A 54,826-nucleotide genomic window follows, 5' to 3' on the forward strand; every position below is an offset into this window, starting at 1 on the left:
GCGCCGGAGGGCGCCGCGCCACGGCCATCGGCCGCGCGGCCATAGGCCGACGATGCGGGGGCGGCGGACCGGCCGCTCAAAGAAGCAGGATCGCCATAGCCGCCGGCGCGCCCATAGGCGTCGCCGCGCGAGGCGGGAAGCGGCGCCGGCTGGCGCGCGGGGGCCACGGCGGCGCTCCAGCGATCGCCCTCGTCGTCCTCCTCGTCCTCCTCGTCCTCCGCGTCCCGCCCATGGTCGTCATCGGCACGGTCGGCGTCGAGGTCCTCGTCGGTGTCGTAATCGTCGTAGTCGTCGTCCTCGGCAGAGGACGCATTCGCGCCCTTGCGTTCGAGGTCGGAGAATTCCGCGAAGGGGTCCTGGTCGCCGATGAGGCGGGCGAGCTCGGCGAGCGAATCCTTGTTCTCGGCGGGGTTCTCGCCGGGACGGCCGGCGCCGCGCGGCGGCTCGGGCGCGCGGGAATATCTCTGCCCGTGGACGGCTTGCGTCTCGGCACGGCCGGGATCGGCCCGTCCGGATTCCCCTCGCCCGGCGTCGCGGGTCGCGCCGCCCGCATAAGCGGCGCCCGAATTCACGCCGCGGGACGCCATGTCCCCGCGATCGAGGCTGCGAACCTCCGGCATCGGCGCGCGCTGCGGCGCTGTCCGCGCATAGCGCGTGTCCGTGGCGGATCCTCCGCCGGCCATGCCGTCGTCACGCCGGTAGCGGAACCTGCTTTCCTCGACCATGTCGCCTCGATGTTCTGTTGTCCGCCCCGCCCGGCGGCTCGGTTTGCCGGCGTTACCGGCGATCCGGGCCAAAGGACGAGAGGTCACTTCATCTCGTCGACGGCCTCCACCCCCAGAACCCTGAGACCTGAGGCGAGCACCGTGGCCACGCCGTGGACCAAGGCCAAGCGAGCCAAGGTCAACTGTCGATCATTCTCCATAATGAAGCGTAAATATGGCAAGTCTTTTCCCCGGTTCCACTGGCCGTGGAAATCGCTCGCCAGGTCGTGCAAATAGAAGGCGACGCGGTGCGGCTCGCGCGCCGCGGCAGCCTGCTCCACCAAACGCGGCCAGGCCGCGAGGCGCTTGAGAAGCGTGACCTCGCCTTCGTCGTCCAGCAGGTTTAGCGGCCCGGCCCCGAACGCGGCCGGCTCCTGCGGCAAATCCGAGAACTGCTCCAGCGCGTTACGCAGGATCGACTTGGCTCGAGCGTGGGCATACTGGACGTAGAACACAGGATTCTCGCGCGACTGCTCGATCACCTTGGCGAGGTCAAAGTCGAGCGTCGCGTCGTTCTTGCGAAACAGCATCATGAACCGCACCGCGTCCCGGCCAACCTCGTCCACCACGTCGCGCAGGGTGACGAAGGAGCCCGCCCGCTTCGACATGCGCACCGGCTCGCCGTTGCGCAGCAGCCGCACCAGCTGGATCAGCTCCACGTCCAGGCTCGCCCGCCCGCCGGAGACCGCCTTCACCGCCGCCTGCATGCGCTTGACGTAGCCGCCGTGGTCGGCGCCCCAGACGTCGATCATCTTGAGGAAGCCGCGCTCGATCTTGTCCTTGTGGTAAGCGATGTCGCCGGCGAAATAGGTGTAGCCGCCGTCGGACTTCTTCAGCGGACGATCCACGTCGTCGCCGAAATCGGTGGCGCGGAACAGGGTCTGCTCGCGGTCCTCCCAGTCCTCGATCGGCGCCCCCTTGGGCGGCGGCAAGCGGCCCTCATAGACCTCGCCGGAGGCCCGGAGCGCCTCGATGGTGGCGCCGACCTTGTCCACCGGCCCCTGCGAAAGCGCGCGCTCGGAGGAGAACACGTCGAACTCGATGCCGAGCGCGGTGAGGTCGGCGCGGATCATCTCCATCATCTGGCCGATGGCAAACGAGCGGAAGATCGGCAGCCATTCGCTCTCTGGCGCCGCCATGAAGGCGGGGCCGTGCATCTCGGCGAGCAGCCGGCCCACCGGGACCAGATAGTCACCGGGATAGAGCCCGTCCGGGATGTCCGCCGCCTCCCCCGTCACCGCCTCGCGGTAGCGCAGATAGGCCGAGCGGCCGAGCACGTCCACCTGGGCACCGGCGTCGTTGATGTAGTATTCCTTGGTCACCGCGAAGCCGCCGAAGGCCAAAAGCCGCGCCATGGCGTCGCCGAACACCGCGCCCCGGCAATGGCCCACATGCATCGGGCCGGTGGGGTTGGCGGAGACGTATTCCACGTTCACCTTCTCGCCGCCGCCCAGCGACGAGCGGCCGAAGTCGAGGCCCTCGCCAAGCACCGCCAGCAGCACCTTGGGCCAGAAGCCTTCCGCGAGCGCCAGATTGATGAAGCCCGGTCCCGCCACCTCCACCTTGGCGACGAACGGCACCGCCCTCAGCCGGCCGGCGATGCGCTCGGCGAGCTCGCGCGGCTTCGCGCCCGCCTCCTTCGCCAGCACCATCGCGGCGTTGGTGGCGAGGTCGCCGTGGCTCGGATCGCGCGGCGGCTCCACCACCACGCGCGCGAGGTCGGGACGGCCTGAGATCTCGCCTGCGGCGACGAGGGTGGCGACGGCTTCGCGCACGTGATCGGCGAAGATCGCGTAGACGTTCATGGATATGGTCCGATCGGTTTGGTCGCCGGCGCGCCTATCGCAAGTCCGGCGTCAAGTCAAAGAAGCGGGCGTGCTGGTCGAGCGCGTAGCGGTCGGTCATGCCGCCGATATAGTCGGCGACACGCCGGGCAAGGCGCGGCGCGTCGGAGAAGTCGAGGTCCTCCTGCCAGGAGGGCGGCATGTCCCAGGGCTGGGCCGTGAAGCGGGCGAACAGGTCGCGGAGCACGCCTTGGGCCTCCTCCATGATGCGGACCACCCGGGGGTGCCGGTACATGTGCGGGAACAAGAAGCCCTTGATGGCCGCCTCCTGCGCCCGCACGCGGTCGGAGAAGCCCACCAGCGGCCGGCCCAGCGCTCGCACCGCGCCGGCCGAGGCGACGCCCGACTCGGCGGCCCGACGCGCGGTCTCCGCCACCACGTCCTCGATCAGGCGGGTGATGAGCCGGCGCATCACCTCGTTCACGGTGCGCGGCACATCGAGCCCGCGATAGCGCGCGCGCACCTCGGCGAGCGCCGCGCCCACCAAAGGCAGGTCCTTCAGATCGTCGACGGCGAACAGGCGGGCGCGCAGGCCGTCGTCGAGGTCGTGCACGTCATAGGCGATGTCGTCGGCGATCGCCGCCACCTGCGCCTCGGGACCCGCATGGGTCCACAATTCCAGGTCCTGGAGGCCAGAATGCGCCTTGATGGCGTGGGGCAGACCGGCGGCATAGCGGCCGATCCCATGGCCCTGCCGGTCGGTGAGCGGGCCGTTGTGCTTGGCGATGCCCTCCAGGGTCTCCCAGGTGAGGTTCAGGCCGTCGAACTCGGCATAGCGCCGCTCGATGCGGGTGACCACGCGCAGCGACTGGGCGTTGTGGTCGAAGCCGCCATAATCCTTGAGGCAGGCGTCCAGCGCCCGCTCGCCCGCATGGGCGAAGGGCGGATGGCCGAGGTCGTGGGCGAGCGCCAGCGCTTCGGCGAGGTCCTCGTCGAGCCCGAGCGCGCGGGCGATGGAGCGCGCCACCTGCACCACTTCCAGCGTATGGGTGAGGCGGGTGCGGAAATGGTCGCCTTCGTTGAAGACGAACACCTGCGTCTTGTGCTTCAGCCGGCGGAAGGCGGTGGAATGGATGATGCGGTCGCAGTCGCGCCGGAAGGCGCTGCGCGGCGGCATGTCCGCCTCCGGGAACAGGCGCCCGCGGGTTTGGGTGGCGTCGCTCGCGAACGCCGCCATGGGCCGCGCGCCGGAAACCGCCATGGACATCCCCCTTTGAATTCGGCGCCCTGCGCTCTTACCTATGGCGCAATGCCAGCTTCAACCCGTAAAGTCGATGCCATGGACACCGAGACGGACACCGAGACCCTTCCCTTTGCCGTCACCGAAAGCGCGGCCCGGCGCATCGCGGAGATTCTCGCGACCGAAGCGCCGGGCAGCGTGCTGCGCGTCAGCGTGGAAGGCGGCGGCTGCTCCGGCTTCCAGTACCGCTTCGACGTGACGCGGGAACAGACGCCCGAAGATCTGGTGATCGAGAAGGACGGCGCCACCGTGCTGGTGGACAAGGTCTCGCTCGATTATCTCGCCGGCTCGCGGCTCGACTTCGTCGACGACCTCATCGGCGCCTCGTTCCGGGTGGAGAACCCGCAGGCGGCCTCCTCCTGCGGCTGCGGCACCAGCTTCTCGCTCTGAGCCTCACGCCCCGACGATCTCGTCGCGGTGGTAGCCCTGCATGAACAAGAGCGCGGTCAGATCGCCGTGGTTCACCCGCGCCCGCGCCGCCGCCGCCACCGCCGGCTTGGCGTGGAAGGCGACGCCGAGGCCGGCCTCGGCGAGCATGGCGAGGTCGTTCGCCCCGTCGCCCACCGCCAGGGTCTCGGAGGGGGCGAGGTGCAAATGATCGCGCAGCTCCACCAAGGTTGCGAGCTTGGCCTCGCGGCCGAGGATGGGCTCCGCCACCGCGCCGACGAGGCGTCCCCCCTCCAGCAGCAGTTCGTTCGCCCGGTGCTCGTCAAAGCCGATGCGGGCGGCGATCTCGGAGGTGAACAGCGTGAAGCCGCCGGAGACAAGGGCGGCATAGGCGCCGTTGGCCTTCATGGTAGCCACCAGCTGCGGCCCGCCGGGCGTGAGGCGGATACGCTCGGCCAGCACCTCGTCCACCACCCTCGCCTCCAGCCCGCGCAGCAGCGCGACGCGCTCGCGCAGCGCCGGCTCAAACGCGATCTCGCCGCGCATGGCGCGCTCGGTGATCGCCGCCACATGCGCCTTGAGGCCGACGAAATCCGCCAGTTCGTCGATGCATTCCTGGCCGATCATGGTGGAATCCATGTCGGCGAGGAACAGCCGCTTGCGCCGGCCGGTGCGGCCCTGCACCACCACGTCCAGGGCATGGTCCGAAAGCGCGGCGCGCAGCCTGTCCTCGAACGGGCCGGGATCGGCGCCGAGCGGCGGCAGGAACGGAATGTCGGCCGCAACCTCGGGCCAGAGGGTGACGGCGTCCTCCGCCTGCGGCAGAACGGAGCGGGCGATCTGCTCCGCCTCATAGGTGAGCGCCGGGGCGGCGGGATTGGAGATGAGCGTCGCGACGAGAGCCATGGACAACCGGAGCATCAAAAGGTGAGGCGGCAGAAGGCGCCGAAGGTGGTGCTCATCGCAGGTCCGACGGCCAGCGGCAAGTCGGCGCTTGCGCTGGCGCTCGCCGAGCGCCTCGGCGCGGACGGCCGGGGCGTGGTGCTGAATGCCGATTCCATGCAGGTCTATGGTGATCTCTCGATCATCACGGCGCGTCCTTCGGTCGCCGACCTCGGCCGCGCGCCACACCGGCTCTACGGCCATGTGGACGCCGACACCGACTATTCGGTGGGCCGCTGGAGCGATGACGCCAAGGCCGCCATCACCGCTTTGCGCGGCGCGGGGCGCACGCCGATCCTGGTGGGCGGCACCGGTCTCTATTTCCGCGCCCTCACGCAGGGCCTCGCCGCGGTGCCGCCGATCCCGGCGGCGGTGCGCGAGCGGGTGCGCGCCTGGGCCGAGAGCTTGGCCAATGCCGCGGTCCATGCGCGCCTTCTGGCCCGCGACCCGGAAACCGCCGCACGGCTCAATGTGAACGACCGCCAGCGGGTGCTCAGGGCGCTGGAGGTGCTGGAGGCCACCGGCCGCCCCCTCGCGCGCTGGCAGGCGGACGCCCAGCCGCCGTTCCTGGCGCCGGAGGACTGCGTGCGCCTCGTGCTGGTGGCGCAGCGCGACGAGCTGCGGCGGCGCATCGACGCGCGCTTCCACCAGATGCTGGACCAGGGCGCGCTCGCCGAGGTGGCGGCGCTCGCCGCCCGCCGGCTCGATGCGGCGCGGCCGGTGCTAAAAGCCCACGGCGTGCCGGCGCTGATGCGGCACCTTTCCGGCGAGCTCGGCCTCGACGCGGCGGCGGCCGAAGGCCAGGCGGACACGCGCCGCTACGCCAAGCGGCAGGACACCTTCTTCCGCCACCAGATGGCCGACTGGCGGCGCGCCACGCCGGAGGCCGCGCTCGGCGCGCTGCTCGAGGAACTTGGAGCCTGAGAGAGCGAGCCCGCGCCTTACGGGCCGAGCAGCCAGATCCACAGCGCCATCACCGGATGGGCGCAATGGGCGAGGAAGGCGAGCATGGTAAGCGCGCCGATGGTGCCCCATGCCGCGGCGAACTTGCCGGCGGACGACTGATGGTGCGAGGTCCAGGCCACCGGCTGCCGGTGCCCCGCCGGCAGCACCGCCAGGGGCCGCGCGAGGATCGGCACCCGCAGGTCGCCGGGGGCGAACGTCAGCGGGCGCGAGCGCGCACGATGGACGGGCGGCTTCACCGGGGCAAGCTCCAAGCGAATCAATGCGTTGACGACTTCGTAAGGATGTCGCGCGAACGCCCGCCGTCAAGCTTCCGGTGCCCGCGGCGGGGCGTTCTCGCCGCGCCTCATCCGTTTGGGGGATGACACCCGCGGATGCCCCGCCGATCCTCGCATCGGGTGTCGTGAACCTCGCCTCCCGCAGCCGGCCGCCGCCAGCGGCGGCCGGCTGCGTTTTTCTGCCCCGGACGCGCCGGCGCAGCGACGCCAGGCATGCGTCGGGGGCGACCGGCCTTCAGGTCCAGAGCAGGGTGGCGCGGACGCCGGTGCGGTCGTCCCGGTTGCCGACCACGAGCCGCGCGCCGAGCCGCTCCGCGGCCATGGCGGCGATGGTGAGGCCGAGCCCGGTGCCCGCCGCGTTCTTGTGGCGCCCGCGGAAGAAGCGCTCCGCCACCCGCGGCAGTTCGTCCTGCGGGATGCCCGGCCCCTCGTCTTCGACGCACAAGCCCCCCGCGCAGCGCCGCCATGCCACGCGCCCACCCGCCGGCATGTGCTCCACCGCATTCTCGTGCAGATTGCGCAGCACGAGATGCAGCGCCTCCGGCTCGCCGGTCACCTTCAGGCCGGCGAGATCGTCGGCGATCTCGACCGCGACGCCCGGCGGCGTCGGTCCGTGCGCGGCGACCTCCCGCAGCACGGCGGCGGCGTCGAGCTCGGCTGGCGCGGCGGGGCGGGGCGCCGCCTCCAGCTTCGCCAAAGCGAGCAATTGGCGCACCAGGCGCGCGGTGCGGTCGACGCTCACCAGGATCTGCTTGAGCGCGCCCTCCCGGATCGCCTCGTCCGGGCTTGCCAGCGCGATCTGGGCCTGCGCCTTGAGGCCGGCGAGCGGCGTCTTCAGCTCGTGGGCGGCGAAGGCGGTGACGTCGCGCTCGTGGCGGCGCGCCGCCTCCACCTTGCCGAACAGGCCGTTGAGGGCGCCGATGAGCGGGCGCACCTCGGACGGCGCCTCGGCCGGCGCGACCGGGCGCATGTCCTCCCCGTCCCGGGCCGCGATCTCGCGCGCCAGCGCATTAAGCGGGGCGAGCCCGCGCCCGAGGCTGATCCAGATCAGCAGGCCGAGCAGCGGCACCATCAGCAAAGCGGGCGCCAGAAGCCCCGCCACCAGGTCGCGCACCAGCCGGTCGCGCAGGCCGACGCGGTCGCCCACCATCACCCGCACGCCCTTCTCGCCGTCGACGATGGTGAAGACCCGCCACCTCTCCCCGTCCACCGTGCGCTCGGAGAAGCCTTCCGACGGTCCGGCCAGCGCCGCGTCCGGGGCGCCGCCCGAGCGCGCCACCAGCTCCCCGTCCAGCGACCAGATCTGGCAGGAGAGCTGGCGCTCATAGCCGGACTGCATCTGCGGCAGCGGGCCGGCCGCTGCGGCGATATTGCCGCCCCGCACCATGGAATGCACCATGCGCGCGGCCTCCTGCAGGCGCGCGTCGAGCACGTGTTCGAGCTCGCTGCGGCTGCCGAGGGTGATCCACGCCACCGCGCACAGCCAGATGGCGCCGGTGGCGGCGAGCAGGATCACGAACAGGCGCCGGCGCAGCGAGGTCATGGCGCGCTCCGCACCCGGTAGCCGAGGCCGCGCACGGTCTCGATGGCCTCGCGCCCCACCTTGGCGCGCAGGTTGTGGACATGGACCTCCACCGTGTTGCTCTCCACCTCCTCCTGCCAGCCATAGAGCCGTTCCTCGATCTCGCTTTTGGAGCGGATGACGCCCGGCCGCTCCATCAGCGCCGAGAGCACCGCGAACTCCCGCCGGGAGAGCGCCACCGCGCGGCCGTCCACGGTGGCGCTGAGGGTCGCGGGATCGAGCACCAGGCCCGCCGCCGCCAGCATCGGCGCCGCCCGGCCCTGCCCGCGCCGGGCGATGGCGCGCACCCGGGCGGCGAGCTCATCGAGGTCGAACGGTTTGCCGAGATAGTCGTCCGCCCCGGCATCGAGACCGCGCACCTTGTCCGTGGTCTCGTCGAGGGCGGTGAGCAGCAGCACCGGCGTCGGGTCCCTGGCGGCGCGCAGGTCGCGGAGGATTTCGAGGCCGGAGCCGTCCGGCAGCATGAGGTCGAGCACCACCGCGTCGAAGCGGTTGGCGGCGAGGGCGGCGCGGGCATCGGCGCACAGGCCCACGCGCTCGACGGTCGCGCCGGAAAGCTCCAGCCCCACCTTCAGGCCGTCCGACAGCACGGGGTCGTCCTCCACCACCAGGATGCGCATTCTTCTCCTCCTCGGCGCTGCCTCCTACGGCCAGCTTAAGGCTGGCTTAAGGTGGGCATCGGAGGGAGCGCCCCGGACATCGCGCGGAGGCGCCCCTTGGTCATGACATATCTGGCGCGGACGGTCCTGCCCGCGCTCGCCGCACTCCTCCTGCTGGCGCCGGGCCCGGCCGCCGCCCAGGCCGAGCTGCGGGCCGAGCAGGCCTTCCGCCTCGCCGCCCTGCGGGAGGCCGACGGGGCGCTCCTGCTGCGCTGGAGCATCGCGCCGCGCACCTACCTCTACCGCGAGAGCCTGGAGGCGCGCAGCGCCGGCGCGGCGGTGCCGCTCGCCACCCCGCCCGGCGAGGCCAAGGACGACCCGAACTTTGGCGCGGTGGAAATCTATCACGGCACGGTGGAGGCGCGGGCGCGCGGCCTGCCGGCCCGCGGAACGCTGGAGGTCGCGTTCCAGGGCTGCGCCGAGGACGGGGTGTGCTACCCGCCGGCGCGGCTGAATGTGGACCTCGCCAGCCTCGCCGTCGCCGAGGCCGCGCGCGCCCCCTTTCCCGAGCCGAGGGGGATGGGCGCCGAGGCGATCGGCGGGTCGGCCGCCGCGCCCAGCGCGGCCGCTTCGCCCGCCGCGACCGCCGGCGCGACGGACCCGGACGCGCCGCCGCTCGCCGGCCCCCTGCTTGGCGTGCTGCTGGGCTTCCTCGGCCTCGGGCTGCTGCTCGCCTTCACGCCGTGCGTGTTCCCCATGATCCCGATCCTGTCCGGCATCCTGGCCGGTGGCGGGCAGAACCCCTCCCGCTGGCGCGGGCTGGGTCTGTCCTCCGCCTATGTTGCGGCCATGGCCGCCGCCTACGGCGTGGTCGGCCTCGCGGCCGGCTGGTCCGGGGCGAACCTCCAGGCGGCGCTGCAGACGCCGCTCGCCCTCGGCGTCATGGCGGCGGTGCTGGCGGCGCTGGCGCTCTCCATGTTCGGCCTGTTCGAGCTCGCGCTGCCGTCCGGCCTCGCCGGCCGCCTGTCCGTCGGCGCGCGCGGCGGCTCGGTGGCCGGCGCCGCGCTTCTGGGCTTCGGCTCGGCGCTGGTGGTGGGGCCGTGCGTGACGCCGCCGCTGGCCGCCGCATTGCTCTATGCCGCCCAGACCGGAGACGGCGCGCGCGGCGGCGCGGCGCTGTTCATGCTCGGCCTCGGCATGGGCCTGCCGCTGGTGGCCGCCGGCACCTTCGGCGCCCGCATCCTGCCGCACGCGGGGCCGTGGCTCGCGCGGGTGAAGGCCGCCTGCGGCGTGCTGTTCCTGGCAATCGCCGTCGGGCTGCTCGCTCGCCTGCTGCCGGACCCCGCGGGCCTCGCGCTCTGGGGCGTGCTGGCGGTGGGGGTCGGCGTGTTCGCCGGAGGCCTCGACCGGGCGGACGGCGCCAGGGGCGCGCTGCAGCGGCTCGGCCAGGCGGCCGGCCTCGTGGCGCTGCTCTGCGGCGCCCTGCTGATCGTCGGCGCCGCGGGCGGGGCGGGCGATCCCCTGCGCCCGCTCGGCTTCCTCGCCGCGACGGCCCGCGAGGAGGCCCAGGGCCCGCTGGAGACGCGCGTCTCCTCCCCCGCAGCACTCGATGCGGCGCTCGCGGCGAAGGCGGCCGACGGGCCGGTGCTCGTCACCTTCACCGCCGGCTGGTGCACGGTCTGCAAGTCCAACGCGGCGGTGATGGCCGAGCCCAAGGTGCGCGCGCGCATCGCCCGCCTGCCGCTGATCGCCGCCGACGTGACGCGCTACGGCGCCGAAGCGCGGGCGCTGATGCAGCGCCACGACGTGGTCGGCCCGCCCACCCTCTTCCTGATGGACGCCGAAGGGCGCGAATTGCCCGGCACGCGGCATATCGGCGCCATCACCCCCGACGACATCGCCGCGCTGGCGGCCAAAGCCGGCCTCTGAGCCGGCCGCCGCGCCCACCCCCCTCGCTTCGTTCCCCCATCCTCCGGAGACCATCCATGCGCCGCAGGGACCTCATTCGCCTCGCCGCCCTTCCCGCCATCCTCGCGCTGGGGATCGCCCCGGCGCGGGCGCAGGCGCTGGACGTGGAGGCGATCCTCAACGATCCCCAGGCCCCCGCCTCGGGCAATCCGAAAGGCGACGTCACCATCGTCGCCTTCCTCGACTACAACTGCCCCTACTGCAAGAAATCCGCCCCCGATCTCGCCCGCGTGGTGAAGGAGGATGGCCGCATCCGCGTGGTCTACAAGGACTGGCCGGTGATCACCGAGGCCTCGGTCTATGGCGCGCAGCTGGCGCTCGCCGCCGGCTTCCAGGGCAAGTATGGGGCGGCGCACGATGCACTCATGGGCATCCCCGGCCGGCGCATCGGCGAGGCGCAGATGCTGCAGGCGGTGGCCGCCGTGCCCGGCCTCGACATGACGCGCCTCCAGGCGGACCTCGATGCCCATGGGCCGGAGATCATCGCCCTGCTCAGGCGCAACGCCGCCCAGGCGGATCAGCTGGGGCTGCGCGGCACGCCCACTTACCTGGTCGGTCCGCTGCTCGCCTCGACCCTCGATTATGCGAGCTTCAAGCGCGCCATCGCCGAGGCGCGCCGGCGCCAGGCCGGCGAGTGAGCGCCCGCATGTCCGTTCCCGATCTGCACCGCCGCGCCGTCCTCGCCGCCGCCATGCGCCTAACCGTCGCCGCCGCGCCCCTGGCGCTCGCCGCCTGCGTCACCGATTCCGCAGCGACGCCACCGGTCGCCGCCAAGCCGCGCCTCTCGCCCACGGACGCGGCGCGCTACGGGGCGCTGGAGGACGGTGGCTTCCGCATCCCGGGCGTCGCGCCGGACGACCTCGCGCCGCGCAACGTGCGCCAGCTGGTGCGGGACCCCACCGGCCAGCAGCCCGGCACGCTCGTGGTGGACCCGAAGAACCGCTACCTCTATCTGGTGCAGGAGAACGGCAAGGCGCTGCGCTACGGCGTGGGGGTCGGCAAAGCGGGCCTGGAATTCTCCGGCACCGCCGCCGTGGGCTACAAGCGCGAATGGCCGAGCTGGCGGCCCACCGACACCATGATCGCGCGCGAGCCCGCGCGCTACCGTCCCTGGTCGGGCGGCATGGCCGGCGGCGCGCAGAATCCGCTCGGCGCGCGCGCCCTCTACCTGTTCAAGGACGGCAAGGACACGCTCTACCGCATCCACGGCACCAACGAGCCCTGGACCATCGGCGAGGCGGTCTCCTCGGGCTGCATCCGCATGATGAACCAGGACGTCATCGACCTCTATCGCCGGGTTCCCGACGGCGCCAAGGTGGTGGTGATGCCGGCCTGAGCCGGCGGCGCGCCGCCCGGCTCAGCCGCCGGCGAAGTCGAGCGGGATTTCGGTGGTGGACTTCAGCTCCTCCATGGCGAACATGGAGGTGACGTCCGACAGCTCGATCTTGGAGATCAGCTTCTTGTAGAGCGCGTCATAGGCCGCGATGTCGGGCACCAGCGCCTTGAGCAGATAGTCGATCTCGCCGCTCATGCGGTAGAAGTCGACGATCTCGGGGATGTCGCGCACCGCGTCGGCGAACTGGTCCAGCCACTCGGCCGAGTGCCTGGCGGTGCGCACGGCGATGAACACGGTCACCCCCGCATTCAGCAGCTTGCGGTCGAGCAGCGCCACGCGCCGGCGGATGACGCCGGCCTTCTCCAGCTTCTGGATGCGGCGCCAGCAGGGCGTGGGCGACAGGCCCACCTTCTCGGCGAGGTCGGCCAGCGGCAGCTCCGCATCGCCCTGGAGAAGCTTCAGCAGCCTCAGGTCGATGACGTCGAGGTTGAGGTGCGGGGTGCGCGCCAAGGCTTCCTCCACTGCGCCGATGGCGGGGAACACAATTCCCCGATCGACTGGAAACGATAGAATTTCATTTCTTATCTAGCGCCATATTCTGCCAAATTCGCAACCCCATTTCGCACTGCACGCGCTAGCCTTGCGCATCGCCGCGCGATTGGGTGAGACATGAACGCTCTGAACGACCAGCACGACACCGCCTTGCTCTCCCGCCTCGGGCGCGCCAGCCGCACCACGGCGCAGGACTATCTTGAGGCGGCCCGCCGCACCCTCGAAGCCCTCGCCGGCCGCCCGCATCTGCTCGACGGCGTGCCGCTGGCGCGCAATCCCGGCGGCTATGCCCGCAACCTCGTCTATGGCGACGACGACATCAGCGTCTGGGCCATGGTGTGGTCCGTGGGGGCGCGCACCTCGATCCACGACCACCACTGCTCGTGCTGCTTCGCGGTGCTCAAGGGCACGGTGGGCGAGAGCCGCTTCGAGGCGATCGATCACAGACGGGCGGTGTTGAAGTCCACCGCCGCGCGCGGGCCGGGCTACGTGGCCTGCATGCTGCCGACCGGGCCGAACCTGCATCAGATGACAAATCTCGGTGCCGAGGAGGCGATCTCGCTGCACGTCTACGGCTTCGACCACCGCCAGCATGCGAATTCCATCGACCGGGAATACGCGCTCGCCGCGCTCTGACCCTCGCTTTCCAACAACAAAGCCTCCAGACCGGAACCCATGAGCAATTTCAACACCGAGACGGTGCTGTCCGTGCGCCACTGGACCGACACGCTGTTCAGCTTCGTCACCACCCGCGATCCCGCCTTCCGCTTCGCCAGCGGGCAATTCACCATGATCGGGCTGAAGCTGGAGGACCGCCCGCTGCTGCGCGCCTATTCCATCGCCAGCCCGGTCTATGACGACCGGCTGGAATTCTTCTCCATCAAGGTCCAGAACGGCCCCCTCACCTCGCGGCTCCAGCATCTCAAGGAAGGCGACGCCATCCTGGTGGGCCGCAAGCCCACCGGCACGCTGGTGCACGACGCGCTGCTGCCCGGCGCGCGGCTCTATCTGCTCGGCACCGGCACCGGGCTCGCCCCGTTCCTGAGCGTGATCCGCGATCCCGCGACCTATGAGCGGTTCGAGACCGTGGTGCTGGTCCACGGCTGCCGCTTCAAGGCCGAGCTCGCCTACCAGGACCTGATCGAGCGCCAGCTGCCCCAGGACGAGTTGCTGGGCGAGACGGTGGGCGCGCAGCTCCTCTACCACCCCATGGTGACGCGCGAGCCGTTCGCGAACCAGGGCCGCATCACCGACGCCTTCGCCTGCGGCCGCCTGCCGTTTGGGCTCGGCCTGCCGGCGATCGCGGCGGAAGGCGACCGCTTCATGCTGTGCGGCAGCCCGGCCATGCTCGCCGACATGACCTTGTGGCTGAAGGCGCAGGGCCTCGCCGAGGGCAGCAACGCCACGCCCGGCCACTATGTGATCGAGAAGGCGTTCGTGGAGCGCTGACTTTGGCACGGCGCCTGCATCGGTGTGTCTGACACTGAGAATTTACCGGTAAAAAGTTGGCAAGATGGGCGATAAATTTGCAGTCTGATCTTGCCATCCCGTGCCGCGCGATTTTAAGTTATTCAAACTAAACGGAAAATGCGCGGTGGCTCCGCAATTGGGCAGAAGGCGACGATTTTGACCGATTCAGAGGCGGAGCCGGATCGCGTGGCGGATGCGACGGGAGACCGGACCATGAGGGGATCGAGGCGCAGGCCGGCGGACGCCGCCATCTACGAGCCCATCGTCTCCTCGGCGCACCTCGCCGCCGGCGGGTCGCCGGCGCTGTCGGAGACCGAGTTCGGGCTCATCCTCGCGGTCCACGCCTTCGAGCGCTGGATCGTGCGCTGCATGGCCGCCGCGGGCGTGCCGAACCTGTCGCCGCTGGAGGTGCTGATCCTCCACATCGTGCGGCACCGGGACCGGCCGAAGTCGATCTCAGACGTGGCGCTGATCCTCGACATCGAGGAGACCCACGTCGCCACCTATGCGCTGCGCAAGCTCGAGGGCGCCGGCCTCGTGACGACGCGGCGCGTCGGCAAGGAGAAGGTGGTGGAGGCGACCGCGGCGGGGCTCGAGGCCTGCACCCGCTACGCCGCCATCCGCGAGCAATTGCTGGTCAAGCCGCTGCGCTCGTCGGGCCCGTCCGAGGAGATCCTCTCCGAGGTGGGCGAGGTGCTGCGCGCGGTCTCCGGATACTACAACCAGGCGGCCCGCTCGGCGGCCACGGTCTGACGGCACGGCCCGGCCGACCCAGTGAGAAAGGCGCGACAGTGGCAATGGACGTGGTTGAACTGAAAACCGACGTGCTGGTGATCGGCTCCGGCGCCGCCGGCATGATGGCGGCGCTGGAGGCGGCCAAGGACGGCGCCAGCGTCATCCTCGCCGACCGCAGCCTGATCAGCCGGTCGGGCGCCACCATCATGGCGCAGATGACGGTGGCGGTGGCGCTCGGCTCCCAGACCCCCGACCACTGGGAGCACCACCTCGCCGACACGCTGGCCGCGGGCCGCGACCTGTGCGACGTCTCGCTCTCGCGCCTCGTGTGCGAGGAAGGCCCGCGCGACATCCTCCAGCTCGACGAGTGGAAGGTGGGCTGGGCGCGCAACCCGGACGGCTCGATCCGCCAGGCCCACGCCCCCGGCCACGACCGGCCGCGCTGCGTCTATGTGGACTTCCTCTCGACCGGCCCGGCGGTGGCGAAAACCCTGCGCACCCGCGTCGTGCGGCAGAAGGAGGTGGTGCGCGTCGGCGACCTCTACGTCACCGACATCGTGGTGCGCGACGGCGTCGCCACCGGCGCCGTGGGCTTCTCGCTGGCGGACGGCCGGCCGGTGACGGTGGCGGCCAAGGCGGTGGTGATCGCCACCGGCGGCCTCACCCGGCTCTACCAGCGCAACAGCGCCTCGGCCAACATGGGCGGCGACGGCTATGCGCTGGCGCTGCGCGCCGGCGCGGCACTGACCGACATGGAATTCGTGCAGTTCTTCCCCATCGGCCACCTCGCCCCGCGCCTCGTGGGCATGGACCCGATCATGTGGGACCCGTTCCGCTACAAGCTCGGCGGCCGGCTGCTGAACGCCGAGATGCGCGAGTTCGTCAACGACTACGGCAACGAGGAGGCCGGTACCTACAACGTCACCCGCGACCGCGCCACCTTCGCCATCCTGTCCGAGGTGAAGGCCGGGCGCGGCTCGCCGGCGGGCGGCGCCTTCCTTTCGTTCCAGCATATCCCCGAGGACGAGCTGCGCGGCGCCTTCGGCCCGGTGATCGACAAGCTGGCCGCCAACGGCATCGACCTCACGCAGATGCCGGTCGAGGTGGCGCCGATCGCCCACTACCACATGGGCGGCGTGAAGGTGGACGCGGCCATGCGCTCCACCGTGCCGGGCCTGTTCTCCGCCGGCGAGGCGAATGGCGGCTCCAACGGGGCCAACCGCCTCTCGGGCAACGCCATCACGGAGGCGTTCGTGTTCGGCCGCACCGCCGGCTGCTCCGCCGCGGCGTTCGCGCGCGAGGCCGGCGCGGCGCCGGCCGAAGTGCCGCCCGCGGCCCTCGACCTGGTGCGCGCCGAAACCCCGAAGGCGGGCGAGAACCATGCCGGCCTGATCGCCGAACTCCAGGCTTTGATGGCCGCCGACGTGGGCCCGTTCCGCACCGAGGAGGGCCTCGCCCGCGCGCTCGCCGGCATCGCCGCGCTCAAGGCCCGCCTCGGCGACCTGCCGCCGGCCGCGCCCGGCCCCTACGACATGGCGCGGCTCGACTGGTTCGACCTCAGGACCATGCTGCTGGTGGCCGAGGTGGTGACGCGTTCGGCCATCGCCCGCAAGGAAAGCCGCGGCGCCCACCAGCGCGACGACTTCCCCGCCATGGATCCCGCCTTCGTGCTGCACCACACGGTGAGGCTGGAGGGCGACCGCCTCGTCCTCGGCCGCACGCCCGTCGAGGGCCGAACCATAAAAGAGGTCGCCTGATGCGAGAGACCGCCACCCTCATCGTCCGCCGCGGCCCCGGCGGCGCGGATGCCCCCACCTCGTCCTACGAGGTGCCCTACACGCCGGGCCAGTCGGTGCTGGACGGGCTGCGCTTCGTGCGCGCCCATCTCGACGCCACGCTGTCGGTGCGCCACTCCTGCGTCAACGCCAACACCTGCAAGGAATGCATGATCATCGTCGACGGCAAGGTGGACTATGCCTGCACCGCGCGCCTGGAGCCGCGCGAGATGGTGCTGGAGCCGCTCGGCAACAAGGCGCACCTCAAGGACCTCGTCACCGAAATCACGCCGCCGGACGAGCGCCTGGAGCATGCCGCGAAGTCCGGCGTCGGCAAGGTCGTGGCGGAAGGCTGAGCGCTGATGACCGCCGCGCAGCCGAAGGAGAGGTGGTTCGGACAGGCGGTGCGGCGCCTGGAGGACGACGCGCTGCTGCGCGGCAAGGGCCGCTTCGTCGACGACATCCACCTTCCCGGCCTGCGCCATGCGGCGTTCCTCAGGAGCCCGCACGCCCATGCCCGCCTCGGCGCCATCGACGTGGCGGACGCCGAGGCGCTGCCCGGCGTCATGCGGGTGCTCACCTACAAGGACCTGCGCCCGCTGCTCACCTGCGACCGGATCCCGCTCGCCATGCCGTCCGGCGCCATCCGCTTCGACGTGGACCCGTTCGTGCTGGCGCGCGACGAGGTGTGCCACGTGGGCGAGCCGATCGCGCTCGTGATCGCCGAAAGCCGGCATGTGGCGGAGGACGCGCTCGGCCTGATCGCGGTGGACTTCGCGCCTTTGCCCGCCATCGTCGACCCGCGCGACGGGCTGAAGGCCGGCGCGCCGCAGGCCCGCACCGACTGCCCGGACAACCTCGTGGCGAAGATGAGCGCCGCCTATGGCGACGTGGACGGCGCCTTCGCCTCGGCCGCCCATGTGGTGGCGCAGGACTTCCACCTCCATAAGGGCGGCGGCCATTCCATCGAGCCGCGCGGCCTCCTCGCCCGCTACGACGCCGGCGAGGATCTGCTCACCGTGTGGGATTCCACCCAGATGCCGCATCAGGCGAAGCGGGTTCTGGTGCGCGCGCTGGGCCTGTCCGAGCATCAGGTGCGGGTGGTGGCCCCCGACGTGGGCGGCGGCTTCGGGCCGAAATTCGTGTTCCATCCGGAGGAGCTGGCGGTCGCCGCGGCGGCGATGCTCACCGGCGCGCCGATCAAATGGATCGAGGACCGGTTCGAGAACTTCATGTCGACCGTGCAGGAGCGCGACCAGTATTGGTCCGTGGAAGCCGCCTGCGACGGCGAGGGGCGGCTCCTCGGCATCCGCGGCACGCTGGTGCACGACCACGGCGCCTACACGCCCTATGGCGTCGCCCTGCCCTACAATTCCGCCACCAACCTGATCGGCCCCTACGTGCTGCCGAGCTACCGGCTCGACATCGCCCTCGGCCTCACCAACCTCATTCCCACGACCCCCACGCGCGGCGCCGGACGGCCGCAGGGCACGTTCGTGATGGAGCGGCTGCTGGACCGCCTTGCGGCGAAGCTCGGCCTCGACCGCGCCGAGATCCGCCGCCGCAACCTCATCCAGCCGCAGCAGATGCCCTATGACAGCGGGCTGAAGACCCGCGATGGCGGCGCCATGGTCTATGACAGCGGCGACTATCCGCAATGCATGGCGCGCGCCCTCGCTTGTGCGGGCTGGGAGGATTTCCCGGCGCGCCGCGCCGCCGCCCGGGCGCAGGGGCGCTTCCTCGGCATCGGCCTCGCCAACTACGTGGAGGGCTCCGGCCGCGGGCCGTTCGAGAGCGCGTCGGTGCGCATCGGCCCCTCGGGCAAGGTGACGGTGACCACGGGCGCGGCGGCGCAGGGCCAGGGCACGGTGACCATGCTGGCCCAGCTCGTCGCCGATGCTCTGGGCGTGCGGCCGGACGAGATCACGGTGATCGCCGGCGACACCGCCGCGAGCCCGCTCGGCCTCGGCGCCTTCGCAAGCCGGCAGGCGGTGACCGCCGGCAATGCCGCCCATCAGGCGGCGGGCGAGGTGCGCGCGAAGATCCTCAAGGTCGCCTCGGGGTGGCTGGAGGCGGACCCGCAGGACCTGGAGCTCACCGCCGGACGGGTCCATGTGACCGGCGTTCCCGGGCGCGGGCGCACGCTCGGCGAAGTCGCCGCCGCGCTCGCCGGCCTGCCGGGCTTCGCGCTGCCGCCCGGCACCCCGCCGGGGCTTTCGGCGGCGGTGGACTACCAGCCCAAGGGCATGACCTATTGCAACGGCACCCATGTGGCCGAGGTGGAGGTCGATCCCGCCACCTTCACCGTCACCGTGACGCGCTATGTGGTGGTCCACGATTGCGGCCGTCTCATCAACCCCATGATGGTGGACGGCCAGGTCATCGGCGGCGTGGTGCATGGCCTTTCCAGCGCGCTCTACGAGCTGATGGCCTATGGCGCCGACGGCCAGCCGCTCACCTGCACCTATGCCGACTATCTCATCGCCACGGCGGACACCGCGCCGCGCATCGAGGTGCACCACATGGAATCGCCCTCCCCGCTCAACCCGCTCGGCGTGAAGGGCGCGGGCGAGAGCGGCACGATCGCGGCCCTCGCCGTGATCGCCTCGGCGGTGGAGGACGCGCTGAAGCCGTTCGACGTGACCATATGCGAACTGCCCGTCACGCCGGCGCGGCTGTTCGCTTTGATGCCGCGGGAGGGGCAAATATGAAGCCCGCGCCCTTCGCCTACCACGCCCCCGCCACCAAGGCCGAGGCGCTCGGCCTGCTGGCGCGCCTGGACGATGCGCGCGTGCTCGCCGGCGGCCAGTCGCTGCTGCCGATGATGAATCTGCGCCTCGCCGGCCCCACCAACCTCATCGACCTCAACGGCATCGCCGAACTGTCGGGCATCCGCCGCGCCGGCGACGCGCTGGTGATCGAGGCCATGACGCGCCAGCGCGCGGCCGAGCGCTCGGAACTGGTGCGCGAGCACTGCCCGCTGCTGGCGGAAGCCATGGCCCATGTGGGCTTCCAGCAGACCCGCAACCGCGGCACCGTGGGCGGCAGCATCGCCCATATGGACCCCACCGCCGAACTCCCCGTGGTGGCGTGCGCGCTCGATGCCGTGCTGACCGTGGAAAGCGCGGCCGGCGGCCGGCAATTCCCGATCGCGGAGCTGGCGCAGGGCTATCTGATGACCCAGATCGCGCCCGACGAGATGCTGGTGCGCATCGCACTGCCGCTCTGGCCGAAGGGCCACGGCTTCGCCTTCGAGGAGGTGACGCGGCGCGGCGAGACCTTTTCCGTGGTGTGCGTCGCCGCGCTGGCGCGCCTCGATGGCGCCGGCGCCTTCGCGCGGCTCGCCCTCGCGATCGGCGGCCTCGGCGCGGCGCCGGTGCGGCTTCAAGCAATGGAGGCGGCGCTGGTGGGGGCGCGGGCCGACGCCGAGGCCTTCGCCGCGGCGGGCGCCGCGGCCGGCGCGCTGGAGGCCGACGAAGCCCCCTTCGCCCCGCCGGACTTCAAGCGCCACCTCGCCGGCGTGCTCACGCAACGCGCCTTGGCGCGCGCCGCCGGCCGCGCCCGGAGGGCATCGTCATGAGCGCCGCCGTGCGCATCGCCCTCACCGTGAACGGCGCGCCGCGCGAGGCGGAGGCGGAGCCGCGCGTGCATCTGTGCGACTTCCTGCGCCATGGCCTCGGCCTCACCGGCACCCACATGGGCTGCGAGCACGGCGTGTGCGGCGCCTGCACGGTGCTGCTGGACGGGGAAAGCGTGCGCTCCTGCCTCACCTTGGCGGTGCAGGCCCGCGGGCGCAGCGTCACCACCATCGAGGGCGTCGCCCGGCCCGACGGCACGCTCCACCCGATCCAGGAGGCGCTCGCCGCTTCTCACGGCCTGCAATGCGGCTACTGCACGCCGGGCGTGGTGATGACGCTCATCGAGCTTGAGCGCGAGCTTGCCGGCCGCCCGGCGGACGAAGCCACGGTGCGTCGGGCGCTGGCCGGCAATCTGTGCCGCTGCACCGGCTACCAGGGCATCGTGGACGCCGCGCTCTCGGTGCTCAACGCCGCGGCCCAAGAGGCCGCCCAATGACAAAAAGCCCGGAGGACGCCCGATGAGACCCATGAAGCTCGCGATCCCGGACAAGGTCTCGAACTCCTATTTCCCGGCCATCGCCGCCATCGAGCTCGGCTGCTTCGCGCACGAGGGGCTCGACGTGGCGCTGGAGCTGATCTTCCCGCCCAACAAATCCTACGAGGCCATGCGCGACGGGGCGGTGGACATCGTCGCCGCCTCGGCCCATCCCGCGCTCGCCGCCTATCCCAATTTCGACGGGGTGAAGCTGGTGTGCGCGCAGGCGCAGGGCATGTACTGGTTCCTGGTGCTCAAGCGCGAGATCGGCGCCAAGCGGGGCGAAGTGGAGGCGGTGAAGGGCCGGTCCATCGGCGCCGCGCCCTGGGTGGATCTGGGCCTCAAGCGCCTGCTGAGGGCCGCCGGCCTCGACGCGGCGCGCGACGGCATCCGCATCGGCCCGGTGCCGAAATCCCCCGCCAAGGGGCCGAATTTCGGCCTGTCCGCCGTGCAGGCGCTGGCGGACGGGCTGGTGGACGGCTTCTGGGCCAACGGCATGGCAGCCGAGGTGGCGGTGCGCGAGGGGCTCGGCGACGTGGTGCTGGATGTCCGCCGCGGCGACGGGCCGGAGGGCTGCTTCGGCTACACCTTCGCCTCCGTGGCGCTGCCCGACCGGCTGATCGCCGCCGACCACGATCTGCCCGCCAAGGTCTCGCGCGCGGTGCGCCGGGCGCAGCTCGCCTTGATCGAGGACCCCGAGCGCGCCACCGCCATCGGCCGGCGCCTGTTCCCGCCCCCGGAGGCGGAGCTGATCGCCGACCTGATCCGGCGCGACCTGCCCTATTACGACACCGCCATCCGGCCCGCGACGGTGGCGAGCCTCATCGCCTTCGCCCGCGACATGGGCCTCATCGACCGCGACCTCGCCTATGGCCAGGTGGTCGCCACCTGAACCCCGCAACCTTTGTTCCGGCCCCGCCGGACCCCTTGGGACAAGACGCACGATGAACGGTTCTCGGTGGGATTTCTGGATCGATCGCGGTGGCACCTTCACCGACATCGTGGCGCGGCGGCCGGACGGCGGCCTTGTCGCCCACAAGGTGCTGTCCGAGAATCCGGAGGCCTATCGCGACGCCGCCATCCACGGCATCCGCGAGCTGATGGGGCTTGCCCCCGGCGCGCCGATCCCGGCCGACCAGATCGCCACCGTGAAGATGGGCACCACGGTCGCCACCAACGCGCTTCTGGAGCGCAAGGGCGCGCCCACCGTTCTGGTCACCACGCGCGGCTTCCGCGACGCGCTCCGGATCGGCTACCAGGACCGCCCGGACATCTTCGCCAAGCGCATCGTCAAGCCCGAGCAGCTCTATGGCGACGTCGTGGAGGTGGACGAACGGGTGCGCGCCGACGGCACCATCGAGCGGGCGCCCGACCTCGCGAAGGTGCGCGCCGACCTTCAGGCGGCGCGCGCGCGGGGCGCGGAAGCCTGCGCCATCGTCTTCATGCACGCCTATCGCTACCCCGCCCACGAGCAGGCGGTGGCGGCGATCGCCCGCGCGGTCGGCTTCCCGCAGGTGTCGGTCTCCCATGAGGTGTCCCCGCTGATGAAGCTGGTGGGACGCGGCGACACCACGGTGGTGGACGCCTATCTCTCCCCCATCCTGCGCCGCTACGTGGACCAGGTGGCGGGCGAGCTGAACAGCGCCGACGCGGCAACCCGCCTGATGTTCATGATGTCCTCCGGCGGGCTCACCGACGCCAATCTGTTCCAGGGCCGCGACGCCATCCTCTCCGGCCCGGCCGGCGGCGTGGTGGGCTGCGTCGAGACGGCGCAGATCGCCGGCTTCGGCAAGGTGATCGGCTTCGACATGGGCGGCACCTCCACCGACGTGTCGCACTTCGACGGCGAGTATGAGCGCGCGTTCGAGACCGAGGTGGCCGGCGTGCGCATGCGCGCGCCCATGATGGCGATCCACACAGTGGCGGCCGGCGGCGGCTCGATCCTGCATTTCGACGGCGCGCGCCTGACGGTCGGTCCGGATTCGGCCGGCGCCAATCCCGGCCCCGCCTGCTACCGGCGCGGCGGGCCGCTCGCCGTAACCGACGCGAACGTCATGGTGGGCAAGCTCGATCCCGCTTTCTTCCCGAAGATCTTCGGCCCCGGCCGCGACCAGCCGCTCGACACCGCCACCGTGCGCGCCGCCTTCGAAGCGCTCGCCGCCCGCATCGGCGAGGACCGCACGCCCGAGGCGGTGGCGGACGGCTTCATCCGCATCGCGGTCGAGAACATGGCCAATGCCATCAAGAAAATCTCGGTGCAGCGCGGCTATGACGTGACCGAATATGCGCTGCAATGCTTCGGCGGCGCGGGCGGGCAGCATGCGTGCCTGGTGGCGGACGTGCTCGGCATGCGCACGGTGCTGATCCATCCCTTCTCCGGTTTGCTCTCGGCCTACGGCATGGGGCTCGCCGACATCCGCGCGACCCGCCAGCGCACAATGGAGGCGCCGCTCGACGAGGACGGCGCCGAGATCGCCCGCGCCGCGCTCGACGGCGAGGCCGAGGTGGTGCGCGCCGAGCTGGAAGGCCAGGGCATCCCCGCCGACGACATCGCCGTGATGCGCCGCGCCCATGTGCGCTATGCCGGCACCGACACGTCCTTGCTGGTGCCGTTCGGCCCGGTCGCCGAGATGAAGGCCGCGTTCGCGGCCGCCCACCGCGCCCGCTTCGGCTTCATCGACGAAACCAAGGCGCTGGTGATCGAGGCGATCTCGGCCGAGGCCATCGGCGGCGGCTCGAAGATCGACGAGGCGGCAGAACCCGTCGCGGCGGGCGAGGCCGCCCCGGCGGCGCGGACGCGCTTCTTCTCCCAGGGGGAATGGCACGAGGCCGGCGTGTTCGTGCGCGATGAGGTGAAGCGCGGCGAGACCATCGCCGGCCCGGCGCTGCTCATCGAGCCGCACCAGACCATCGTCATCGAGCCCGGCTGGGCGGGCGAGATCACGGGGCGCAACCACCTCGTCCTCACCCGCCGCGTCGCCGCCCGCCACGCGGCGGCGCTGGGGACGCAGGCGGACCCGGTGCTGCTGGAGGTGTTCAACAACCTGTTCATGTCGGTGGCCGAGCAGATGGGCGTGACGCTCCAGAACACCGCCTATTCGGTGAACATCAAGGAGCGGCTCGACTTCTCCTGCGCGGTGTTCGATGCGCAGGGGCGGCTGGTGGCCAACGCGCCGCACATCCCGGTGCATCTCGGCTCCATGGACAAGTCGGTGGAGAGCGTGATCCGCGCCAATGGCGGGCGCATGAAGCCGGGCGACGTCTACGCCCTCAACGCGCCCTACAATGGCGGCACCCATCTGCCGGACATCACGGTCGTCACCCCGGTGTTCGACGATGCGGGGCAGAACATCCTCTTTTACGTCGCCGCCCGCGGCCACCATGCGGACGTGGGCGGGGTAGCGCCCGGCTCCATGTCGCCGCGCGCCACCAATATCGAGGAGGAAGGGGTCTATATTGACAACTTCAAGCTCGTGGAGGAAGGCCGCTTCCGCGAGACCGAGCTGGTGGAGCTGCTCACGTCGGCGCGCTACCCGGTGCGCAACGTGGTGCAGAACGTCAACGACCTCAAAGCCCAGATCGCCGCCTCCGAGCGCGGCGCTTCCGAGCTGCGCAAGATGATCGCCCATTTCGGGCTCGACGTGGTCTCCGCCTATATGGGCCACGTGCAGGACAACGCCGCGGAGAGCGTGCGCCGGGTGATCGACACGCTGGACGACTGCGCCTTCGCGGTGGAGCTGGACCAGGGCTCGGTGATCAAGGTCCAGATCACGGTGGACAAGCAAAAGCGCGAGGCCACCGTCGACTTCACCGGAACCTCGCCCCAGCGGCTGGACAATTTCAACGCCCCCGGCCCGGTCACCCAGGCCGCCGTGCTCTACGTGTTCCGGGTGATGGTGGACGGCAAGATCCCGCTCAATGCCGGCTGCCTCCGGCCGATCCGCATCGTCGTGCCCGAGGGCTCCATGCTGGCGCCGGTCTATCCCGCCGCCGTGGTGGCCGGGAACGTGGAGGTAAGCCAGCACGTCACCGACTGCCTGTTCGGCGCGCTCGGGGCGCTCGGCTCGGCGCAGGGCACCATGAACAATCTCACCTTCGGCAACGCCACCTACCAGTATTACGAGACCATCTGCTCCGGCGCGCCGGCCGGCCCCGGCTTCGACGGCGTCGGCGGGGTGCACACCCACATGACCAATTCCCGCCTCACCGACCCGGAAGTGCTGGAATTCCGCTATCCCGTGGTGCTGGAGGACTTCCATCTGCGCCCCGGCTCCGGCGGCAAGGGGCGCTGGAGCGCGGGCGACGGCACCCGCCGCACCATCCGCTTCCTGGAGCCGATGGAATGCGCGATCCTCTCCTCGCACCGCCGGGTGGCGCCGTTCGGGGCGGCCGGCGGCGCGCCCGGCGCGCTCGGGCGCAACAGCGTGCGCCGGGCCGGCGGACGCATCGAGGACCTCGGCGGCTGCGGCCAGGCCACGCTTTCCACCGGCGACGCGGTGATCATCGAGACCCCCACCGGCGGCGGCTACGGCCCGCCCGCCGCGCCGCAGGCGCATGCCGCGGACGGCGCGCGGGAGGCGGTCCCATGCCCCGTCGCCTGACCGCCCCGGCCCCGTCCCGCCCCCGAACCGCAAAGGCCGCACGATGAGCGCAGAGATCGACGCCGCGACCCGGCCGGCAAGGCCCCTCCTCACCGCCGCCAAGGCGCGCATCTGGGCCGACCGGCTGCTCGTCTTCGTCCTGTCCGTGGCGGCGTGGTACGCGCTCGCCAACACCATCGTCGACCCGTTCTGGATCTCGAGCCCGGACCTCGTCGCCGAGCGGCTGTGGCGCATCACGCTGAACGGCGATCTGTGGTGGCACGCCAGCGCCACCGTGTGGCAGGCGCTGCTGGGGCTGGCGCTCGGCCTCATGGTGGGCTTCGCGATCGGCCTGCTGCTGGCCCGCTATCCCCGGCTCGCGGAAGCGCTCGATCCCTACATCATGGGGCTCTACAGCCTGCCGCGGATCGCGCTCGCGCCGCTGTTCATCCTGTGGTTCGGCATCGGCCTCCTGTCCAAGGTGATGATGGCGTTCTCCTTCGTGGTCTTCATCTTCCTGCTCAACACCATGCAGGGCCTCAAAGAGGTGGACCGCGACCTGATCGACCTGATGCGCTCCATGCGCGCCTCCCCCGCCTTCATCGCCCGGCGGGTGCAGCTGCCCGCCATGCTGCCCTGGCTGTTCGCGGCGGCGCGCATCAGCGTCGGCCTCGCCCTCATCGGCTCGGTCCTGGGCGAGCTCTTGGGCGCCAATCGCGGCCTCGGCTGGTACGTGGAGCATGCCTCCGGCCGCCTCGACACCACCGGCGTGTTCGCCGGCCTCACGGCGCTGATGATCATCGCCGTGCTCATGAACCAGGCCGTCAACCTCATGGAGCGCTGGCTGACGCCCGCCAAATAGACCGACAAGCCCGTGACCCGAAACGTGGCACGCAAAGCCAAGAAAAGCCGAGGAAACCGCGCACGGAGTGACACCACGGTCCAACCTTCCAGGGGAGCCACCAGATGTCACCGACCTTCCGCCTCAAGTCCCTCGCCCTCGCGGCGGCGGCGCTCGCCGCCTTGAGCGCGCCGGCCGCGGCGCAGACCAAGATCACCGCCGGCACCGCCGCCTTCAACGAGGCGCTGCTGCCCATCTTCACCGCCCAGGAGAAGGGCTACTTCAAGGACGCCGGCATCGAGCTGGAGATGGTCGCCTTCAAGGGCGGCGGGCCGGCGGTGCAGGCGCTGGTGAGCGGCTCCATCGACATGTGCCTGTGCGCCGCCGACCACGTGGTGCGCCTGAAGGCGCGCCGCCAGCCGGCGCAGATCCTGGTGGCGCTCGACGAGTTCCACTCCTACGCGCTGCTCGCCAAAGCCGACTTCCCGGGCAAGACCTATGCCGACCTCAAGGGCAAGAAGGTGGGCATCACCTCCCCCGGCAGCCTCACCGACAACACCCTGCGCTACGCCATCACCAAGGCCGGCTTCAGCCCGGAGCGCGACTTCCAGATCGTCGGCACCGGCGGCGGCGCGCCGATGAAGGCGGCCATCGACAGCGGCCAGGTGGATGCCGGCCTGCTGATCACCACCGACGTCGCCGCGATGCTGGAGAAGGCGGGCGCCTACAAGGTGGTGATCGACTATCGCGAGATGCCCTACGCCTCGTTCGGCGCCATCGTGCTGAAGTCGTGGGTGGAGAAGAACCCGGCGGTGGCGAAGGCGTTCGCCCAGGCGGTGGTGAAGGCGATCGCCGACCTCAAGGCGGACGGCAAGCTCGCCGAGACCGTGCTCGCCAAGATGTATCCCAACTTCTCCCCGTCCCTGATCGCCGCGGTGGCCAAGACCGCGGTGGCGCGTACCCCGGCCGGCGGCGTGGTGAGCCCGGATTCGCTCAAGAACCTCAACGAGATCGTGCTGGTCTCGGACGACACGCTGAAGCCGGTGACGCTGGACGAGGCGTTCGACCCCAAGCTGGTCGGCAAATGAGAACGGAGGCCCTCATGGAGCGCGACATGCGCGCCGCCTCTGCACCACCGGGCGAAAGTCCGGCGGTTGCCGGGCCGCCGCCGCGCGTGCGCGTGGTCGGCGTCTCCAAGACCTACCCCACCCCGGACGGCGGGAGCGCCCGGGTGATCGAGAACGTCGACCTCACCCTCGCCGAGGGCGAGTTCCTCGCCATCGTCGGCCCGTCGGGCTGCGGCAAGTCGACCTTGCTGCGGCTCATCTCCGGCCTCGTGCCGGTCTCGGACGGGCGCATCGTCGTCGCCGGCGAGGAGGTGATCGCGCCGCCGCCGCGCGTCGGCTTCATGTTCCAGCGCGACACGCTTCTGCCCTGGGCGAGCGTGTCGGCCAACATCGCCGTCGCGCTGGAGCTCAACGGCACGCCGGCGGCCGAGCGCCCAGCGCGGATCGCCGCGCTCCTGAAGCTGCTCGGCCTCGAGCGCTATGCCGACTACCGCCCGAGCGCCCTGTCCGGCGGCATGCGCCAGCGCGCCGCGCTCGGCCGGCTGCTGGCCTACGGCCCCGAGCTCTATCTCATGGACGAGCCGTTCGGCGCGCTCGACGCCATGACCAAGATGATCCTCGGCCGCGAGCTGCTGCGCATCTGGAGCCAGGATGCGAAATCGGTGGTGTTCGTCACCCACGACATCGAGGAGGCGGTGGGCCTGTCCGACCGGGTGGTGGTGATGGAGGGCCCGCCCGGCCGCATCAAGAGCGAATACCGCATCGACCTGCCGCGCCCGCGCGACTTCCGGGAGGTGCGCCTCCTGCCCGAGTTCCGCGATGTGTGTGAGCGCATCTGGCGCGACATCGGCCGCCACGCCGAGGCGGAATAGGACCGCTCGAGCCCGGGGCGGCGCGCGCCCCGGCGCCGGCGCCGCGCGCGGCGCTCAGCCTACGCCCACGGCGCGGGTGGTGGGCTCCTCGTCGGCGACCGGCTGGGCGGCCTCGATGCCCACCGACATGGCCTTGAACGCGGCGTCGCCAAAGATGGTGGCGAAGGCCGCGTCCGAGGCATCCCGTCCGACCCCGATGCGCACCAGGCCCTGCAGCGCCGCCTGGCGGGTGGCGTCGAACAGATACCATTCGCCGCCCAGATAGGCCTCGAAGACGGCGTGGAAGTCCGGCGGGTCGAGCTTCCAGGCATAGCCGCTCGCGAACCGCGCCGGGATGTTGAGCGCGCGGCAGAAGGCGATGCCGAGATGGGCGAAATCCCGGCACACGCCGGCGCGCAGCACCATGGTGTCGTAGGCCGAGGTCTGGGAATTGCTCGAGCCGCGTTCGTAGTCCACGTGCTCGTAGATCCAGTTGCAGATCGCGGTGACGCGCGAATGCCCCGGCGCGGCGTCCTCGAACGCGCGGCGGGCGAACCGCCCGAGCAGATCGGACTGGCAGAACCGGCTCGGGTACAGATAGGGCAGGATGTCGAGGGGCAGCTCGCCGACCGGCACCTCGGCGATGTCCTCCGGCGCCCGGTCGAGCATGTTCACCGCCACCTCGCCCTCATAGGCGATGCGGAACGGCCCGGGCTGGGCGATGACCCGGAAGAACCGGCTGCCGCCCTCGTCCTCGGCGAAGCGGTCGATCGGATGCGCCGGCGCCAGTTGCAGCCGCTCGGCGACGATGCGCTGGCGCGGCAATGCCGCCGCTTCCAGGTTGAGGATGAAGACGCAGGGTGTCTTGACCTCGTATTCGAGGCTGGAATGCACTTGGAACCGCATCGCTCTCCCCGGTGGCGCCGACCTGGCGTTTGCGGGGGAAACGCCCAAGCCCGCGCTTTGTTTCCCCCTTGCAGCAGGCAATGCGCAGGCGCGGGGGCGTGGACGGCGAGGGCCGCGGCCGATGGGGATTGCCTTCGCTTTGCGTTCGTGCTTACTTTGCATTGTAAAGTAACGGGCGCGGACCGCAGATGCGTGACCTCGACAAGGCCCTGGCCGACATCCTCGCCATCCGCTCCCAGCTTGCCGCAGGGACCGCTTTCCAGGGCTATGGCCCCGGCGCCGTGGCCGCGACCGGCCTGCTGGCGCTTGCCGCCGCGGGGCTCCAGCAGGCGCGGCTGGAGGGGGCGGTTGAGCCTTTCTCCTTCTTCGCCTTCTGGATCGCGGTGGCGGTCGTCGCGGTGGCGATCATCGGCGCCGAGATGGTGGCGCGCACCCGGCGCCGGCACGCCGGCCTTGCCGACGATCTGCTGCGCCACGCGGCCGAGCAGATGGTGCCGGCGGGCGCCGTGGGGGCCCTGCTTCTCATCGTCCTGTGGCGCTTCGCACCGGATGCGCTGTGGCTCCTGCCGGGGCTGTGGCAGATCCTGATCGGGCTCGGCATCTTCGCGTCGCTGCGCATCCTGCCGCGCCCCATCGCCATCGCCGGCGCCTATTACGTGCTCGCGGGCCTCGTCGTGCTGGTGCTCGCGGCCCCTACCCGCAGCCTCTCGCCACTGACCATGGGCGTGCCCTTCGCCCTCGGGCAATTCCTCGTCGCAGCGATCCTGCATTTTGCTTCGGAGAGCGACCATGAGCCAGGCTGACGACAAGGCGCCCTTCGCCTATGAGGGCCTCGACCGCGTCATCCACGAGAAGGCGCGGCTTAGTGTCCTCACCTCGCTCGCCGGCCACCCCAAGGGCCTGTCCTTCGGCGATCTGAAGCAGCTCTGCGGGCTGACGGACGGCAATCTCAGCCGCCATCTGCAGGTGCTGCAGGAGGCCGGGCTGGTGGAGATCGAGAAGAAGTTCGAGGGAGCGCGGCCGCTTACCACCTGCCGCATGACGGCGGCGGGCCGCACGCGCTTCCTCGATTATCTCGCGGTGCTCGAGCAGGTGGTGCACGACGCCGCCGCCGCGGCCAGATCGCCCGGCCGCGCGGCACCGGCGACGCCCGCGCCCGGCAAGCCCGCCTTCAAGTTCTGACCCGCCTTGCGCCGAACCTTCGACCTTCGCATGATTGGAAACTTTACAATGCAAAGTTCTCTGCCAGACAAAATCCATGCCGCGCTCATCATGGACGGCAACGGCCGCTGGGCGGCACGGCGCGGACTGCCGCGAACCGCCGGGCACGAGGCCGGGACGCACGCCGCCCGCCGCATCGTCGCGGCGGCGCCCGCCGCCGGCATCGGCACGCTGACGCTCTACGCGTTCTCCTGCGACAACTGGGCCCGGCCCGCGGCGGAGGTGAGCGCGCTCATGGCCCTGCTCAGCCACTTCCTGCTCAAGGAAACCGAGGATCTCGCCAAGGCCGGCGTGCGCGCCTCGGTCATCGGGCGGCGCGACCGCCTGCCGGGCCATGTGCGCGATGCCATTGACTGGATGGAGCGGCGCACGTCGGAAGGTCGGGCGCTGCACCTGCGCATCGCGATCGACTATTCGGGCCGCCAGTCCATCCTCGCGGCGGCCCACGCCGCGGCCGGCGCCGCGCTCGACGCGGACGCCTTCGGCCGGCTGGTGGCCGGGGCCGACGTCCCGCCCGTCGACCTGCTGATCCGTGCCGGCGGCGAGAAGCGCCTCTCCGATTTCCTCCTGTGGGAATGCGCCTATGCCGAGCTCAGCTTCTGCGACGTGCTCTGGCCGGACTTCTGCGCCGCTCACCTTGAAGCAGCCGTCGCCGATTTCCGGGGCCGCGAGCGGCGCTTCGGCGCCCTTCCCTCGGCGGCGTGAGGCGGGGCCCATGCGCATCCTGCTCGTCAACGTGCCGCATCCGGCCATCGGCAGCCGCATTCCCGACGACCATCTGCCGCCGCTGGGGCTGCTCGCCATCGGCGGGCCGCTGATCGACGACGGGCACGAGGTCCACCTCGTCGACGGCGAATTCGGCCCCATGGCGCCCGCCGACCTGGTGGCGGCCGCCCTGGCCTTCCGGCCGGACGGGGTGCTTTTCGGGCACTCGGGCTCGACCTCCGGCCATCCGGTCATCGCCGCCGTCGCCGCCGCCATGGCCGAGGTGCTGCCGCTGGCCGCCATCATCTATGGCGGCGTATTTCCCACCTATCACTGGCGCGAGATCCTCGACGCCGAGCCCCATGTGACGGCCATCGTCCGGGGCGAGGGGGAGGAGACGGCGCGCCGCCTCATGGCCGCGCTGGAGGCCGGGGCCGACCTCGCGGGCATCCCCGGCATCGCCTTTCGCGATGCGGGCGGCGCGCGGGCCACCCCGCCCGCGCCGGTGCTTCAGGATCTCGACGCCTATCGCGTCGGCTGGGAGCTCATCGACCACGCGCGCTATTCCTATTGGGGCGGACTGCGGGCGGTGGTGGTGCAATTCTCGCGCGGCTGCCCCCACCCCTGCACCTATTGCGGCCAGCGCGGCTTCTGGACCCGCTGGCGTCACCGCGACCCGGTCCTCTTCGCCAAGGAACTGGCCCGTCTCCACCGCGACCACGGCGTGAAGGTGGTCAATTTCGCCGACGAGAACCCCACTTCGTCGCGCAAGGCGTGGCGAGCCTTCTTCGAGGCGCTGATCGCGGAGAACGTGGATCTGGTGCTCGTCGGCTCCACCCGCGCCGACGACATCGTGCGCGATGCGGACATCCTCCACCTCTACCGAAAGGCGGGCTGGGTTCGCTTCCTGCTCGGGCTCGAGAACACCGACGCGGCGACCCTGGCCCTCATCCGCAAAGGCGGGACGGTGGACACGGACCGCGAAGCGATCCGGCTCCTGCGCCGGCATGCGATCCTGTCCATGGCGACCTGGGTCGTCGGCTTCGAGGAGGAGACCGATGGCGACCATTGGCGCGGCCTCAAGCGGCTGCTCGCCTACGACCCGGACCAGATCCAGATGCTGTATGTGACGCCGCATCGCTGGACGCCCTATTACCGGCTGGCGGCCGACCGCAGGGTCATCGAGCCCGACCGCCGGCGCTGGGACTACAAGCACCAGGTGCTTGCCACCCGCCACATGCCGGCCTGGCGGACCCTTGCATGGGTCAAGCTCACCGAGGCGGTGCTGCAACTGCGGCCCAAGGCGCTCCTGCGCACCTTTTGCCGGCCGGAAGCCGACCTGCGCCACGCCATGCGCTGGTACGCCCAAATGGGCCGCAGAGTATGGCCGCACGAAATCCTCGGCTTCCTGCGCCGGCCGCCCCGGGACACGGGGGCGTCGGTCGCCGATTTCTGGGGCCGACCGCAGGAGCAGGAGGAATATGCCATGGCGCCCGCGCCCGCCGCGCCCAGGCGGGACGCCGTCAAGGGCCGAGGCCTTTGACGGCAAGCGCCTACCGAACGCCGACGGCGGGCGCCGGAGCGGCAAGGGGCGGCACGGGGGAAGCCCCGCCCGGCCCCTATTCCGCAGCGACCGGGGCGTGGGCGAGCGCGAGGACCGCGTCGATGTCCGCGGAGCGCGCGGCCCAGGACATGACGAAGCGGTGGTGGCGCGGCCGCGGCCGCCAGTCGCGGTGGAAGCGCACCCCGCCGGCCCAGAGGTGGTCCGCCAAAGCGTCGGGCATGGCGACGAACACCTCGTTGCCGTCGGTGGGGTGGAGGATCTCGACGCCCGGCAGCCGGGCGAGGCCGGCCGAGAGACGCGCGGCGGCGGCGTTGGCGGTCTCGGCGTTGGCGCGCCAGAGCGCGCCGGAAAGATAGGCCTCCACCTGCGCCGCGAGGAAGCGCGTCTTGGGCGCGAAATGGCCGCCGCGCTTCCGCATGTAGGAGATCGCCTCGGCGAGCTCGGGGCGGAAGGTGATCACCACCTCGGCGCCGAACGTGCCGCTCTTGGTGGTGCCGAGGGTGAGCACGTCCACGCCCGCCTGCCACGACATCTCGGCGAAGCCCGATCGGTGCGCCACCACCGCATTGGCAAAGCGCGCCCCGTCCATGTGGACCAGCAGACCGTGGCGCCGGGCGATGGCGGTGAGGGCGGCGATCTCGTCCGGCCGGTAGGCGGTGCCGGCCTCGGTGAGCTGCGTCAGGCTCAGCACCGCCGGCTGGATGGCGTGGACCACGCCGAAGCGCGCCTGTTCCAGAAAAGTGGCGAGCGCGGCGGGATCGATCTTGCCGTGGTCGCCGGCGATCGGGATCTGGCGCGCGCCGGCGGTGAACATCTCGGGCGCGCCGCACTCGTCGGTCTCGATATGGGCGTCGAAATGACAGAGCACGCCGCCCCAGCGCGGCGTGATGGCGCCGAGCGCCACCGCGTTCGCCGCCGTGCCGGTGGACACGGTGAAGGCGGCAAGATCGCAGCCGAACGCCTCCTTCAGCGCCGCCAGCGCCCGCGTGGTCCAGGCCTCGGACTCGAAGTTGGTGGCGTAGCCGTCATTGGCGCGCACCACGGCGTCGACGACGGCGGGGTGGACCGGCGCGGTGTTCTCGGAGAGGAAGTCCATGGTCTGCCTTTCGGATGCGCGCGGCGCCGCGGCGCCGCGCGCGGTAGGAATGGTCAGGCGATGCGGACCCTGGGGGCGCGCTCGGCGTCCTCGAGGACGAGATCGCAGATCTGACGCGCCGCCTCCTGCATCGCGGGCACATACTGGCGCAGGGTGGAGAACGCGACGTTGGCCGCGGGCGCCGAGAGGCCGAGGCCGGCGATCATGCGGCCCCGCGCGTCGACGATCGGCACCGCGCAGCCGACCACGCCCGGCGTGAACTCAGCATTGCTCGAGGCCCAGCCGCGCTTGCGCACCCGCTGGAGCTCGGCGAGCAGCGCCGCCGGCTCGCAGATGGTTGTGGCGGTGAAGCGCCGCAGGGGCATGGCGGCCAGCAGCTGGGCGAGGGCGTCCGGCTTGAGCTGCGCAAGGTGCAGCTTGCCGATGGAGGTGGCGTGGACCGGCGCCGAGCCGCCGGGCTCGAACTGGAGGCCCGGCCGCGTCATGCGCGCCGCGTCCACATAGACCACCTCGTCGTCCACCACGACGCCCACGTGGCAGTGCGCGTCCAGCCGGCGGGCGAGGCCCACCAGGATGTCGCGCGGCCGGTCGGCGGCGAAGGCCGCACCGACGATCTCCATGCCGAGGGCGACCAGCCGGCGGCCGGGCAGGAAGCTCTTCGCGCCGAGCGCGCGCTTCAGGTAGCCGCGGTCGGCAAGCTGCCGGGCGATGCGGTGCACGGTGGGCGCCGGCAGATCGAGCGCCTGCGCGATGTCGGTCACCGTCAGGGGCGCGCGCGCCCGCACGAGGCAATCGATCACCGCGAAGATGCGCTCGGACGGCGCGTCGAGTTCGCTCGTGGTCTTGGTCATGAAAGAACTCGCCGCACGAAATCTTTCCCCGGGCCGCCCCGCACACCGGAAGCGGCGGTCTCGAGCCACAAGTCTGGCGATCGGACCCGCACAAATCAATTCTGAAATTTTGCAGAAAAAATTTCGAAAAATGAAAAAAGCCATTTGCAAGGGGCGCGGAACGGTCTCACGCTGCAAGGCGCAAATGGTGAAAACACCGATAGATGCCGAGCCGCAGCGACCGCCCCGGCGATGCTGCGTCGAGAGCCGCCAGATGGGCCGTGCGTTCGCGCAGCCGCCAGGCATGGCCGCGAGCGACGGCCGCCAACCAGAAGGTCGGAACAGATGTCGCACATTCAGCAAAGCCGAAGAGTGAAAGCATCCGCGCTCGCGGTCGTCGGCGCGTTCGTCCTGAGCCTCGCCGCCGCAATTCCCGCGCTCGCCCAATCGCGCCTCGACGAGATCATCAAGCGCGACAAGCTGATCGTCGCCACCTTCAGCACCGCCCCGCCGCTGTGCTTCACCGACGAGAAGGGCGAACTGGTCGGCTTCGACATCGACATCGCGCGCCTGATCGCCAAAGGCCTCCTGGGCGATCCCAACAAGATCGAGTTCGTCACCGTGACGAGCGAGGGCCGCTGGCCGTCGGTGCTGTCCGGCCGCGCCGACATCGGCCTCGCCGCGACCACGGTCTATCCCGACCGGGCCGCCCGCGTCGCCTTCTCCTATCCCTATATGGACAGCGGCCTGTCGGTGCTGGTGCGCAAGGATGCGGGCGTGAAGTCGGTGGCGGACCTCAACAACGAGAAGTTCACGCTCGCCAACCTCTCCAACCCGCAGATGGCCGACCGCGCCAAGCGCTTCCTGCCCAAGATGAAGGTGCTCACCTTCGACACGCCGAGCGCCATGTTCCTCGCGGTCAAGAGCGGCCAGGCGCAGGCGATGCAGATGGACACGCCGGTGATCGACCACTACGCCGCCAACAATGCCGACCTCATGGCCCTGCCCGAGCTGCTCGGCAACGTGCAGAACAATGCCGTGTTCATGAAGCCCGGCGACTTCACCCTCTGGCTCTACATCTCGACCGTGGTGCAGGAGCTCAGGTCCGGCTCGCGCTACAGCGAGTATACGGAGGTGTTCCGCAAGTGGTTCGGCCGCAACCCGCCGCCGCAGCGCTTCTACACCGCGGCGGCGCCCAACTGAGCCCGACGCCAAGCGGGGCCGCCAGGCATGGCCGCCCCGCCTGCCCTTCCCGGCGGACCGGACGCCCCGCATGATCGATGTCAACCTGATCGAGCGTAACCTGCCTTTGTTCTTCGAGGGGCTGAAGGTGACGCTCCTTCTGTCGGCGCTCGCCTTCGCCTGCGCGCTGCTCGTGGGGCTGGTGCTGGTCCTGGCGCGGCTGGCGAAGGTGCGGCTGCTGCCGGCCGCCGCGGCGGCCTTCGTCGAGCTGATGCGCAACACGCCGGTGCTGGTGCAGATGTACTTCATCTTCTTCGGCTCGGCGGTGATGGGCTGGCCGCTCACCGGCTTCACCGCCGGCCTGATCGCCCTCGCGGCGCAGAACGGCGCCTATCTGTGCGAGATCTACCGCGCCGGCATCGGCTCGGTGAGCCGCCGGCAGGCGGAGGCGGGGCTCGCGCTCGGCATGCTCCAGCGCCAGGCGTTCTTCATCGTCGTGCTGCCCCAGGCGCTGAGGAAGGTGATCCCGCCGATCGCCAACCAGGGCGTGATGCTGATCAAGGACACCGCCCTCGTCTCCACGCTCTCGGTCATGGAGCTGATGTATCAGGCGCGCCTCATCGCCGACCGCACCGCCGCCGTCTACGAGGTCTTCTTCACCCTCGCTCTGTTCTACCTCGCCATCACCAGCGCGTTCACGCTCGCCATGCGGGTGCTCGAATGGCGCCTGCGGGTCGCCGAGTAGGAGGCCGCCATGGACGTGCTCATCAACAATGGCTGGCTGCTGCTGCGCGGCGCCTCGCTCACCTTGTGGATGTCGGCCGCCAGCATCGGCATCGCCGCCACGCTCGGCCTCGCCTTCGCGCTGGTCCAGGTGTTCGCGGCCTGGCCGCTGCGCGCGCTGGTGGAGGTCTACCTGTTCGTCATGCGCGGCGTGCCGCTGCTGGTGCTGCTGTTCGGCATGTATTACGCCCTGCCCTATGCCGGCATGGACATCGACCCCGCCACCGGCGGCATCCTCGTCATCTCGCTCTACTTCGCCGCCTTCATGAGCGAGGTGTTCCGCGGCGCCATCCTGGCCGTGCCGCGGGTGCAATGGGATGCCGGGCGCGCGCTCGGCATGCACGGCAGCGCGCTCATGACCAACGTGGTGCTGCCGCAGGCGGTGCGCACCGCCGGCCCGCCCTTCATCAACACCTGCATCATGATCGTGAAGGGCACCTCGCTGGTCTCCATCATCGGCCTGTGGGACCTGACCCAGATCGGCCGCCAGATCGTCGAGCGCACGCTCGCGCCGTTCTCCGTCTTCGGCGGCGTGGCGCTGATCTATTTCTTCATCTGCTTCGCCCTGTCGCTCGTCGGCCGGCATCTGGAGAGGCGCTTCGGCTATGTCCATTGACCCGCCCGCCGCCGGCGCGCGCCCGGCCATCGAGATCGACGGCCTGTCCAAATGGTTCGGCCAGCACGTGGTGCTCGACCGCGTCACCACCCGCATCGCCAGCGGCGAGGCGGTGGTGGTGATCGGCCCGAGCGGCTCGGGCAAGACCACGCTGCTGCGCTGCATCAACCTGCTGGAGGAGTTCCAGGAGGGCGAGATCCGCATCAACGGCGCGCCGATCGGCTACGCCGTGGGCCCCGACGGTCAGCGCCGGCGCAAGCCGGAGCGCGAGGTCGCCGCCATGCGCGCCCAGCTCGGCATGGTGTTCCAGAGCTTCAACCTGTTCCCGCACATGAGCGTGCTGCGCAACGTCTGCGTCGCGCCGATCAAGATCCAGGGCGCGCGCCGCGACGAGGCGGAAGCGCGGGCGGTGGAACTGCTCGACCGCGTCGGGCTCAAGGACAAGGTGGACGCTTTTCCCGCGCGCCTGTCGGGCGGCCAGCAGCAGCGCGTCGCCATCGCCCGCGCCCTCGCCATGCGCCCCAAGGCGATGCTGTTCGACGAGGCGACCTCGGCGCTTGATCCCGAGCTGGTGGGCGAGGTGCTCGCCGTGATGCACCAGCTCGCGCTCGACGGCATGACCATGGTGGTCGTCACCCACGAGATGCAGTTCGCCCGCGAGGTCGCCGACCGCGTGGTGTTCATGGCCGAAGGCCGGATCCTCGAGGAGGGTCCGCCCGAGGCGCTGTTCGAGGCCCCCAAGTCCGACCGGCTGCAGGCATTCCTCAAGCGCACCCGCGCGGGATACCTGCCGTGAACGCCCCCCGCGCCGGCACCGGCGCCCACCGCGCGCTGTGGGCGGAGATCGACCTCGACGCGGTGGCGCACAATTTCCGCGCCCTGCGGGGCGCCCTCGCCCCGGGCGTCGCTCTGCACGCCTGCCTCAAGGGCGACGCCTATGGCTGCGGCATCGCGGCGGTCGCGCCGCTGCTGGCGCGCGCGGGCGCGACCCATTTCGCCGTCGGCAACATCGCCGACGCGCGCGCCATTCGCGCCTGCGGCCTCGGGCAGCCGGTGCTGCTGCTCTATCCCAACGTGCTGCCCGGCGCGGCGGCGGAAGTGGCGGCCGAGGTGGCGGCCTTGGACCTCACCATCACGCTCCAGGGCGCCGACGAGGCGCGCGCCTGGGCCGCGGCCGCGCGCCGCCCCGTTCCGGCGTTCGTGAAGATCGACATGGGCGCGTTCCGCGGCGGCGTGATGCCGGAGGCGGCGGGCGAGCTGGCGGCGGCGATCGGCGCCGCGGGCTGCTTCGACATCGCCGGCGCCTACGGCCACCTGCATCTGCCCGAGCCGACCGGCATGGACGCCCAGGCGCGCTGGCAGCTCGGCCGCTTCCTGGCCGGCGTCGCGGCGCTCGAGGCCGCCGGCGTTCCGGTGCCCGTGCGCATGGTGTCCGGCACCGCGGCGGCGCTTCAGTTTCCCGAGATGGACCTCGATGCGGTGGATCCCGGCCGCTTCCTCGTCGGCCTCGGCGTTCCCGGCGCCACGCGCGCGCTCGGCCTCAGGCCCGCGCTCCATGCGCTGAAGGCCGCCTTGCTCGCGGTGAAGGCGGTGCGGCGCACAGATCGCGGCGGCTTCGAGGGGCCCTTCCCCATGACGCGGGACATGCGCATCGGCCTCATCCCCTTCGGCTGGTCGGACGGGTGCCCGCGCCCGCTGCCGCCCGGCATGACCGCGCTGGTGCGCGGCCGGCGCGTGCCGCTCCTCGGCCCGACCCATTTCGAGCATCTGCGCGTCGACCTCACCGAGGTTCCGGAGGCGACGTTCGGCGACGAGGTGGTGCTCATCGGCCGCCAAGGCGACGAGGAGATCCCGCTCGAGGAGGCCGCCCGCACGTGGGGCCTCGTTCCGCTCCAGCTCATGGGCGACCTGCGCACCCGCATCCCCCGCCTCTATCGCGGCGGCGCCTGAGCGCGCCGCCGCCCCACACGCCTTCGAACAAGAGCCCACGAGGAGAAGACATGTCCCACGAGAACCCGAGCCCACGCGCGGCACCGGCGGGCGGCCCGCTGGCGGGGCTGCGCGTGATCGACGCGGGCACCATGATCGCCGGCCCGCTGGGGGCGACGCTGCTCGCCGACTTCGGCGCCGACGTGATCAAGATCGAGCAGCCGGGCGCCGGCGACCCGATGCGCGAATGGACCCCCATCAAGGACGGCAAGTCGCTGTGGTGGAAGGTGATCGGCCGCAACAAGCGGCTCATCACGCTCACCCTCTCGCGCCCCGAGGGGCAGGAGATCTTCAAGCGCCTGGTCGCCGAGGCGGACGTGGTGATCGAGAACTTCCGCCCCGGCACGTTCGAGAAATGGGGGCTCGGCTACCAGGCGCTCGCCGCCATCAACCCGCGCCTGGTGCTGGTGCGCGTCTCCGGCTTCGGCCAGACCGGGCCCTACAGCACCCGCGGCGGCTACGGCACCATCGCCGAATCCTTCTCGGGCATCCCCTCCTTCACCGGCTTCCCGGACAAGCCGCCGACCCTGCCCGGCTTCCCACTGGCCGATTCCACCGCCGCCACCTTCGCCGCCATGGCCGCCATGTTCGCCATCTACCGGCGCGACCACGGCGACGGCACCGGCCAGGAGGTGGACGTGAGCCTGTTCGAGCCGCTGTTCCGCCTCGCCGAGGCGCAGGTGATCGGCTTCGACCAGTTGGGCATCGTCAAGCCGCGCCAGGGCAACCGGCTGGCGGAGGATTCCCCGCGCAACACCTATGCCACAAAGGACGGACGCTGGATCGGCATCTCCGCCAGCTCGCAGAAGACCTTCGAGCGCCTCGCCCGCGCCATCGGCCAGCCGGAGATGATCACCGACCCGCGCTTCGCCAGCAACGCCAAAAGGTGCGAGCACGCGGACTATCTCGACGACCTGATCACCCGGTGGTTCATCGCGCGCGACGCCGCCGAGATCATGGCGATCTTCGAGCGGGCGGACGTGGTGGCGGGGCTCGTCTACGACATCCGCGACATCGTCGCCGACCCGCATTATGCGGCGCGCGAGGCGATCGTCGACGTGCCCGACGCCGATTTCGGCACCGTGCGCATGCAGGGGGCGATCCCGAAGTTCCGCGGCACGCCGGGCGCGGTGCGCTTCACCGGCGGCCCGGTGGGCGCCGACACCGCGGCGGTGCTCGAGGGCGAGCTCGGCCTCTCGGCGGACGCCTGCGCGCGCCTGCGCGCCGACGGCATCATCTAGAGCGGGAGAGGCCCATGCCAGATCATTCCTGCGCCAGCGCGCGCATCGTCGGCGTCGGCCAGACGCCCTACGAGAAGCGCTCGGACAAGGCGATCCAGCGCCTGATCTTCGAGGCGGCGGACGCGGCCTTGACGTCCGCCGGCCTCGCCATGCGGCAGGTGGACGGCATCGCCCTCACCTGCTTCATCCTGCCGCCCGACAACGTGACCACGGTGGCGGAGCATTTCGGCATCGAGGCGCGCTTCCTGTTCCAGGGGGTCTATGGCGGCGCCTCCAGCATCATCGGCATGATGCACGCCGCCCGCGCGATCCGCGACGGCGACGCCGAGGTGGTGCTGTGCGTGGCGGCGGATTCCTTCGACGTCGCCTCCCACAACCAGACGCTGGACAATTTCAACGGCTCGGTGCGGGACTACATGTCGCCGTTCGGATTCGGCGGGGCCAACGGCATGTTCGCCCTCCACACCCGGCTCTACATGGAGCGCAACGGCGCGCGGCGCGAGGACTTCGGCAAGCTCGCCATCTCCCAGCGCGAGAACGCGCTGCAGAACCCCAACGCCCTGTTCAAGGTGCCGCTCACCCTGGACGACTATCTCAACGCGCGGCAGATCGCCGACCCGCTGCGCCTCTACGACTGCGTCCTGCCCTGCGTCGGCGCGGACTGCGTGGTGATGGTCTCCGAGAAGCTCGCGCGCACGCTGCCCGGTCCCAAGGTGCGGATCGCCGCCGGCGGCGAGTATCACAATTTTCCCGCCGAGGACGTCTATTCGCTGAGCGCCGGCTGGGAGGGCTTGTCCGGCCGCATGTACGAGCGCGCCGGCCTGGGTCCGAAGGACATGCACTTCGCCCAGCTCTATGACGACTATCCGGTGATGGAGTTCATCCAGCTCGAGGGGCTGCAGATCAGCCCCAAGGGCCGCACCCACGAATGGATCCGCGCCCACGACGTGACCTATCGCGGCGATTTCCCCATCAATACCGGCGGCGGCCAGCTCTCCGCCGGGCAGGCGGGGGCCGCGGGCGGCATGATCGGCGTCGTCGAGGCCGTCACCCAGCTGCGCGGCGAGGCCGGCGCGCGCCAGGTGGACTGCCGGCGCGGCCTGGTCTCCGGCTACGGCATGGTGGCCTATGGCCGCGGGCTCTCCACCAGCGCCGCCATCCTCGAACGGGTCGATTGAGGGCATCGTCATGAGCAGCACGCAAGCGGTCGCGCAGCCGGCCGGACAGCCGGCAGGCAACCCGGCAAAGCCGGCACCGCGCCTCTCCGCCATCAACCGCCCCTTCTGGCAGGCCTGCAACGACGAGCGCCTGATGCTCCAGCGCTGCGCCGCTCCCCAATGCCGCCGGTTCGTGTTCTATCCGCGCGCCTGCTGCCCCCATTGCGGCGGCGGCGCGCTGACCTGGGAGCAGGCTTCGGGAGCGGGCACGGTGACCACCTTCACCGTGGTGCACCGGCCCCATCACGAGAGCTTCTATGCCGAGGCGCCGTTCGTGTTCGCGGCGGTGACGCTCGACGAGGGGGTGCTCATCTACACCCGGATCGAATGCGATCCCGAGGCGGTGGACGATCTGATCGGGACGCCGGTGGAGGTGGTGTTCCGCGCTTTGTCGCCGACCCAGAAGGCGCCCTACTTCCGGCCCGCGGCGCGCTAGAGCCGCGCCATCGGCTGGCATCGCAAACCGATCGGAAAACGCGCGCTCCTTCTTGAAGCCGGCGCGCGGTTCACCGCGCCGCGGGATTGAGTTCGCGCGGATCCCGCTCTTGCGGTCGAAGGGGCTTCACCGCCGCCATCTACCCGCTTGACTGGAGCATCCGAAGCCGGGCAGCGTCCACGGGACCTCCGGCCGCGCCGGAGATCGACGACCCACGGGATGCAGCGCCGGCAAAGGGGATCGGGGGCATGCAGGCCAAGCGCGTCACGTTTCGGGCCCCGGTCACGCCCTATCTGCTGCTGGCGCCCCAGCTTGCGGTGACCGCGGTGTTCTTCCTGTGGCCGGCGGGGCAGGCGCTCTATTCCTCGCTGTTCTCAGAAGACCCGTTCGGGCTCTCGCGCACCTTCGTCGGGCTCGCCAATTTCACGGCGCTGTTTGCCGATCCCTCCTATCTCCAGACGATCCTGATCACGCTCGTCTTCTCGGCCAGCGTGACCGCGCTCGGCATGGCTGCCGGCCTGCTGCTCGCGGCGGCCGCCGACGCGCTCGGCGAGCATGGCGGCGCCTACGGCCCGCTGCTGGTGTGGCCCTATGCGGTGGCGCCGGCGGTGGCCGGCATCCTGTGGCTGTTCATGTTCGACCCCTCGGTCGGGACGCTCGCCCGCGCGCTGAAGGCGGCGGGGGTCTCCTGGAACCACTTCCTCGACGGCGAGCAGGCGCTGCTGATGGTGATCCTGGCCGCCAGCTGGAAACAGGTGAGCTACAATTTCCTGTTCTTCTATGCCGGGCTGAAGGCGATCCCGGCGGGCGTCATGGAGGCCGCGGCGCTCGACGGGGCGGGGCGGCGCGCCCGCTTCCGCTTCGTGGTGCTGCCGCTCCTCGCCCCCACCAGCTTCTTCCTGCTGGTGGTGAACCTGACCTACGCCTTCTTCGAAACCTTCGGCGTCATCCACGCCACCACCGGCGGCGGGCCGGGCCAGGCCACCACCATCCTGGTCTACAAGGTGTTCCGCGACGGCTTCGACGCGCTGGCGCTCGGCTCCTCCGCCGCCCAGTCGGTGGTGCTGCTCGCCATCGTGGTGGCGCTCACCGCGCTCCAGTTCCGCCACATCGAGCGCAAGGTCGCCTATTGATGGCCGGCCGCGACCTGATCCCCCGCCTGCTCGCCCACGTCGCCCTGATCTGCGGCATCGCGATCATGGTGCTGCCGGTCTACCTCGCCTTCGTCGCCTCGACCCATGCGGGCGCCGACTTCCTGTCCGGCCGGGTCGGCCTCCTGCCCGGCCCGCTGCTGGTGGAGAACTACCGCACCATCCTGCTGACCGGCGCCAGCACCTCCGGCATCCCCCCGGTCGCGCCCATGCTGCTGAACAGCTTCGTGATGGCGACGATGATCGCGGTGGGCAAGATCGCCATCTCGCTGCTCTCGGCGTTCGCCGTCACCTATTTCCGCTTCCCGTTCCGGGTCGCCGCGTTCTGGATCATCTTCGTGACGCTGATGCTGCCGGTGGAGGTGCGCATCCTGCCCACGTTCCAGGTGATCTCCGATTTGTCGATGCTGAACTCCTACTGGGGCCTCACCGTGCCGCTGATCGCCAGCGCCACCGCCACCTTCCTGTTCCGCCAGGTGTTCATGACGGTGCCGGACGAGCTGACGGAGGCGGCGCTGATCGACGGCGCCACCCCCATGCGCTTCTTCTGGTGGGTGCTGCTGCCGCTGTCGCGCACCAACATCGCGGCGCTGTTCGTGATCCTGTTCCTCTATGGCTGGAACCAGTATCTGTGGCCGCTCCTGGTCACCACCGACACCGACTACTACACCATCGTCATGGGCATCCAGCGGCTCGCCCGGGCCGCCGTGGATGCCGATCCGGTGTGGCACCTGGTGATGGCCACCGCCGTCCTGGCCATGCTGCCGCCGGTGCTGGTGATCGTGGCGATGCAGCGTTTGTTCGTGCGCGGCCTCACCGAGACCGAGAAATAGCGCCCACCCGCCCTTGCGCCTTCAGGCCGTCTGCGGCTGGTTCTCGCCGACGCCGGGCTGGGCGACGGGCGCGGCCGGCGCCTCCGCGCCAGGCGGGTCGAGCGCCGCGCGGCCGTGCACCAGGTCGTTGACGAAGCCGAGCTTGGTGACCACCGCCGGGGTCAGCACGAAGGGATAGGCGTCCGCCATGCCGAGGCAGCGGTTGAGGCTGTTGAGCGCCACCGTGAGCGGCAGCCAGTCGTCGATCAGCTGCTCGATGGCGCAGGCGTTGTAGGGATTGATCTCCACCGAGGTCTGGAGGGCGCCGGTCTTGTCCAGGCGGGGGCGCACCTTCATGCCGAAGGCGCGGGCCATCTCCAGCGTGTCGACGATGTGGACATAGTGCTTGAAGGTCTCGGCGAAGTCCTCCCAGGGGTGTGAGGTGGCATAGGCCGAGACGAAGTGGGCCTGCCAGTCGGGCGCCGCGCCGTTGGCATAATGGGCGTTGAGCGCGGCGCCGTAGTCGGCGCGCTCGTCCCCGAACACGGCGCGGAACGCCTCCAGATGGTTCTGGTCGCGCACCAGCCGGTTCCAGTAATAGTGCCCCACCTCGTGGCGGAAGTGGCCGAGCAGAGTGCGGTAGGGCTCGCCGAGGTCGGTGCGCCGCCGCTCGCGCTCCACGTCGTCGGCCTCGGCGAGGGCGATGGTGATCACCCCCTCGTCGTGCCCGGTCATCACCCGCGGGGTCTCCGGCGCGTCCGGGCGGTCGGCGAGGAAGTCGAAGCACAGGCCGCCCCGGCGGTCCTCGGGGTTCTCCAGCGGCAAACCGAGGCGCAGCAGCGAATAGATCAGGCGGTGCTTGGCGCGCTCGATCCGGAGCCACTTCTCGACGTTCACCGGCACCGTGAGGTCCGGCACCATGCGGTTGTGGCGGCAGGCGCGGCAGAATTCCCCCTCCTGCTCCTCCGGCAGCAGCCAGTTGCAGGCGTCGAGCGCGACGTTGGCGCAGAAGCGGTAGCGCCGGCCGTCGCTCAGCGAGCGCACGATGCCCTCCTCGGGCTCCGGCTCGACCGCGCTCAGATCGTTCACCTCGGGCAGATAGCCAAGCAGGTGCCCACACCGCGTGCAGGTGCGGTTCTCGAAGTGGATGAGCTGCCCGCAGGCCTCGCATTGAAACAGGCGCATGGTCGGTTCTGACTCCAGCTTGCGTCCGCACAAAGCCCGAACCGTCCGGCCGGTTCCATCTTCGGCGTCGCCCCTGGCCGATCCGGAGTCCGCTGCGCGCAGACGTGAACGGCGGCGGCTCCCCATCGGCAGAAAATTCGCTCGCATTCGACCAAAGTCTATTGCCTAGGTCGACCCTCGTGTCGTCTTCTGCATACCGTAGACGGGGGCGCCGTGCGCCAACACCGCGGATTAATTCCCGCCGCCCCCGCGCAGGGAGGAAACCGTGACCCAGGATACGAGCACGAACCATCGTGCGCGCCCGACCCGGCGTGCAATTCTCGCGGGTGCCGCCGCGGCCGGTGCGGCCACTGTCGCCGCGCCCGCCGTCCATGCCCAGGCATCCATCAAGCTGAAGTTTCAGTCCACCTGGCCGAACAAGGACATCTTCCACGAATATGCGGCGGATTTCGTCCGCTACGTCAACACCATGGCAGGCGGGCGCGTGGAGCTGGAGCTGCTCGCCGCCGGCGCGGTGGTCCCCGCCTTCCAGGTGGCGGACGCGGTGTCCACCGGGATCATCGACGGCGGCCACGGCGTCTCCGCCTACTGGTACGGCAAGAACAAGGCGTTCTCGCTGTTCGGCACCGCCCCCGCCTTCGGCTGGCAGGCGGACGAGCTTCTGGGCTGGATCCGCTATGGTGGCGGCCAGGCGCTCTATGACGAGCTGGTGCAGGGCGTCCTCAAGCTCAACGTCGTAGGCCTGCTCACCGGGCCGATGCCGTGCCAGCCGCTCGGCTGGTTCAAGAGCGAGATCACCAATGCCGATCAGCTCAAGGGCCTGAAATACCGCACCGTCGGCCTCGCCGCCGACCTCAGCAAAGAGATGGGCATCGCGGTGACCATCCTGCCCGGTGGCGAGATCGTCCCCGCCATGGACCGCGGCCTGATCGACGGCGCCGAGTTCAACAATCCGTCCTCGGACCTGGTGCTCGGCTTCCCCGACGTGTCCAAGGTCTACATGGTGCGCAGCTACCATCAGGCGCTGGAATGCTTCGAGGTGCTGTTCAACAAGACCAAGTTCGACGGCCTGCCGAAGGATGTCCAGGCGATCATCCGCGGCGCCGCGGACGCCGCCTCGTCCGACATGATGTGGAAGGCGCAGGACCGCTATTCCAAGGACCTCGAGGTTCTGAAGTCGCGCGGCGTGAAGGTGATGCCCACGCCGACGCCGGTGCTCCAGGCCCAGCTCAACGCCTGGGACAAGGTGATCGCCACCCTCTCCGCGGATCCCTTCTTCAAGAAGGTGATCGACAGCCAGATGGCCTGGGCGAAGCGAGTCGTCGGCTACCGCCTCGAAATCGAGCCGGACAGCGTCATGGCCTACAACCACTTCTTCAAGAAGGCCTGAGGCCGGAGGCCGGCGCCTGCCGGCCCCCGCGGCCGGATCGAAACGTTTCGACCCGCCCGCGCGGCGCCCTCCGGGGGCCGCGCGGGGCAGCCGGAGGGCTCGGTGGCGGACCGATGCCGGGCGCTCCCCGTCTCCGACCACCGCCCGAAGGCCGCCCGCAATGGCGGCCTTGCGCCGTCATAATGATCCTTCACCAAAACAGAACAAGACCTTCCCGAGGGAATCCCGCGTATGCAACGCTTCCTTCTCGCCGTTGACACGCTGAACACATTTATCGGCAAGCTGTTCGCCTGGACGATCGTGATCCTCACGCTGGCGATCTGCTACGAGGTGTTCTGCCGCTACGTCCTGCGTGCGCCCACCACCTGGGCCTACGATGCCTCCTACATGCTGTACGGCACGCTGTTCATGATGGCCGGCGCCTATACCCTGGCGCGCAACGGGCACGTGCGCGGCGACTTCCTCTATCGCGCCTGGTCGGTGAAACGGCAGGCGCTGGTGGATCTGGTCTTATATTTTCTATTCTTCTTTCCGGGCATCATCGCCCTCATCTATTCAGGCTGGCAGTATTTCTATCTCTCCTTTTTGCTCAACGAGCATTCGTCCTTCTCGCCCGACGGGCCGATGATCTGGCCGTTCAAGGGCCTCATCCCGCTCACCGGGGTGCTCATGTTCCTCCAAGGGGTGGTCGAGGTGATCCGCTGCACCATCGCGCTCAGGACCGGCCAATGGCCGGAGCGCCTCCACGACGTGGAGGAGATGGAGAAGATGATCCTCGAGGAAGCCGCCAACAAGTCTGACGCCGAGGCCATCGGCCGGGGGAGCCTGTGATGTTTCTGTCGGATCCCGCCCTCGGCATCCTGATGCTGGTGCTGTTCATCGTCTTCCTGATGCTCGGATTTCCCATCGCCTTCACGCTCATGGCGCTGGGGGTGGGCTTCGGCTATGTGACGCGCGGCGACACCGTGTTCCAGCTCTTCGTCCAGCGCACCTATTCGGTGATGGCCAACGACGTGCTGATCTCCATCCCGCTGTTCCTGTTCATGGGATACGTGGTCGAGCGCGCCAACATCCTCGACCGGCTGTTCCGCTCGATCCAGCTCGCCGCGGGCTGGGTGCCGGGCTCGCTGGCGGTCGCCACGCTGGTCACCTGCGCCATGTTCGCCACCGCCACCGGCATCGTCGGCGCGGTGGTGACGCTGATGGGCCTGCTCGCCTTCCCGGCGATGCTGCGCGCCGGCTACGACACCCGCCTCGCGGCGGGCGTGGTGTGCGCCGGCGGCTGCCTCGGCATCCTCATCCCGCCGAGCGTGATGCTCATCCTCTATGGCGCCACCGCGGGCGTGTCGGTGGTCAAGCTCTATGCCGCCGCCTTCATCCCCGGTCTGATGCTGGCCGGCCTCTACACGGCCTATGTGATCGCCATCGCCATGATCTATCCGAGCCGGGCGCCGAAGCTGCCGCCGCAGGAGCGGGCCGGCTCGGTGTTCGAGGTCGTGTGGGCGCTCGCCACGTCCTTCTTCCCTTTGGCGGTGCTGATCTCGGCGGTGCTCGGGGCGATCGTGTTCGGCCTCGCCACCCCCTCCGAGGCGGCGGCGGTGGGCGCGCTCGGCTCGGTGATCCTGGCGGTGGCCTATCGCAGCTTCTCGCTGGACAAATTGAAGGAGAGCGTGTTCCTCACCGCCCGCGCCTCGGCCATGGTGTGCTGGCTGTTCGTGGGCTCGGCGGTGTTCTCGGCCGTGTTCGCTTTGCTGGGCGGCCAGCAGGTGGTGGAGAACTTCGTCCTCTCGCTCAACCTCGGACCGGTCGGCTTCCTGCTGCTCACCCAGGCCATCATCTTCGTCCTCGGCTGGCCGCTGGAATGGACCGAGATCATCGTCATCTTCCTGCCCATCTTCCTGCCGCTGCTGGATAATTTCGGCATCGACCCGATCTTCTTCGGGGTCCTGGTGGGCCTGAACCTGCAGACCTCCTTCCTCTCGCCGCCGGTGGCGATGGCGCCCTTCTATCTGAAGGGCGTCGCCCCCAAGCACGTCTCCATCGACGAGATCTTCTCCGGCGTGATGCCGTTCCTCGCCATCGTCATCCTCTCCATGGCGCTGCTCTACCTCTTCCCGGACATCGCGCTGTGGCTGCCGAAGGCGCTGTACGGATAAGGCCGCGACCGGCGTGACGATGCTCCGGGGGTGGCGTCGGCCGGGGGGCGCGGGCAATATGGCGGCATGAGCGCCTTCCCCGTTTTCACCATCGGCTATGAGGGCACGACGCCGTCGGCCTTCGCCGCGGCGCTCGCGGGGGCGCAGGTCGACCTCCTGATCGACGTGCGGGCGGTGGCGGCCTCGCGCCGCCCCGGCTTCTCCAAGGGCGCGCTGTCCGCGAGCGTGAACGGCGCGGGCATCGGCTACGTGCATCTGCGCGCGCTCGGCACCCCCAAGGAGGGGCGCCTGGCGGCACGCTCCGGCGACAGAGCGGGCCTCACGCGCATCTATGGCGCGCACCTTCAGACCGACCCCGCCCAGGCGGCGCTCGCGGAGCTCGCGGACCTCGCCCGCGGCCGCCGCGTCTGCCTGCTGTGCTTCGAGCGCCATGTGGAGGGCTGCCACCGCCTGATGCTGGCCGACTGGCTGTGCGTCCGGATCGAGACCGAGGCCGAGCACCTGATGCCGGCGCCGTTCTAGGGCGCGCGCCGGTTCAGCGCGCCGGCGCGGGCGCGGTCCTGCGGGCCGCCGCGCGCGCGGCGGCGAGCAGCTCGGGCGTGTCCACGTCGAGGAAGGCGGCCGGGCCCTCGGCCTCGACCTCCGCCACCGCGGCGGCGTTGGCGGCGAGCACCTGGCGCGCGCCCGTGTCGCCTTCGATGGCGCAGAGCTCGGGAAAATAGCGCCGCGACCACAGCACCGGATGGCCGCGCGCCCCGTCCGCCACCGGCACCACGATCAGCCGGCCCGCGACGCCGGAATGGGCGGCGATCAGCCGGTCGATGAGGCGCGGCGCCACCAGCGGCATGTCGCCGAGCACCACCAGCGCCCCCGCCGCCGTCGGCGGCACCGCGGCGATGCCGACGCGCAGCGAGGCGGCCATGCCGCTGGCGAAGTCATCATTGTGGGCGAAGGCGACGGGAAGGCCGGAGAGCGCGCGCTCCACCCGCTCGCGCTCGAAGCCGGTGACGACGACCACCGGCCGGGCGCGCGAGCCGAGCGCCGCCTCCACCACCCGGCGGATCACCGGCACGCCGTCCACCTCCTCCAGCAGCTTGTTGGCGCCGCCCATGCGGGTGCTGCGGCCCGCCGCCAGCACCACCGCGGCGAAGCCCTCGCCCGCCTCCATGGGCTCGGCGCGCGGCTGGGGCCGCGACACGATCTCCTTCAGCAGCCCGCCCGCGCCCATGCGGGCGATGTCGGCGCTCTCCACCGGCAGGCCGGCGAGCAGGCGCATGAGCACGAAGTCGAAGCCGTTCTCCTTGGGGCTGCGGGCGCAGCCGGGGGCGCCCAGCACCGGCACCGCGCCAAGGCGCCCCAGCAAGAGCAGGTTGCCCGGGTCCACCGGCATGCCGAGGCGCAGCACGGCGCCGCCCGCCGCCGCGATGGCGGCCGGGATCACGTCGCGCCGGTCGGCGATGGCGGAGGCGCCGAACACCACGATCAGCTCCGCCCCCGCGCCCGCCGCCGCCGCGACCGCATCGGCGAGCGCCGCGCTTTCGTGCGGCACGCGCACGTCCGCCGTCACCTCGGCGCCCGCCGGCGCGAGCCGCGCGCGGGTGATGGCGAGGGTCTTGTCGATCACCTTCTCCTGCAGGCCCGGCAGGCGGGTGGAGATCACCGCCACCCGGCGCCGCACGAACGGCGCCACCTTGACCCGCGCGCCCGCGGCGGCGGCGGCCGCGACCTGCGCCGCCTGCACGGCGAAGGGGATGATCTTCACCGTCGCCACCATCTCGCCCTCGGCCACCGGCTGAAGGGCGGGGAGCGTCGCCAGCGTGACCGCCTCGTCCACCGCGTTGAAGGCGTCGATGCCGGCGGCGTCCACCTGGAGCACGCCGGCCTGAAGCGCATGCAAATTGGCGCGGCCGGTGAAGGGCCCGTCGACGCGAACCCCCGTGCCCGCCACCGCGGCGGCAAGGCGCGCGGCGGCCTCGTCCTCGGTGAGCTCGTCCGCCTCGGGCTGCGCGGCGACCACAGTGGCGATCCCGGCGGCGCCGAGCGCCGCGATCTCGGCTGGGCCGATGCGCGTGCCCTTGCGGATCACGGTGCCGGCGATGCGCACCGAATGGGCGGCGATGGCGCCCTCGGCCTCGGCGAGCGGGATCGGGCCGAACCTCACGGCCGCGCTCCCGGCGCCGAGGGCCGGCGCCAGGCGGCGATCACCTGGGCGAGGATCGCGACGGCGATCTCCTCGGGGCTCGCGGCGCCGATGTCGAGGCCGATGGGGGCGGCGATGGTGCCGATCAGGTCCGCGCCGAAGCCCTGCGCGGCGAGCCGCTCGACGCGCTTGGCGTGGGTGCGCCTGGAGCCGAGGGCGCCGACATAGAAGCAGCCGGCGGCGAGCGCCGCGGCGATCGCCGGGTCGTCGAGCTTGGGGTCGTGGGTGAGCGCGACCAGCGCCGTGAACGGATCGAGCCGGTAGGCGGGCAGCGCCACGTCCGGCCAGTCGGCGAGGATCGGCACGCCGGGAAAGCGCGCCGCGTTCGCGAACGCGGTGCGCGGGTCCAGGATGGTGACGTCGTAGCCCACCATGCGCGCCATGGGCGCCAGCGCCTGGGAGATGTGCACCGCCCCCGCCACCAGCAGGCGCGGCGGCGGCACATGGACGGTGAGGAAGGCGCGGCTCTCCCCCTCCCCCACCATGACGCTGCGGCCCGCGGCGAGCGCGGTGGCAAGCGCGGCCGCGCGCGGGTCGGCGGCGACGTGCTCGGCGGTGACGAGCCGCGCCGCGCCGCTCTCGAGTTCGGTGACGAGGACGCAGGCGCGGCGCGCCGCGCGCTCGGCATTGAGCGCCGCAAGAAGATCGAGCCGCATGTTGCGTGCCTTTCCGCGGGCCGCCTAGGCGACCGGCTCCACATAGACGCAGATGCGTCCGCCGCAGGACAGGCCGACCCGCCAGGCGGTCTCGTCGGCGACGCCGAACTCCAGCATCTTGGGCTTGCCGGTGGCGATCACCGCGCCGGCCTCGGTCACCACCGCCCCCTCGACGCAGCCGCCCGAGACCGAGCCGAGGAAGTTGCCGTCCGCGTCGATCACCAGATGGCTGCCCACCGGGCGCGGCGCCGAGCCCCAGGTCTCCATCACGGTGGCGAGCGCCACCTTGCGGCCGTTCCGGCGCCAGGCCTCGGCGGCGGCGAGCACGTCATTGTCCTGCGCCTCGATGGTTCCGGGCGGCGCGGCTCCGGGCTGCAGTTGATGCGTCGTCATGTGTCCCTCCCGCGCCGCGGCCGAGCCCGTCGCGCATTGGCCATGATATCCTCGATCCTATATAGGTGCGCCCGCCGACCTTCTCCTGCAAGCCAACCTTTTTCGCGAGGGGACCTGCGTTTTCGTCATGGCCGTCCACCCATTGCCCCGCTTTGCCGACGACGCCCGCCGCACCTTGCGCACCGCGGCGGACCTGGTCGCCGCAGGCCTTGCCGCGCCGCAGGCCGAGGCGGCGCTCGCAACCGTGGCGGCGCGCTATGCGGTGGCGGTCCCGCCGGCGCTGCAGGACCTGATCGGCGGCGGCGCGGACGATCCCGTCGCGCGCCAGTTCGTGCCCGACCCGGCGGAGCTGGAAAGCCTCCCGCAGGAGCGCGCCGACCCCATCGGCGACCACGCTTATTCCCCGGTGCCCGGCCTCGTGCACCGCTACCCGGACCGGGTGCTGCTGAAGGCGGTGAGCGTGTGCGCGGTCTATTGCCGCTTCTGCTTCCGCCGCGAGATGGTGGGGCCCAATGCCGCCGAGGCGCTCGGCCCGGAGGGGCTGGAGCAGGCGCTCGCTTACATCGCCGGCCATCCCGAGATCTGGGAGGTGATCCTCACCGGGGGCGATCCCTTCATGCTGGCGCCGCGCCGCATGGCCGAGCTTTCCGGCCGCATCGCCGCCGTCGACCATGTGAAGGTGCTGCGCTTCCACACCCGGGTGCCGATCGCCGCGCCGGAGCGGGTGACGCCGGCGCTCGTTTCCGCGCTGAAGGCCAAGGGCGCGACCGCCTATGTGGCGATCCACGTCAACCACGCGCGCGAGCTCGCCGCGCCGGCGCGGGCGGCGATCGCGCTGCTGGCGGATGCCGGCATCCCGCTCCTGTCGCAGACCGTCCTGCTCAAGGGTGTGAACGACGATGCCGGCACGCTCGCGGACCTGTTCCGCGCGCTCGTGGAATGCCGGGTGAAGCCCTATTACCTGCACCATCCGGACCTCGCGCCGGGCACCGCCCATTTCCGCCTCGGCGTGGCCGAGGGCCAGGCGATCATGCGCGCGCTGCGCGGCCGGCTCTCCGGCATCGCACTGCCGACCTACGTGCTCGACATTCCCGGCGGCGCCGGCAAGGTGCCGCTCACGCCCTCTTATGTGGAAGCGGACGGCGAGCGGTTCGCGGTGCGCGACCATTGCGGCGGGCTCCACGCCTATCCGCCGGAGGGGTGAGGCGCGTTCCGCCCCGGCCGGCGGCGTGATATGGCCGGTCGAACCACGAGACGCGCGAGGAGCCTGCCGATGGACCCGACGCCGGGAGCCCTTCCCCGCCTGAAGCAGCCGGGACCCGAGGCCGCAGAGCGCATCGAGTGCGCAGTCGGCGCGGCGCGGCACCTCGACTTCACCCTCGCGCCCGGGCTCACCCTCAATGCCGCCATCGCCGGGCCGCTGCTGGAGGCGGGCTTCTCGGCGGCGCAGGTGGAGCTGTCCGGCGGCGCTTTTGGCCCCTTCACCTATGTGATGCCGGCCGGCGCCCAGGATGCCGAGCACGCGGCCTGGTACAGCGCGCCCTTCACGCCGCAGGGCACGACGCGGCTCGAGGCCGGCAACCTCACCTTCGGGCGCAAGGACGGCGCGCCCTTCATCCATTGCCACGCCTTCTGGACGGAGCCCGACGGCGCGCGCCGGGGCGGCCATGTGATGCCCCACGAGGCGGTGGTGGCGGCGCCCATCGCCGCGCGCGCCTTCGGCACCGCAGACGTCGCGCTGACGGCGGATTTCGACGCCGAGACCAACTTCACCCTGTTCACGCCGCACCAGGCGAAGGCGGCGGCGCCGGGACGGCGCATCGCGTTCGCACGGGTGCGGCCCAACACCGACATCTGTGGCGCGCTGGAGGATGTGTGCCGCCGGCACGGCTTTGCGGCGGGCCGGGTGCGCGGCAGCGTCGGCAGCCTGATCGGCGCGCGCTTCTCAGATCGCGGGCCGGTGGCGGACTATGCGACCGAGGTGTTCGCGCGCCATGGCGTCGTCGTCCCGGACGGCGCGGGCCTTGCGGCGCGGCTCGACATCGCCCTCGTGGGCATGAGCGGCGTGCTGGCGGAGGGCCGGCTTTTGTCCGGCGCGAACCCGGTGTGCATCACCTTCGAGGTGGCGATCGAGGAGGCCGCGCCCGGCGAGGTGTGAGGCGCGCGAACGCCCGTCCCTCGCCTGCTCCCCCCGCACGCGGGAGAGGCCGCGCCCGGCGCCGCCCGTCAGTGCAGGATCTGGCTCAGGAACAGCCGGGTGCGCTCGTGCTGGGGGTTCGAGAAGAAGGCCTCGGGCTCGTTCATCTCGATGATCTGCCCCTCGTCCATGAAGATCACCCGGTTCGCCACCTGCCGGGCGAAGCCCATCTCGTGGGTCACGCACAGCATGGTCATGCCGTCCTCGGCGAGGGCGACCATGGTGTCGAGCACCTCCTTCACCATCTCGGGATCGAGGGCGGAGGTGGGCTCGTCGAACAGCATGATGCGCGGGCGCATGCACAAAGCGCGGGCGATGGCGACGCGCTGCTGCTGGCCACCCGAGAGCTGGCCGGGATACTTGGCCGCCTGCTGCGGGATCTTCACCTTGGCGAGGAAGTGCATGGCCAGCTCCTCGGCCTCCCTCTTCGGCATCTTGCGCACCCACATGGGGGCGAGCGTGCAATTCTCCAGGATGGTGAGGTGCGGGAACAGGTTGAAGTGCTGGAAGCACATCCCCACCTCGCGGCGCACCTCGTCGATGCGCTTCAAATCGTCGGTGAGCTCGATGCCGTCCACCACGATCCTGCCCTTCTGGTGTTCCTCCAGGCGGTTGATGCAGCGGATCAGGGTCGACTTGCCCGATCCCGACGGGCCGCAGACCACCACCCGCTCGCCCTTGTGGACCGTGAGGTTGATGTCGCGCAGGACGTGGAACTGGCCGTACCACTTGTTGACGCCCGCCATCTCGACGGCGATCTCGGGGGCGCTCTTCTCCACATCGGCGATCAGGCTGTCGGCGGTCACGGCGGTTTCCTCGCGTCAGTGGCGGTTGGCCCGGTCGAGGCGCTTCTCGAGCGCCATCGAATATCGGGACATGCCGAAGCAGAATACGAAATAGACGAGGCCGGCGAAGCCGAAGCCCGTGAACAGGGTGGTCGGCGTCGCCCAGCTCGGGTCGGTGAAGGCCGCGCGCATGGCGCCGAGCAGGTCGAAGATCGAGACGATCAGCAC

56 protein-coding genes (2 of these 56 running past the window's edge) are annotated in these 54,826 nt (G+C 71.0%); 39 read left to right on the forward strand and 17 right to left on the reverse strand.

Annotated features, from left to right (window positions below; genetic code table 11):
• The 3 genes from ABLE88_RS01935 to ABLE88_RS01945 form a co-directional block, all read right to left on the reverse strand.
• Positions 1–587, reverse strand: the 5' portion of a protein-coding gene (locus tag ABLE88_RS01935; protein ID WP_348829702.1) for an SPOR domain-containing protein. The gene continues 1,672 nt to the left of window position 1, outside the view; only the first 587 of its 2,259 coding nucleotides appear in the window; it begins with the start codon at positions 585–587; the stop codon falls past the left edge of the window.
• A gap of 221 nt (positions 588–808) precedes the next feature.
• On the reverse strand, positions 809–2,569 hold the full coding sequence (argS, locus tag ABLE88_RS01940; RefSeq protein ID WP_348829704.1) for an arginine--tRNA ligase: 1,761 nt from the start codon (positions 2,567–2,569) through the stop codon (positions 809–811).
• A 34-nt stretch (positions 2,570–2,603) separates the two neighbouring features.
• Positions 2,604–3,809, reverse strand: a complete 1,206-nt coding sequence (locus ABLE88_RS01945; protein ID WP_348829706.1) for a deoxyguanosinetriphosphate triphosphohydrolase — start codon at positions 3,807–3,809, stop codon at positions 2,604–2,606.
• Between the two features lie 78 nt (positions 3,810–3,887).
• Here ABLE88_RS01945 and erpA point away from each other — a divergent pair, with 78 nt between their 5' ends.
• Positions 3,888–4,238, forward strand: coding sequence for an iron-sulfur cluster insertion protein ErpA (erpA, locus tag ABLE88_RS01950; RefSeq protein WP_348829708.1), 351 nt, complete (start codon positions 3,888–3,890; stop codon positions 4,236–4,238).
• 3 nt (positions 4,239–4,241) lie between these two features.
• Here the strand turns inward: erpA and serB are convergent, their stop codons facing one another.
• Positions 4,242–5,141, reverse strand: a complete 900-nt coding sequence (serB, locus tag ABLE88_RS01955) for a phosphoserine phosphatase SerB (protein WP_348829710.1) — start codon at positions 5,139–5,141, stop codon at positions 4,242–4,244.
• Between the two features lie 21 nt (positions 5,142–5,162).
• Here serB and miaA point away from each other — a divergent pair, with 21 nt between their 5' ends.
• A complete protein-coding gene (gene miaA / locus ABLE88_RS01960; protein WP_348829711.1) occupies positions 5,163–6,101 on the forward strand; it encodes a tRNA (adenosine(37)-N6)-dimethylallyltransferase MiaA in 939 nt (312 codons plus the stop codon).
• A gap of 17 nt (positions 6,102–6,118) precedes the next feature.
• On the opposite strand, the gene ABLE88_RS01965 is transcribed toward miaA, so the two are convergent.
• The 3 genes from ABLE88_RS01965 to ABLE88_RS01975 all read right to left on the reverse strand — a co-directional run bounded on the left by ABLE88_RS01965 (position 6,119) and on the right by ABLE88_RS01975 (position 8,620).
• Positions 6,119–6,379, reverse strand: coding sequence for a hypothetical protein (locus ABLE88_RS01965; protein ID WP_348829712.1), 261 nt, complete (start codon positions 6,377–6,379; stop codon positions 6,119–6,121).
• 274 nt (positions 6,380–6,653) lie between these two features.
• Entirely contained in the window at positions 6,654–7,961 is a 1,308-nt protein-coding gene (locus ABLE88_RS01970) for an ATP-binding protein (protein ID WP_348829713.1), read from the reverse strand.
• Entirely contained in the window at positions 7,958–8,620 is a 663-nt protein-coding gene (locus tag ABLE88_RS01975) for a response regulator transcription factor (protein WP_348829715.1), read from the reverse strand. The genes ABLE88_RS01970 and ABLE88_RS01975 overlap by 4 nt, the downstream gene beginning before the upstream one ends.
• Positions 8,621–8,722: 102 nt before the next feature.
• Here ABLE88_RS01975 and dsbD point away from each other — a divergent pair, with 102 nt between their 5' ends.
• Genes dsbD through ABLE88_RS01990 form a run of 3 tightly spaced genes read left to right on the forward strand, consistent with a single transcriptional unit; the run spans position 8,723 to position 11,903 of the window.
• Positions 8,723–10,528, forward strand: a complete 1,806-nt coding sequence (gene dsbD / locus ABLE88_RS01980; protein WP_348831061.1) for a protein-disulfide reductase DsbD — start codon at positions 8,723–8,725, stop codon at positions 10,526–10,528.
• 56 nt (positions 10,529–10,584) lie between these two features.
• Entirely contained in the window at positions 10,585–11,205 is a 621-nt protein-coding gene (locus ABLE88_RS01985; protein ID WP_348829717.1) for a DsbA family protein, read from the forward strand.
• 8 nt (positions 11,206–11,213) lie between these two features.
• Positions 11,214–11,903, forward strand: coding sequence for a L,D-transpeptidase (locus tag ABLE88_RS01990; protein WP_348829718.1), 690 nt, complete (start codon positions 11,214–11,216; stop codon positions 11,901–11,903).
• Positions 11,904–11,924: 21 nt separating this feature from the next.
• On the opposite strand, the gene ABLE88_RS01995 is transcribed toward ABLE88_RS01990, so the two are convergent.
• On the reverse strand, positions 11,925–12,413 hold the full coding sequence (locus tag ABLE88_RS01995) for an Lrp/AsnC family transcriptional regulator (protein WP_348829719.1): 489 nt from the start codon (positions 12,411–12,413) through the stop codon (positions 11,925–11,927).
• A gap of 159 nt (positions 12,414–12,572) precedes the next feature.
• Between ABLE88_RS01995 and ABLE88_RS02000 the strand changes: the two genes are divergently transcribed.
• From ABLE88_RS02000 to ABLE88_RS02060, 13 genes are all read left to right on the forward strand, one after another.
• Positions 12,573–13,091, forward strand: coding sequence for a cysteine dioxygenase (locus ABLE88_RS02000; protein WP_348829720.1), 519 nt, complete (start codon positions 12,573–12,575; stop codon positions 13,089–13,091).
• Between the two features lie 39 nt (positions 13,092–13,130).
• Entirely contained in the window at positions 13,131–13,904 is a 774-nt protein-coding gene (locus tag ABLE88_RS02005) for a ferredoxin--NADP reductase (protein ID WP_348829721.1), read from the forward strand.
• A 234-nt stretch (positions 13,905–14,138) separates the two neighbouring features.
• Complete coding sequence (locus ABLE88_RS02010) at positions 14,139–14,678, forward strand: winged helix DNA-binding protein (protein ID WP_348829723.1); 540 nt, start codon at positions 14,139–14,141, stop codon at positions 14,676–14,678.
• Between the two features lie 50 nt (positions 14,679–14,728).
• Positions 14,729–16,417: an FAD-binding protein gene (locus ABLE88_RS02015; RefSeq protein WP_348829724.1), complete on the forward strand. Its 1,689-nt coding sequence runs from the start codon at positions 14,729–14,731 to the stop codon at positions 16,415–16,417.
• Positions 16,417–16,791: a 2Fe-2S iron-sulfur cluster-binding protein gene (locus ABLE88_RS02020; protein WP_348829725.1), complete on the forward strand. Its 375-nt coding sequence runs from the start codon at positions 16,417–16,419 to the stop codon at positions 16,789–16,791. The genes ABLE88_RS02015 and ABLE88_RS02020 overlap by 1 nt, the downstream gene beginning before the upstream one ends.
• Before the next feature lie 6 nt (positions 16,792–16,797).
• Positions 16,798–19,146 carry a xanthine dehydrogenase family protein molybdopterin-binding subunit gene (locus ABLE88_RS02025; protein WP_348829726.1) on the forward strand — a complete coding sequence of 783 codons (2,349 nt, stop codon included), beginning with the start codon at positions 16,798–16,800 and terminating at the stop codon, positions 19,144–19,146.
• On the forward strand, positions 19,143–20,015 hold the full coding sequence (locus ABLE88_RS02030; RefSeq protein WP_348829727.1) for an FAD binding domain-containing protein: 873 nt from the start codon (positions 19,143–19,145) through the stop codon (positions 20,013–20,015). Before ABLE88_RS02025 ends, ABLE88_RS02030 begins: the two co-directional genes overlap by 4 nt.
• Positions 20,012–20,509, forward strand: coding sequence for a (2Fe-2S)-binding protein (locus ABLE88_RS02035; protein ID WP_348829729.1), 498 nt, complete (start codon positions 20,012–20,014; stop codon positions 20,507–20,509). The genes ABLE88_RS02030 and ABLE88_RS02035 overlap by 4 nt, the downstream gene beginning before the upstream one ends.
• 31 nt (positions 20,510–20,540) lie before the next feature.
• On the forward strand, positions 20,541–21,440 hold the full coding sequence (locus tag ABLE88_RS02040) for an ABC transporter substrate-binding protein (RefSeq protein ID WP_348829730.1): 900 nt from the start codon (positions 20,541–20,543) through the stop codon (positions 21,438–21,440).
• A gap of 52 nt (positions 21,441–21,492) precedes the next feature.
• Entirely contained in the window at positions 21,493–25,149 is a 3,657-nt protein-coding gene (locus ABLE88_RS02045; protein WP_348829731.1) for a hydantoinase B/oxoprolinase family protein, read from the forward strand.
• A gap of 43 nt (positions 25,150–25,192) precedes the next feature.
• A complete protein-coding gene (locus tag ABLE88_RS02050) occupies positions 25,193–25,990 on the forward strand; it encodes an ABC transporter permease (RefSeq protein ID WP_348829732.1) in 798 nt (265 codons plus the stop codon).
• Between the two features lie 104 nt (positions 25,991–26,094).
• A complete protein-coding gene (locus ABLE88_RS02055; protein WP_348829733.1) occupies positions 26,095–27,057 on the forward strand; it encodes an ABC transporter substrate-binding protein in 963 nt (320 codons plus the stop codon).
• A 14-nt stretch (positions 27,058–27,071) separates the two neighbouring features.
• The gene (locus tag ABLE88_RS02060; protein ID WP_348829734.1) at positions 27,072–27,908 is read left to right on the forward strand and encodes an ABC transporter ATP-binding protein; all 837 of its coding nucleotides are present in this window, start codon (positions 27,072–27,074) and stop codon (positions 27,906–27,908) included.
• A 54-nt stretch (positions 27,909–27,962) separates the two neighbouring features.
• Here the strand turns inward: ABLE88_RS02060 and ABLE88_RS02065 are convergent, their stop codons facing one another.
• Positions 27,963–28,793 (reverse strand): transglutaminase-like domain-containing protein, encoded by an 831-nt coding sequence (locus ABLE88_RS02065; protein WP_348829735.1) that lies wholly within the window; start codon positions 28,791–28,793, stop codon positions 27,963–27,965.
• A 188-nt stretch (positions 28,794–28,981) separates the two neighbouring features.
• On the opposite strand from ABLE88_RS02065, the gene ABLE88_RS02070 reads away from it, so the two are divergent.
• From ABLE88_RS02070 to bchE, 4 genes are read left to right on the forward strand one after another with little or no spacing between them, the layout of a single operon-like run.
• Positions 28,982–29,596, forward strand: coding sequence for a hypothetical protein (locus ABLE88_RS02070; protein WP_348829736.1), 615 nt, complete (start codon positions 28,982–28,984; stop codon positions 29,594–29,596).
• Complete coding sequence (locus ABLE88_RS02075) at positions 29,583–29,975, forward strand: transcriptional regulator (protein WP_348829737.1); 393 nt, start codon at positions 29,583–29,585, stop codon at positions 29,973–29,975. The genes ABLE88_RS02070 and ABLE88_RS02075 overlap by 14 nt, the downstream gene beginning before the upstream one ends.
• A gap of 48 nt (positions 29,976–30,023) precedes the next feature.
• Entirely contained in the window at positions 30,024–30,719 is a 696-nt protein-coding gene (gene uppS, locus ABLE88_RS02080; RefSeq protein ID WP_348829738.1) for a polyprenyl diphosphate synthase, read from the forward strand.
• Positions 30,720–30,729: 10 nt separating this feature from the next.
• Positions 30,730–32,262 (forward strand): magnesium-protoporphyrin IX monomethyl ester anaerobic oxidative cyclase, encoded by a 1,533-nt coding sequence (gene bchE / locus ABLE88_RS02085; protein WP_348829739.1) that lies wholly within the window; start codon positions 30,730–30,732, stop codon positions 32,260–32,262.
• A 76-nt stretch (positions 32,263–32,338) separates the two neighbouring features.
• Here bchE and ABLE88_RS02090 read toward each other — a convergent pair whose 3' ends face one another.
• Together ABLE88_RS02090 and ABLE88_RS02095 are read right to left on the reverse strand one after the other, a co-directional pair.
• Entirely contained in the window at positions 32,339–33,379 is a 1,041-nt protein-coding gene (locus ABLE88_RS02090) for a threonine aldolase family protein (protein ID WP_348829741.1), read from the reverse strand.
• A 53-nt stretch (positions 33,380–33,432) separates the two neighbouring features.
• A complete protein-coding gene (locus ABLE88_RS02095) occupies positions 33,433–34,230 on the reverse strand; it encodes an IclR family transcriptional regulator (protein WP_348829743.1) in 798 nt (265 codons plus the stop codon).
• Here ABLE88_RS02095 and ABLE88_RS02100 point away from each other — a divergent pair.
• The 11 genes from ABLE88_RS02100 (at position 34,229) to ugpE (ending at position 43,657) form a co-directional block, all read left to right on the forward strand.
• Positions 34,229–34,585: a hypothetical protein gene (locus tag ABLE88_RS02100; RefSeq protein ID WP_348829744.1), complete on the forward strand. Its 357-nt coding sequence runs from the start codon at positions 34,229–34,231 to the stop codon at positions 34,583–34,585. The genes ABLE88_RS02095 and ABLE88_RS02100 overlap by 2 nt on opposite strands.
• Positions 34,582–35,412, forward strand: coding sequence for a transporter substrate-binding domain-containing protein (locus ABLE88_RS02105; RefSeq protein WP_348829745.1), 831 nt, complete (start codon positions 34,582–34,584; stop codon positions 35,410–35,412). The genes ABLE88_RS02100 and ABLE88_RS02105 overlap by 4 nt, the downstream gene beginning before the upstream one ends.
• A 70-nt stretch (positions 35,413–35,482) precedes the next feature.
• The gene (locus ABLE88_RS02110; RefSeq protein ID WP_348829746.1) at positions 35,483–36,136 is read left to right on the forward strand and encodes an amino acid ABC transporter permease; all 654 of its coding nucleotides are present in this window, start codon (positions 35,483–35,485) and stop codon (positions 36,134–36,136) included.
• Between the two features lie 9 nt (positions 36,137–36,145).
• On the forward strand, positions 36,146–36,790 hold the full coding sequence (locus ABLE88_RS02115; RefSeq protein ID WP_348829747.1) for an amino acid ABC transporter permease: 645 nt from the start codon (positions 36,146–36,148) through the stop codon (positions 36,788–36,790).
• Positions 36,780–37,586 carry an amino acid ABC transporter ATP-binding protein gene (locus tag ABLE88_RS02120; RefSeq protein WP_348829749.1) on the forward strand — a complete coding sequence of 269 codons (807 nt, stop codon included), beginning with the start codon at positions 36,780–36,782 and terminating at the stop codon, positions 37,584–37,586. Before ABLE88_RS02115 ends, ABLE88_RS02120 begins: the two co-directional genes overlap by 11 nt.
• Positions 37,583–38,740, forward strand: coding sequence for an alanine racemase (alr, locus tag ABLE88_RS02125; RefSeq protein WP_348829751.1), 1,158 nt, complete (start codon positions 37,583–37,585; stop codon positions 38,738–38,740). Before ABLE88_RS02120 ends, alr begins: the two co-directional genes overlap by 4 nt.
• Before the next feature lie 50 nt (positions 38,741–38,790).
• Positions 38,791–40,020, forward strand: coding sequence for a CaiB/BaiF CoA transferase family protein (locus ABLE88_RS02130; protein WP_348829752.1), 1,230 nt, complete (start codon positions 38,791–38,793; stop codon positions 40,018–40,020).
• A 14-nt stretch (positions 40,021–40,034) separates the two neighbouring features.
• Entirely contained in the window at positions 40,035–41,198 is a 1,164-nt protein-coding gene (locus ABLE88_RS02135; protein WP_348829754.1) for a thiolase family protein, read from the forward strand.
• Positions 41,199–41,208: 10 nt separating this feature from the next.
• Complete coding sequence (locus ABLE88_RS02140) at positions 41,209–41,673, forward strand: Zn-ribbon domain-containing OB-fold protein (protein WP_348829755.1); 465 nt, start codon at positions 41,209–41,211, stop codon at positions 41,671–41,673.
• Between the two features lie 248 nt (positions 41,674–41,921).
• Entirely contained in the window at positions 41,922–42,806 is an 885-nt protein-coding gene (gene ugpA, locus ABLE88_RS02145) for a sn-glycerol-3-phosphate ABC transporter permease UgpA (protein ID WP_348829756.1), read from the forward strand.
• Positions 42,806–43,657, forward strand: a complete 852-nt coding sequence (gene ugpE / locus ABLE88_RS02150; RefSeq protein ID WP_348829757.1) for a sn-glycerol-3-phosphate ABC transporter permease UgpE — start codon at positions 42,806–42,808, stop codon at positions 43,655–43,657. The genes ugpA and ugpE overlap by 1 nt, the downstream gene beginning before the upstream one ends.
• Before the next feature lie 21 nt (positions 43,658–43,678).
• Here ugpE and ABLE88_RS02155 read toward each other — a convergent pair whose 3' ends face one another.
• Positions 43,679–44,821: a zinc-binding metallopeptidase family protein gene (locus tag ABLE88_RS02155; protein ID WP_348829759.1), complete on the reverse strand. Its 1,143-nt coding sequence runs from the start codon at positions 44,819–44,821 to the stop codon at positions 43,679–43,681.
• Positions 44,822–45,086: 265 nt separating this feature from the next.
• On the opposite strand from ABLE88_RS02155, the gene ABLE88_RS02160 reads away from it, so the two are divergent.
• From ABLE88_RS02160 to ABLE88_RS02175, 4 genes are all read left to right on the forward strand, one after another.
• Complete coding sequence (locus ABLE88_RS02160; protein WP_348829761.1) at positions 45,087–46,211, forward strand: TRAP transporter substrate-binding protein; 1,125 nt, start codon at positions 45,087–45,089, stop codon at positions 46,209–46,211.
• A 231-nt stretch (positions 46,212–46,442) separates the two neighbouring features.
• A complete protein-coding gene (locus ABLE88_RS02165) occupies positions 46,443–47,042 on the forward strand; it encodes a TRAP transporter small permease subunit (RefSeq protein WP_348829763.1) in 600 nt (199 codons plus the stop codon).
• On the forward strand, positions 47,042–48,367 hold the full coding sequence (locus tag ABLE88_RS02170; RefSeq protein WP_348829765.1) for a TRAP transporter large permease: 1,326 nt from the start codon (positions 47,042–47,044) through the stop codon (positions 48,365–48,367). The genes ABLE88_RS02165 and ABLE88_RS02170 overlap by 1 nt, the downstream gene beginning before the upstream one ends.
• A gap of 66 nt (positions 48,368–48,433) precedes the next feature.
• Positions 48,434–48,889, forward strand: coding sequence for a DUF488 domain-containing protein (locus ABLE88_RS02175; RefSeq protein ID WP_348829766.1), 456 nt, complete (start codon positions 48,434–48,436; stop codon positions 48,887–48,889).
• Positions 48,890–48,902: 13 nt separating this feature from the next.
• On the opposite strand, the gene ABLE88_RS02180 is transcribed toward ABLE88_RS02175, so the two are convergent.
• From ABLE88_RS02180 to ABLE88_RS02190, 3 genes are read right to left on the reverse strand one after another with little or no spacing between them, the layout of a single operon-like run.
• The gene (locus tag ABLE88_RS02180) at positions 48,903–50,528 is read right to left on the reverse strand and encodes an NTP transferase domain-containing protein (RefSeq protein WP_348829767.1); all 1,626 of its coding nucleotides are present in this window, start codon (positions 50,526–50,528) and stop codon (positions 48,903–48,905) included.
• On the reverse strand, positions 50,525–51,223 hold the full coding sequence (locus ABLE88_RS02185) for an XdhC family protein (RefSeq protein WP_348829768.1): 699 nt from the start codon (positions 51,221–51,223) through the stop codon (positions 50,525–50,527). Before ABLE88_RS02185 ends, ABLE88_RS02180 begins: the two co-directional genes overlap by 4 nt.
• A 24-nt stretch (positions 51,224–51,247) precedes the next feature.
• The gene (locus ABLE88_RS02190; RefSeq protein WP_510182836.1) at positions 51,248–51,616 is read right to left on the reverse strand and encodes an XdhC family protein; all 369 of its coding nucleotides are present in this window, start codon (positions 51,614–51,616) and stop codon (positions 51,248–51,250) included.
• A gap of 127 nt (positions 51,617–51,743) precedes the next feature.
• Here ABLE88_RS02190 and ABLE88_RS02195 point away from each other — a divergent pair, with 127 nt between their 5' ends.
• On the forward strand, positions 51,744–52,820 hold the full coding sequence (locus tag ABLE88_RS02195) for a lysine-2,3-aminomutase-like protein (protein WP_348829769.1): 1,077 nt from the start codon (positions 51,744–51,746) through the stop codon (positions 52,818–52,820).
• Between the two features lie 69 nt (positions 52,821–52,889).
• Positions 52,890–53,774, forward strand: coding sequence for a PCC domain-containing protein (locus ABLE88_RS02200; RefSeq protein WP_348829771.1), 885 nt, complete (start codon positions 52,890–52,892; stop codon positions 53,772–53,774).
• Positions 53,775–53,842: 68 nt separating this feature from the next.
• Here ABLE88_RS02200 and ABLE88_RS02205 read toward each other — a convergent pair whose 3' ends face one another.
• A complete protein-coding gene (locus ABLE88_RS02205; protein ID WP_348831063.1) occupies positions 53,843–54,559 on the reverse strand; it encodes an amino acid ABC transporter ATP-binding protein in 717 nt (238 codons plus the stop codon).
• Positions 54,560–54,634: 75 nt separating this feature from the next.
• Positions 54,635–54,826, reverse strand: the final stretch of a protein-coding gene (locus tag ABLE88_RS02210) for an amino acid ABC transporter permease (RefSeq protein ID WP_348829772.1). 1,215 nt of this gene lie beyond the right edge of the window; 192 of the gene's 1,407 nt are visible here — the last part of the coding sequence; the start codon falls outside the window, past its right edge; the stop codon is at positions 54,635–54,637.

The sequence above is a fragment of the Xanthobacter luteus genome, from assembly GCF_040049235.1.
Classification (GTDB): domain Bacteria; phylum Pseudomonadota; class Alphaproteobacteria; order Rhizobiales; family Xanthobacteraceae; genus Xanthobacter.

Bases quoted from the DNA above. Each gene is read 5' to 3' on its own strand.
- argS (WP_348829704.1), bottom strand. From the start codon at position 2,569: ATGAACGTCTACGCGATCTTCGCCGATCACGTGCGCGAAGCCGTCGCC.
- ABLE88_RS01945 (WP_348829706.1), bottom strand. From the start codon at position 3,809: ATGGCGGTTTCCGGCGCGCGGCCCATGGCGGCGTTCGCGAGCGACGCC.
- erpA (WP_348829708.1), top strand. From the start codon at position 3,888: ATGGACACCGAGACGGACACCGAGACCCTTCCCTTTGCCGTCACCGAA.
- serB (WP_348829710.1), bottom strand. From the start codon at position 5,141: ATGGCTCTCGTCGCGACGCTCATCTCCAATCCCGCCGCCCCGGCGCTC.
- ABLE88_RS01970 (WP_348829713.1), bottom strand. From the start codon at position 7,961: ATGACCTCGCTGCGCCGGCGCCTGTTCGTGATCCTGCTCGCCGCCACC.
- ABLE88_RS01975 (WP_348829715.1), bottom strand. From the start codon at position 8,620: ATGCGCATCCTGGTGGTGGAGGACGACCCCGTGCTGTCGGACGGCCTG.
- dsbD (WP_348831061.1), top strand. From the start codon at position 8,723: ATGACATATCTGGCGCGGACGGTCCTGCCCGCGCTCGCCGCACTCCTC.
- ABLE88_RS01985 (WP_348829717.1), top strand. From the start codon at position 10,585: ATGCGCCGCAGGGACCTCATTCGCCTCGCCGCCCTTCCCGCCATCCTC.
- ABLE88_RS01990 (WP_348829718.1), top strand. From the start codon at position 11,214: ATGTCCGTTCCCGATCTGCACCGCCGCGCCGTCCTCGCCGCCGCCATG.
- ABLE88_RS02000 (WP_348829720.1), top strand. From the start codon at position 12,573: ATGAACGCTCTGAACGACCAGCACGACACCGCCTTGCTCTCCCGCCTC.
- ABLE88_RS02005 (WP_348829721.1), top strand. From the start codon at position 13,131: ATGAGCAATTTCAACACCGAGACGGTGCTGTCCGTGCGCCACTGGACC.
- ABLE88_RS02010 (WP_348829723.1), top strand. From the start codon at position 14,139: ATGAGGGGATCGAGGCGCAGGCCGGCGGACGCCGCCATCTACGAGCCC.
- ABLE88_RS02020 (WP_348829725.1), top strand. From the start codon at position 16,417: ATGCGAGAGACCGCCACCCTCATCGTCCGCCGCGGCCCCGGCGGCGCG.
- ABLE88_RS02025 (WP_348829726.1), top strand. From the start codon at position 16,798: ATGACCGCCGCGCAGCCGAAGGAGAGGTGGTTCGGACAGGCGGTGCGG.
- ABLE88_RS02030 (WP_348829727.1), top strand. From the start codon at position 19,143: ATGAAGCCCGCGCCCTTCGCCTACCACGCCCCCGCCACCAAGGCCGAG.
- ABLE88_RS02035 (WP_348829729.1), top strand. From the start codon at position 20,012: ATGAGCGCCGCCGTGCGCATCGCCCTCACCGTGAACGGCGCGCCGCGC.
- ABLE88_RS02040 (WP_348829730.1), top strand. From the start codon at position 20,541: ATGAAGCTCGCGATCCCGGACAAGGTCTCGAACTCCTATTTCCCGGCC.
- ABLE88_RS02045 (WP_348829731.1), top strand. From the start codon at position 21,493: ATGAACGGTTCTCGGTGGGATTTCTGGATCGATCGCGGTGGCACCTTC.
- ABLE88_RS02050 (WP_348829732.1), top strand. From the start codon at position 25,193: ATGAGCGCAGAGATCGACGCCGCGACCCGGCCGGCAAGGCCCCTCCTC.
- ABLE88_RS02055 (WP_348829733.1), top strand. From the start codon at position 26,095: ATGTCACCGACCTTCCGCCTCAAGTCCCTCGCCCTCGCGGCGGCGGCG.
- ABLE88_RS02060 (WP_348829734.1), top strand. From the start codon at position 27,072: ATGGAGCGCGACATGCGCGCCGCCTCTGCACCACCGGGCGAAAGTCCG.
- ABLE88_RS02065 (WP_348829735.1), bottom strand. From the start codon at position 28,793: ATGCGGTTCCAAGTGCATTCCAGCCTCGAATACGAGGTCAAGACACCC.
- ABLE88_RS02070 (WP_348829736.1), top strand. From the start codon at position 28,982: ATGCGTGACCTCGACAAGGCCCTGGCCGACATCCTCGCCATCCGCTCC.
- ABLE88_RS02075 (WP_348829737.1), top strand. From the start codon at position 29,583: ATGAGCCAGGCTGACGACAAGGCGCCCTTCGCCTATGAGGGCCTCGAC.
- uppS (WP_348829738.1), top strand. From the start codon at position 30,024: ATGCAAAGTTCTCTGCCAGACAAAATCCATGCCGCGCTCATCATGGAC.
- bchE (WP_348829739.1), top strand. From the start codon at position 30,730: ATGCGCATCCTGCTCGTCAACGTGCCGCATCCGGCCATCGGCAGCCGC.
- ABLE88_RS02090 (WP_348829741.1), bottom strand. From the start codon at position 33,379: ATGGACTTCCTCTCCGAGAACACCGCGCCGGTCCACCCCGCCGTCGTC.
- ABLE88_RS02100 (WP_348829744.1), top strand. From the start codon at position 34,229: ATGAAAGAACTCGCCGCACGAAATCTTTCCCCGGGCCGCCCCGCACAC.
- ABLE88_RS02095 (WP_348829743.1), bottom strand. From the start codon at position 34,230: ATGACCAAGACCACGAGCGAACTCGACGCGCCGTCCGAGCGCATCTTC.
- ABLE88_RS02110 (WP_348829746.1), top strand. From the start codon at position 35,483: ATGATCGATGTCAACCTGATCGAGCGTAACCTGCCTTTGTTCTTCGAG.
- ABLE88_RS02115 (WP_348829747.1), top strand. From the start codon at position 36,146: ATGGACGTGCTCATCAACAATGGCTGGCTGCTGCTGCGCGGCGCCTCG.
- ABLE88_RS02120 (WP_348829749.1), top strand. From the start codon at position 36,780: ATGTCCATTGACCCGCCCGCCGCCGGCGCGCGCCCGGCCATCGAGATC.
- ABLE88_RS02130 (WP_348829752.1), top strand. From the start codon at position 38,791: ATGTCCCACGAGAACCCGAGCCCACGCGCGGCACCGGCGGGCGGCCCG.
- ABLE88_RS02135 (WP_348829754.1), top strand. From the start codon at position 40,035: ATGCCAGATCATTCCTGCGCCAGCGCGCGCATCGTCGGCGTCGGCCAG.
- ABLE88_RS02140 (WP_348829755.1), top strand. From the start codon at position 41,209: ATGAGCAGCACGCAAGCGGTCGCGCAGCCGGCCGGACAGCCGGCAGGC.
- ugpA (WP_348829756.1), top strand. From the start codon at position 41,922: ATGCAGGCCAAGCGCGTCACGTTTCGGGCCCCGGTCACGCCCTATCTG.
- ugpE (WP_348829757.1), top strand. From the start codon at position 42,806: ATGGCCGGCCGCGACCTGATCCCCCGCCTGCTCGCCCACGTCGCCCTG.
- ABLE88_RS02155 (WP_348829759.1), bottom strand. From the start codon at position 44,821: ATGCGCCTGTTTCAATGCGAGGCCTGCGGGCAGCTCATCCACTTCGAG.
- ABLE88_RS02165 (WP_348829763.1), top strand. From the start codon at position 46,443: ATGCAACGCTTCCTTCTCGCCGTTGACACGCTGAACACATTTATCGGC.
- ABLE88_RS02170 (WP_348829765.1), top strand. From the start codon at position 47,042: ATGTTTCTGTCGGATCCCGCCCTCGGCATCCTGATGCTGGTGCTGTTC.
- ABLE88_RS02175 (WP_348829766.1), top strand. From the start codon at position 48,434: ATGAGCGCCTTCCCCGTTTTCACCATCGGCTATGAGGGCACGACGCCG.
- ABLE88_RS02185 (WP_348829768.1), bottom strand. From the start codon at position 51,223: ATGCGGCTCGATCTTCTTGCGGCGCTCAATGCCGAGCGCGCGGCGCGC.
- ABLE88_RS02190 (WP_510182836.1), bottom strand. From the start codon at position 51,616: ATGACGACGCATCAACTGCAGCCCGGAGCCGCGCCGCCCGGAACCATC.
- ABLE88_RS02195 (WP_348829769.1), top strand. From the start codon at position 51,744: ATGGCCGTCCACCCATTGCCCCGCTTTGCCGACGACGCCCGCCGCACC.
- ABLE88_RS02200 (WP_348829771.1), top strand. From the start codon at position 52,890: ATGGACCCGACGCCGGGAGCCCTTCCCCGCCTGAAGCAGCCGGGACCC.
- ABLE88_RS02205 (WP_348831063.1), bottom strand. From the start codon at position 54,559: ATGGCGGGCGTCAACAAGTGGTACGGCCAGTTCCACGTCCTGCGCGAC.